49 protein-coding genes and 1 other RNA gene (2 of these 50 running past the window's edge) are annotated in these 57,671 nt (G+C 60.2%); 26 read left to right on the plus strand and 24 right to left on the minus strand.

Annotation, left to right across the window (positions count from 1 at the left end; all coding sequences use genetic code 11):
* The 7 genes from ACM6I5_RS21920 to ACM6I5_RS21950 all read right to left on the minus strand — a co-directional run.
* Positions 1 to 6, minus strand: partial view of a hypothetical protein gene (locus ACM6I5_RS21920; protein ID WP_017337561.1) — the 5' portion only. The gene continues 228 nt to the left of window position 1, outside the view; 6 of the gene's 234 nt are visible here — the first part of the coding sequence; its start codon is at positions 4 to 6; its stop codon lies beyond the left edge, outside the window.
* Positions 7 to 162: 156 nt separating this feature from the next.
* Positions 163 to 687: a DUF6586 family protein gene (locus ACM6I5_RS21925; protein WP_017337560.1), complete on the minus strand. Its 525-nt coding sequence runs from the start codon at positions 685 to 687 to the stop codon at positions 163 to 165.
* A 141-nt stretch (positions 688 to 828) separates the two neighbouring features.
* A complete protein-coding gene (gene topA, locus ACM6I5_RS21930; protein WP_414884699.1) occupies positions 829 to 3,456 on the minus strand; it encodes a type I DNA topoisomerase in 2,628 nt (875 codons plus the stop codon).
* A gap of 114 nt (positions 3,457 to 3,570) precedes the next feature.
* Positions 3,571 to 3,807, minus strand: a complete 237-nt coding sequence (locus ACM6I5_RS21935; protein WP_017337558.1) for a DUF1653 domain-containing protein — start codon at positions 3,805 to 3,807, stop codon at positions 3,571 to 3,573.
* A 99-nt stretch (positions 3,808 to 3,906) separates the two neighbouring features.
* Positions 3,907 to 5,082, minus strand: coding sequence for an acetyl-CoA C-acyltransferase FadA (gene fadA / locus ACM6I5_RS21940; RefSeq protein ID WP_008028488.1), 1,176 nt, complete (start codon positions 5,080 to 5,082; stop codon positions 3,907 to 3,909).
* Between the two features lie 29 nt (positions 5,083 to 5,111).
* A complete protein-coding gene (gene fadB / locus ACM6I5_RS21945) occupies positions 5,112 to 7,259 on the minus strand; it encodes a fatty acid oxidation complex subunit alpha FadB (protein WP_017337556.1) in 2,148 nt (715 codons plus the stop codon).
* Between the two features lie 530 nt (positions 7,260 to 7,789).
* Positions 7,790 to 8,227 carry a hypothetical protein gene (locus ACM6I5_RS21950; protein ID WP_017337555.1) on the minus strand — a complete coding sequence of 146 codons (438 nt, stop codon included), beginning with the start codon at positions 8,225 to 8,227 and terminating at the stop codon, positions 7,790 to 7,792.
* Positions 8,228 to 8,330: 103 nt separating this feature from the next.
* On the opposite strand from ACM6I5_RS21950, the gene ACM6I5_RS21955 reads away from it, so the two are divergent.
* Positions 8,331 to 8,771, plus strand: coding sequence for a universal stress protein (locus ACM6I5_RS21955; RefSeq protein WP_414884700.1), 441 nt, complete (start codon positions 8,331 to 8,333; stop codon positions 8,769 to 8,771).
* Positions 8,772 to 8,835: 64 nt separating this feature from the next.
* Here the strand turns inward: ACM6I5_RS21955 and ACM6I5_RS21960 are convergent, their stop codons facing one another.
* Positions 8,836 to 10,755, minus strand: a complete 1,920-nt coding sequence (locus ACM6I5_RS21960; RefSeq protein ID WP_414884701.1) for an ATP-binding cassette domain-containing protein — start codon at positions 10,753 to 10,755, stop codon at positions 8,836 to 8,838.
* A gap of 213 nt (positions 10,756 to 10,968) precedes the next feature.
* Here ACM6I5_RS21960 and ACM6I5_RS21965 point away from each other — a divergent pair, with 213 nt between their 5' ends.
* Positions 10,969 to 12,897, plus strand: coding sequence for a transglycosylase SLT domain-containing protein (locus ACM6I5_RS21965; RefSeq protein ID WP_017337551.1), 1,929 nt, complete (start codon positions 10,969 to 10,971; stop codon positions 12,895 to 12,897).
* A gap of 138 nt (positions 12,898 to 13,035) precedes the next feature.
* On the opposite strand, the gene ACM6I5_RS21970 is transcribed toward ACM6I5_RS21965, so the two are convergent.
* Positions 13,036 to 14,814: an ABC transporter transmembrane domain-containing protein gene (locus ACM6I5_RS21970; protein WP_017337550.1), complete on the minus strand. Its 1,779-nt coding sequence runs from the start codon at positions 14,812 to 14,814 to the stop codon at positions 13,036 to 13,038.
* A 257-nt stretch (positions 14,815 to 15,071) separates the two neighbouring features.
* Here ACM6I5_RS21970 and ACM6I5_RS21975 point away from each other — a divergent pair, with 257 nt between their 5' ends.
* Entirely contained in the window at positions 15,072 to 15,251 is a 180-nt protein-coding gene (locus tag ACM6I5_RS21975; protein WP_017337549.1) for a PA1571 family protein, read from the plus strand.
* 112 nt (positions 15,252 to 15,363) lie between these two features.
* On the opposite strand, the gene pdxB is transcribed toward ACM6I5_RS21975, so the two are convergent.
* Complete coding sequence (gene pdxB / locus ACM6I5_RS21980) at positions 15,364 to 16,506, minus strand: 4-phosphoerythronate dehydrogenase PdxB (RefSeq protein ID WP_414884702.1); 1,143 nt, start codon at positions 16,504 to 16,506, stop codon at positions 15,364 to 15,366.
* 310 nt (positions 16,507 to 16,816) lie between these two features.
* Between pdxB and ACM6I5_RS21985 the strand changes: the two genes are divergently transcribed.
* Positions 16,817 to 18,220, plus strand: a complete 1,404-nt coding sequence (locus ACM6I5_RS21985; protein ID WP_414878648.1) for an MATE family efflux transporter — start codon at positions 16,817 to 16,819, stop codon at positions 18,218 to 18,220.
* Positions 18,221 to 18,328: 108 nt separating this feature from the next.
* Here ACM6I5_RS21985 and tusA read toward each other — a convergent pair whose 3' ends face one another.
* Both tusA and rlmM read right to left on the minus strand, forming a co-directional pair.
* Positions 18,329 to 18,580 carry a sulfurtransferase TusA gene (gene tusA, locus ACM6I5_RS21990; protein WP_017337546.1) on the minus strand — a complete coding sequence of 84 codons (252 nt, stop codon included), beginning with the start codon at positions 18,578 to 18,580 and terminating at the stop codon, positions 18,329 to 18,331.
* A 98-nt stretch (positions 18,581 to 18,678) separates the two neighbouring features.
* Positions 18,679 to 19,752, minus strand: coding sequence for a 23S rRNA (cytidine(2498)-2'-O)-methyltransferase RlmM (gene rlmM / locus ACM6I5_RS21995; protein ID WP_017337545.1), 1,074 nt, complete (start codon positions 19,750 to 19,752; stop codon positions 18,679 to 18,681).
* Positions 19,753 to 19,973: 221 nt separating this feature from the next.
* Between rlmM and acnA the strand changes: the two genes are divergently transcribed.
* The 3 genes from acnA to ACM6I5_RS22010 all read left to right on the plus strand — a co-directional run bounded on the left by acnA (position 19,974) and on the right by ACM6I5_RS22010 (position 25,437).
* Positions 19,974 to 22,715 (plus strand): aconitate hydratase AcnA, encoded by a 2,742-nt coding sequence (gene acnA, locus ACM6I5_RS22000; protein WP_414884703.1) that lies wholly within the window; start codon positions 19,974 to 19,976, stop codon positions 22,713 to 22,715.
* Positions 22,716 to 22,975: 260 nt separating this feature from the next.
* Positions 22,976 to 23,767: a CPBP family intramembrane glutamic endopeptidase gene (locus ACM6I5_RS22005; protein ID WP_017337543.1), complete on the plus strand. Its 792-nt coding sequence runs from the start codon at positions 22,976 to 22,978 to the stop codon at positions 23,765 to 23,767.
* Between the two features lie 104 nt (positions 23,768 to 23,871).
* Positions 23,872 to 25,437 carry a methyl-accepting chemotaxis protein gene (locus ACM6I5_RS22010; protein ID WP_414884704.1) on the plus strand — a complete coding sequence of 522 codons (1,566 nt, stop codon included), beginning with the start codon at positions 23,872 to 23,874 and terminating at the stop codon, positions 25,435 to 25,437.
* A gap of 115 nt (positions 25,438 to 25,552) precedes the next feature.
* On the opposite strand, the gene ACM6I5_RS22015 is transcribed toward ACM6I5_RS22010, so the two are convergent.
* The gene (locus ACM6I5_RS22015) at positions 25,553 to 26,239 is read right to left on the minus strand and encodes an alpha/beta family hydrolase (protein ID WP_414884705.1); all 687 of its coding nucleotides are present in this window, start codon (positions 26,237 to 26,239) and stop codon (positions 25,553 to 25,555) included.
* Positions 26,240 to 26,348: 109 nt separating this feature from the next.
* Between ACM6I5_RS22015 and ccoN (ACM6I5_RS22020) the strand changes: the two genes are divergently transcribed.
* From ccoN (ACM6I5_RS22020) to ccoP (ACM6I5_RS22055), 8 genes are all read left to right on the plus strand, one after another.
* Positions 26,349 to 27,773 carry a cytochrome-c oxidase, cbb3-type subunit I gene (gene ccoN / locus ACM6I5_RS22020; protein WP_017337540.1) on the plus strand — a complete coding sequence of 475 codons (1,425 nt, stop codon included), beginning with the start codon at positions 26,349 to 26,351 and terminating at the stop codon, positions 27,771 to 27,773.
* 10 nt (positions 27,774 to 27,783) lie between these two features.
* Positions 27,784 to 28,392: a cytochrome-c oxidase, cbb3-type subunit II gene (gene ccoO / locus ACM6I5_RS22025; RefSeq protein WP_017337539.1), complete on the plus strand. Its 609-nt coding sequence runs from the start codon at positions 27,784 to 27,786 to the stop codon at positions 28,390 to 28,392.
* 5 nt (positions 28,393 to 28,397) lie between these two features.
* Positions 28,398 to 28,598 (plus strand): cbb3-type cytochrome oxidase subunit 3, encoded by a 201-nt coding sequence (locus ACM6I5_RS22030; protein ID WP_017337538.1) that lies wholly within the window; start codon positions 28,398 to 28,400, stop codon positions 28,596 to 28,598.
* Complete coding sequence (gene ccoP / locus ACM6I5_RS22035; RefSeq protein ID WP_414884706.1) at positions 28,595 to 29,548, plus strand: cytochrome-c oxidase, cbb3-type subunit III; 954 nt, start codon at positions 28,595 to 28,597, stop codon at positions 29,546 to 29,548. Before ACM6I5_RS22030 ends, ccoP (ACM6I5_RS22035) begins: the two co-directional genes overlap by 4 nt.
* Positions 29,549 to 30,031: 483 nt before the next feature.
* Complete coding sequence (ccoN, locus tag ACM6I5_RS22040) at positions 30,032 to 31,474, plus strand: cytochrome-c oxidase, cbb3-type subunit I (RefSeq protein WP_017337536.1); 1,443 nt, start codon at positions 30,032 to 30,034, stop codon at positions 31,472 to 31,474.
* Positions 31,474 to 32,082 (plus strand): cytochrome-c oxidase, cbb3-type subunit II, encoded by a 609-nt coding sequence (gene ccoO, locus ACM6I5_RS22045; RefSeq protein WP_017337535.1) that lies wholly within the window; start codon positions 31,474 to 31,476, stop codon positions 32,080 to 32,082. The genes ccoN (ACM6I5_RS22040) and ccoO (ACM6I5_RS22045) overlap by 1 nt, the downstream gene beginning before the upstream one ends.
* Positions 32,083 to 32,087: 5 nt before the next feature.
* Positions 32,088 to 32,273 (plus strand): CcoQ/FixQ family Cbb3-type cytochrome c oxidase assembly chaperone, encoded by a 186-nt coding sequence (locus tag ACM6I5_RS22050; RefSeq protein WP_003175465.1) that lies wholly within the window; start codon positions 32,088 to 32,090, stop codon positions 32,271 to 32,273.
* Entirely contained in the window at positions 32,270 to 33,253 is a 984-nt protein-coding gene (gene ccoP / locus ACM6I5_RS22055) for a cytochrome-c oxidase, cbb3-type subunit III (protein WP_017337534.1), read from the plus strand. Before ACM6I5_RS22050 ends, ccoP (ACM6I5_RS22055) begins: the two co-directional genes overlap by 4 nt.
* Positions 33,254 to 33,321: 68 nt before the next feature.
* On the opposite strand, the gene ACM6I5_RS22060 is transcribed toward ccoP (ACM6I5_RS22055), so the two are convergent.
* The gene (locus ACM6I5_RS22060; protein WP_414878643.1) at positions 33,322 to 34,317 is read right to left on the minus strand and encodes a metallophosphoesterase family protein; all 996 of its coding nucleotides are present in this window, start codon (positions 34,315 to 34,317) and stop codon (positions 33,322 to 33,324) included.
* Positions 34,318 to 34,581: 264 nt separating this feature from the next.
* Between ACM6I5_RS22060 and ACM6I5_RS22065 the strand changes: the two genes are divergently transcribed.
* The 9 genes from ACM6I5_RS22065 to ACM6I5_RS22105 all read left to right on the plus strand — a co-directional run bounded on the left by ACM6I5_RS22065 (position 34,582) and on the right by ACM6I5_RS22105 (position 43,634).
* On the plus strand, positions 34,582 to 34,794 hold the full coding sequence (locus tag ACM6I5_RS22065) for a hypothetical protein (RefSeq protein ID WP_414884707.1): 213 nt from the start codon (positions 34,582 to 34,584) through the stop codon (positions 34,792 to 34,794).
* A 270-nt stretch (positions 34,795 to 35,064) separates the two neighbouring features.
* Entirely contained in the window at positions 35,065 to 36,480 is a 1,416-nt protein-coding gene (gene ccoG, locus ACM6I5_RS22070) for a cytochrome c oxidase accessory protein CcoG (RefSeq protein ID WP_017337532.1), read from the plus strand.
* A gap of 11 nt (positions 36,481 to 36,491) precedes the next feature.
* Complete coding sequence (locus ACM6I5_RS22075) at positions 36,492 to 37,031, plus strand: FixH family protein (RefSeq protein ID WP_017337531.1); 540 nt, start codon at positions 36,492 to 36,494, stop codon at positions 37,029 to 37,031.
* Positions 37,032 to 37,203: 172 nt separating this feature from the next.
* A complete protein-coding gene (locus ACM6I5_RS22080) occupies positions 37,204 to 39,654 on the plus strand; it encodes a heavy metal translocating P-type ATPase (protein ID WP_414884708.1) in 2,451 nt (816 codons plus the stop codon).
* 24 nt (positions 39,655 to 39,678) lie between these two features.
* Positions 39,679 to 39,897, plus strand: coding sequence for a cbb3-type cytochrome oxidase assembly protein CcoS (gene ccoS / locus ACM6I5_RS22085; RefSeq protein WP_017337529.1), 219 nt, complete (start codon positions 39,679 to 39,681; stop codon positions 39,895 to 39,897).
* Complete coding sequence (locus tag ACM6I5_RS22090) at positions 39,890 to 40,573, plus strand: sulfite exporter TauE/SafE family protein (protein ID WP_017337528.1); 684 nt, start codon at positions 39,890 to 39,892, stop codon at positions 40,571 to 40,573. The genes ccoS and ACM6I5_RS22090 overlap by 8 nt, the downstream gene beginning before the upstream one ends.
* 203 nt (positions 40,574 to 40,776) lie before the next feature.
* The gene (gene hemN, locus ACM6I5_RS22095) at positions 40,777 to 42,159 is read left to right on the plus strand and encodes an oxygen-independent coproporphyrinogen III oxidase (protein WP_414884724.1); all 1,383 of its coding nucleotides are present in this window, start codon (positions 40,777 to 40,779) and stop codon (positions 42,157 to 42,159) included.
* Between the two features lie 112 nt (positions 42,160 to 42,271).
* Positions 42,272 to 43,006, plus strand: coding sequence for a fumarate/nitrate reduction transcriptional regulator Fnr (gene fnr / locus ACM6I5_RS22100; protein ID WP_017337526.1), 735 nt, complete (start codon positions 42,272 to 42,274; stop codon positions 43,004 to 43,006).
* A gap of 79 nt (positions 43,007 to 43,085) precedes the next feature.
* Positions 43,086 to 43,634, plus strand: coding sequence for an adenine phosphoribosyltransferase (locus tag ACM6I5_RS22105; RefSeq protein WP_414878641.1), 549 nt, complete (start codon positions 43,086 to 43,088; stop codon positions 43,632 to 43,634).
* Between the two features lie 64 nt (positions 43,635 to 43,698).
* Here the strand turns inward: ACM6I5_RS22105 and ACM6I5_RS22110 are convergent, their stop codons facing one another.
* The 5 genes from ACM6I5_RS22110 to dnaX form a co-directional block, all read right to left on the minus strand.
* Positions 43,699 to 44,847 (minus strand): acyl-CoA dehydrogenase family protein, encoded by a 1,149-nt coding sequence (locus tag ACM6I5_RS22110; RefSeq protein WP_414884709.1) that lies wholly within the window; start codon positions 44,845 to 44,847, stop codon positions 43,699 to 43,701.
* A gap of 169 nt (positions 44,848 to 45,016) precedes the next feature.
* Complete coding sequence (gene recR / locus ACM6I5_RS22115; RefSeq protein WP_017337523.1) at positions 45,017 to 45,619, minus strand: recombination mediator RecR; 603 nt, start codon at positions 45,617 to 45,619, stop codon at positions 45,017 to 45,019.
* 65 nt (positions 45,620 to 45,684) lie between these two features.
* A complete protein-coding gene (locus ACM6I5_RS22120) occupies positions 45,685 to 46,719 on the minus strand; it encodes an NADP-dependent oxidoreductase (protein WP_017337522.1) in 1,035 nt (344 codons plus the stop codon).
* Between the two features lie 274 nt (positions 46,720 to 46,993).
* Positions 46,994 to 47,332 (minus strand): YbaB/EbfC family nucleoid-associated protein, encoded by a 339-nt coding sequence (locus ACM6I5_RS22125; protein WP_008028561.1) that lies wholly within the window; start codon positions 47,330 to 47,332, stop codon positions 46,994 to 46,996.
* 68 nt (positions 47,333 to 47,400) lie between these two features.
* Positions 47,401 to 49,476: a DNA polymerase III subunit gamma/tau gene (dnaX, locus tag ACM6I5_RS22130; protein ID WP_414884710.1), complete on the minus strand. Its 2,076-nt coding sequence runs from the start codon at positions 49,474 to 49,476 to the stop codon at positions 47,401 to 47,403.
* Between the two features lie 142 nt (positions 49,477 to 49,618).
* Here dnaX and ACM6I5_RS22135 point away from each other — a divergent pair, with 142 nt between their 5' ends.
* Positions 49,619 to 50,356: a substrate-binding periplasmic protein gene (locus ACM6I5_RS22135; protein ID WP_414878638.1), complete on the plus strand. Its 738-nt coding sequence runs from the start codon at positions 49,619 to 49,621 to the stop codon at positions 50,354 to 50,356.
* Between the two features lie 46 nt (positions 50,357 to 50,402).
* Here ACM6I5_RS22135 and ACM6I5_RS22140 read toward each other — a convergent pair whose 3' ends face one another.
* Complete coding sequence (locus ACM6I5_RS22140) at positions 50,403 to 52,091, minus strand: putative bifunctional diguanylate cyclase/phosphodiesterase (protein WP_414884711.1); 1,689 nt, start codon at positions 52,089 to 52,091, stop codon at positions 50,403 to 50,405.
* 416 nt (positions 52,092 to 52,507) lie between these two features.
* Between ACM6I5_RS22140 and ACM6I5_RS22145 the strand changes: the two genes are divergently transcribed.
* Positions 52,508 to 52,822 carry a helix-turn-helix domain-containing protein gene (locus tag ACM6I5_RS22145; protein WP_017337518.1) on the plus strand — a complete coding sequence of 105 codons (315 nt, stop codon included), beginning with the start codon at positions 52,508 to 52,510 and terminating at the stop codon, positions 52,820 to 52,822.
* 184 nt (positions 52,823 to 53,006) lie between these two features.
* Here the strand turns inward: ACM6I5_RS22145 and ffs are convergent.
* The 4 genes from ffs to zipA form a co-directional block, all read right to left on the minus strand.
* An RNA gene (ffs, locus tag ACM6I5_RS22150) (signal recognition particle sRNA small type) lies at positions 53,007 to 53,103 on the minus strand.
* A gap of 127 nt (positions 53,104 to 53,230) precedes the next feature.
* Positions 53,231 to 54,394, minus strand: a complete 1,164-nt coding sequence (locus ACM6I5_RS22155; RefSeq protein ID WP_414884712.1) for a putative zinc-binding metallopeptidase — start codon at positions 54,392 to 54,394, stop codon at positions 53,231 to 53,233.
* Positions 54,395 to 54,623: 229 nt separating this feature from the next.
* Positions 54,624 to 56,978 carry an NAD-dependent DNA ligase LigA gene (ligA, locus tag ACM6I5_RS22160; protein WP_414884713.1) on the minus strand — a complete coding sequence of 785 codons (2,355 nt, stop codon included), beginning with the start codon at positions 56,976 to 56,978 and terminating at the stop codon, positions 54,624 to 54,626.
* Between the two features lie 156 nt (positions 56,979 to 57,134).
* On the minus strand, positions 57,135 to 57,671 hold the 3' portion of the coding sequence (gene zipA / locus ACM6I5_RS22165) for a cell division protein ZipA (protein ID WP_017337515.1). The gene runs 318 nt beyond the window's last position; only the last 537 of its 855 coding nucleotides appear in the window; its start codon lies off the right edge, out of view — the gene reads right to left on this strand; its stop codon occupies positions 57,135 to 57,137.

Here is a 57,671-nt window from a genome sequence, read left to right on the forward strand (position 1 = left end):
TGGCATAAAGGTCTGTTCTCCACGAAAGGCGGGGATTATATAGGCATCGGCCAGGCTTCGCTCGGGATCTTGACCAGATGCCACCAGGAAGAGAAATTTCTGACAGCACGCTCATCCCTGAACGGACAGTCTCTCGCATCCGTCCATCGAACACTCAATCCCTCAGCACTCGTTCAAGCCTTCGCGAAACCGGATCGCCAGACCTTTGAGGTTCTGACGCCAACCCTCCAGTTCTTCCCGGCTCAACTCTTCGGGCGCGTCCTCTTCATCCAGATTAACGGCCAGGATCAACGGCTGTGTCACGTCGCCTTTGGGTTTGTGCGGAGCGCGGGGCGGCTGAAACAGCGCCGCATGCGCTGACAGTAGCTTGGCCAGCCAGGTTTCGGGGTTCTGCGCCAACTCGACCATCTCGGCCATTTCAGGAATGGCGATGGCCTCAAGCACTTCCCGGGTCAGCAGCATTTCCGCCCGAGGCGCATTGGCCTGCGGCAAGCGATAGAAACCAGCGATTTCATGGCACAGCCCCAGCAACGCGCCGTACAAGTGAAACAATGCCGATTCGCGCCCGGCCTGAATCAGCGCCAGGGAATTCATCGCCCGCCCCTCTTCGGCCTTCGCGAGCGCCTCAAGCGACAGGCCGGCGAAATAAATCTTCTGGTTGGTACGGGTATAGAGTTCGTGGGCCATGACGGCAGCCTCCACAACGAAATAATTGCTTCACGCAGGTCAGACAGTGTCGTGGATCACCCAAGCTCACCGCAAGCCCAAAACAAAAAGGCCGCATGAAAACCCGAGGGTTGTCATGCGGCCTTTTTGTGCCTGTGGCTTTTATGCTTTGGCTGCTGGACGCTTGTCTTCAACTGTCCACTTGCCGCCGTCGTAGTACGCCTTCCACCCGGTCGGCTTACCGTCGACTTCGGTCTGAACGTACTGCTCTTTGGTTTTGCGGCTGTAACGGATTACTGCCGGGAGGCCGTCCGGGTCTTTCTTCGGCGCGTCACAGAGGAAATGATACTTCGGATCGATCTCATCCTTGTGCGGCACGATTTCCATGACCAGCGGAGCACGGGTCTCGCGGTTTTTCGGGAACTGGCTCGCCGCCAGGAACAGCCCGGAAGCACCGTCGCGCAGGATGTAGGTGTCGTTGACCTTTTCGCATTTCAGCTCAGGCATCTTCACCGGGTCCATCTTCGGCGGCGCCGCGTCACCGCTTTTCAGCAGTTTGCGGGTGTTCTTGCACGTCGGGTTGGTGCAACCGAAGAACTTGCCGAAACGGCCAGTCTTGAGTTGCATCTCGCTGCCACACTTGTCGCATTCCAGGCTCGGACCTTCATAGCCCTTGATGCGATAGGTGCCCTCTTCGATTTCGTAGCCGTCGCAATCCGGGTTGTTGCCGCAGATGTGCAACTTGCGCTTCTCGTCGAGCAAGTAAGCGTCCATCGCGGTGCTGCAGATAGGGCAACGATGCTTGCCGCGCAGAACCAGCGACTCCGATTCACCCTCGTCGTCCGCCGCGATCTCGTCGCCCGGCACCAGGTTGACGGTGGCCTTGCAGCGTTCTTTCGGCGGCAGGCTGTAACCCGAGCAACCGAGGAATACGCCAGTCGATGCGGTACGAATCTGCATCGGTCGGCCACAGGTCAGGCACGGAATGTCAGTCATCACCGGCTGGTTGGCACGCATGCCGTTTTCGGCGCTTTCGGCTACTTCGAGTTTTTTCTTGAAGTCGCCGTAGAACTCGTCCAGCACGTTTTTCCAGTCGCGTTCGCCCTGGGCCACGTCATCGAGGTTCTCTTCCATGCCGGCGGTGAAGCCGTAGTCCATGAGATTGGAGAAGCTCTCGGACAGACGCTCGGTGACGATGTCACCCATCTTTTCCGAATAGAAACGACGGTTGTGCAGCGCTACATACCCGCGGTCCTGGATGGTCGAAATGATCGCAGCATAGGTCGAAGGACGACCGATGCCGCGTTTTTCCATTTCTTTCACCAGGCTCGCTTCCGAGTAACGCGCCGGCGGCTTGGTGAAGTGCTGGGTCGGATCAAGCTTGATCAGCTTCATCACGTCGCCCTGGGCCATGTCCGGCAGCACGTCGTCATCGCCAGGCTTGGCGATTTGCGGCATGACGCGGGTGTAACCGTCGAACTTGAGGATGCGGCCCTTGGCGCGCAGCTCGAAATCCCCGGCACCGACAGTGACCGTGGTCGACAAGTATTGGGCCGGCAACATCTGGCAGGCGAGGAACTGGCGCCAGATCAGCTCGTAGAGCCGCTCTGCATCGCGCTCCATGCCCGACAGCTTGCTTGGCTCGGTGTTGGCGTCGGACGGACGAATCGCTTCGTGAGCCTCTTGTGCGCCTTCCTTGCTGCTGTAGACGTTCGGGGTTTCCGGCAGGTACTTCTTGCCGAACTCGCCTTCAATATAGGTACGCGCCATCGTCACGGCATCGGCCGAGAGGTTGGTGGAGTCGGTACGCATATACGTGATGTAGCCGGCTTCATACAAACGCTGGGCCATCATCATGGTTTTCTTCACACCGAAGCCCAGGCGGTTGCTCGCGGCCTGTTGCAGGGTGGATGTGATGAACGGCGCCGACGGCTTGCTACTGGTCGGCTTGTCTTCGCGTTTGACGATGCTGTAGCTGGAGGCCTTGAGCTTCTCCAGCGCGGCCATGGCCTGGGCTTCGTTCAACGGTTTGAACGCCTCGCCTTTCTCACGAGCCACGTCGAAGCGCACGGTGGCGCCCTTCGCGGTGCCGAGGTCAGCGTGGACTTCCCAGTACTCTTCCGGGTTGAACGCACGTATTTCGCGTTCACGCTCGACCACCAGCTTCACGGCAACCGATTGCACACGACCGGCGGACAAGCCACGGGCGATCTTTGCCCACAGCAGCGGCGAAACCATGTAACCCACCACGCGGTCGAGGAAACGACGCGCCTGCTGGGCATTTACACGATCGATGTCCAGCTCGCCCGGCTTGGAGAAGGCTTCCTGAATCGCCTTCTTGGTAATTTCGTTGAACACCACGCGCTTGTAGCGGCTGTCGTCACCCCCGATGGCTTCGCGCAGGTGCCAGGCAATGGCTTCCCCCTCGCGATCCAAGTCGGTTGCGAGATAGATGGTGTCAGCATCCTTGGCGAGCCGGCGCAGCTCTTCGATGACCTTTTCCTTGCCCGGGAGGATCTCGTACTTGGCTTTCCAGCCATGATCGGGATCGACACCCATGCGCGAGACCAGCTGCTTGCGCGCTTTCTCTTTCGGCGTGAGCACCGGACCTTCACCCGCGGCGGCCTTGCCGCGCTTGGCGGCTGGCTCTTTGCTGGCGCTAGCCGAACCGCTGGTGGGCAGGTCTCGGATATGGCCGATACTCGACTTCACCACGTATTGGTTACCCAGATACTTGTTGATGGTCTTGGCCTTAGCCGGGGATTCCACAATGACCAGCGATTTGCCCATGGATCAGAAAATTCCTGAATTCTAGAAGTGAAAGGCGGTTGGCGCCTGACGCGGCACCGCTATATATAGTGGCTACAAGGTGAGGTCAAGCGCAGGGTTGTGCGCGATCTCAGCTTATGCCTTCGAAAAAAGGCTCGGTTCGGCTTGCACCAAAGCAAAGCGTGGCACCTGTTCGCCGTCAACCTCGACCGACTCCAGGAACATGCTCAAGGGACGCACCCAAAAGCCGTAATCGCCATACAGGGCTTGGTAGAAGACCACTTCTTCTTCGGTTTCCGAATGCCGCGCAATGCTGAATACGCGGTACTGCGGACCTTTGTAATGTTGGTAGAGCCCAGGTTGTATCGGCATGGTTTGGCCCTCACTCAAATCTTTTCAAAATAAAAACAAAAATAAATCCGGAAAAACAAAAACCGGGGCACTTGGCCCCGGCTTCCGTCAACGGAACGCTTAAACGCGTTCGAAGACGGTGGAGATGCCTTGGCCGAGACCAATGCACATGGTGGCTACCCCGAAGGTGCCGCCATTTTGCTTCATCACGTTCAGCAAAGTGCCGGAGATACGCGCACCGGAGCAGCCGAACGGATGACCCAGGGCGATCGCGCCGCCGTGCAGGTTAACCTTCTCGTTCATCTTGTCGAGCACTTTCAGATCTTTCAGCACTGGCAAGGCCTGTGCGGCGAAAGCTTCGTTGAGCTCGAAGAAGTCGATATCGTTGATGCCAAGGCCCGCGCGCTTCAGTGCTTTTTGTGTCGCCGGTACTGGACCATAGCCCATGATCGCCGGATCCACACCTGCCACGGCCATCGAGCGAATCACCGCCAGAGGCTGGATGCCCAGGTCCTGTGCACGCTGCGCCGACATCACGATCATGCATGAAGCACCGTCGGTGATCTGCGACGAAGTACCGGCTGTCACGGTGCCGCCCTTCGGGTTGAACGCTGGCTTCAATGCCGCCAGGCTTTCCAGGGTGGTTTCCGGACGAATGGTTTCGTCATAGTCGAACAGTTTCAGGAAACCGTTCTCGTCGTAGCCCTGCATCGGGATGATTTCGTCTTTGAACTTGCCTTCCACGGTCGCCTTGTGAGCGAGTTGGTGGGAGCGCACGCCGAAAGCGTCCTGTTGTTCGCGAGTGATGCCGTGCATTTTGCCCAGCATTTCAGCGGTCAGGCCCATCATGCCCGAGGCTTTCGCCGCGTACAGGGACATGTGCGGGTTCGGATCGACACCGTGCATCATGCTCACGTGGCCCATGTGCTCGACGCCGCCAACCACGAACACGTCACCGTTGCCGGTCATGATCGCTTGCGCAGCCGTGTGCAGTGCGCTCATCGACGAACCGCACAGGCGGCTGACGGTCTGGCCGGCAGCGGTGTGCGGGATCTGAGTCATCAGGGACGCCATGCGGGCGATGTTCCAGCCCTGCTCCAGGGTCTGGTTCACACAGCCCCAGATCACGTCTTCGACTTCGTTCGGGTCGACCTTGACGTTGCGTTCCAGCAATTTGCTGATCAGGTGCGCCGACATGTCTTCAGCGCGGGTGTTGCGGTGCATGCCGCCCTTGGAGCGGCCCATCGGAGTACGACCGAAGTCGACAATCACGACGTCTCTAGGATTCAAGCTCATATATTCACTCTCACTCTAGTTGGGGGCGCTTAACCGAAGAAGCTTTGGCCGTTTTTGGCCATTTCGCGCAGCTTCGCGGTCGGGTGGTACAGCGCGCCCAAATCAGCGTACTGGTCAGCCAGGGCAACGAACTCTGCCACACCGATCGAATCGATGTAACGCAGCGCACCGCCACGGAATGGAGGGAAACCAATACCGTAGACCAGGCCCATGTCGGCTTCGGCAGCGGTTTCGACGATGCCGTCTTCCAGGCAACGCACGGTTTCCAGGCACAGCGGGATCATCATCCAGTTGATGATGTCTTCGTCAGTGACGTCGCGCTGTTCGAAAACGATCGGCTTGAGCACTTCCAGCACCGACGGATCGGCGACTTTCTTCTGCTTGCCCTTCTTGTCGGTCTCGTAGGCGTAGAAGCCCTTGCCATTCTTCTGGCCCAGGCGCTTGGCTTCGTAAAGCACGTCGACAGCCGAACGACGGTCGTCTTTCATGCGGTCCGGGAAGCCTTCAGCCATCACATCACGACCGTGGTGGCCGGTGTCGATGCCGACCACGTCCATCAGGTACGCCGGGCCCATCGGCCAGCCAAATTTTTCCATGACCTTGTCGATACGGACGAAGTCCACACCGGCGCTGACCAGCTTGGCGAAACCGCCGAAATACGGGAACAGTACGCGGTTGACCAGGAAGCCCGGGCAGTCATTGACGACGATCGGGTTCTTGCCCATTTTCTTGGCGTAGGCAACGGTGGTGGCAACGGCCAGCTCGCTGGACTTCTCGCCACGAATCACTTCCACCAGCGGCATCATGTGCACCGGGTTGAAGAAGTGCATGCCGACGAAGTTTTCCGGACGCTTGAGGGCCTTGGCCAGCAAGGTGATGGAAATGGTCGAGGTGTTGGACGCGAGGATGGTGTCCTCTTTGACCTTGTCTTCGACTTCGGCCAGAACGGCTTGCTTGACCTTCGGGTTCTCGACGACCGCTTCGACCACCAGGTCCACGTGACCGAAGTCACCGTAGGACAGGGTTGGACGAATGCCGTTGAGGACTTCAGCCATTTTCGCCGCCGTCATGCGACCTTTATCAACGCGGCTCACCAGCAGCTTGGCGGCTTCAGCCAGGCCTTGCTCGATGCCATGCTCGTTGATGTCCTTCATCAGGATCGGCGTACCTTTGGAGGCCGACTGATAAGCGATACCGCCACCCATGATGCCGGCGCCCAATACGGCAGCCTGCTTCACGTCCCTGGCGATTTCGTCGTAGGCCTTGGCCTTTTTCTTCAGTTCCTGATCGTTCAGGAACAGACCGATCAAGCTCTGCGCGGCAGAGGTCTTGGCCAGTTTGACGAAACCTGCAGCTTCGACTTCCAGCGCTTTGTCGCGACCGAAGTTAGCGGCTTTCTGGATGGTCTTGATCGCTTCGACCGGTGCCGGGTAGTTCGGGCCAGCCTGACCGGCCACGAAACCTTTGGCGGTTTCGAACGACATCATCTGTTCGATGGCGTTGAGCTTGAGTTTTTCCAGTTTTGGCTGACGCTTGGCCTTGTAATCGAATTCGCCGGAGATGGCGCCTTTGATCAGGTTCAGAGCCGCTTCTGCCAGCTTCTCGGGAGCAACCACTGCGTCGACAGCGCCGACTTTCAGCGCATCTTCAGCACGGTTTTCCTTACCCGCGGCAATCCACTCGATGGCGTTGTCGGCACCGATGATGCGCGGCAGGCGCACGGTACCGCCGAAGCCCGGGTAGATACCCAGCTTGACTTCCGGCAGGCCGATTTTCGCGGTAGCGGACATGACGCGGTAGTCCGCCGCCAGGCACATTTCCAGACCGCCACCCAGGGCGATGCCGTTGATGGCGGCGACAGTCGGGACGTTGAGGTCTTCGAAATCGCTGAAAATCCTGTTGGCTTCGAGGTTGCCTGCAACAAGCTCTGCATCAGGCAGCTTGAAGTTCTCGACGAATTCGGTGATGTCGGCGCCGACGATGAACACGTCCTTGCCGCTGCTGACGATCACACCCTTGATCGAAGCATCTGCCTTGATGGCGTCTACGGCCTGACGCAGTTCGTTCAGGGTTAGACGGTTGAACTTGTTGACGGACTCACCCTTGAGGTCGAATTTCAATTCGACGATGCCACTTTCAAGAGCCTTAACCGTGATGGCTTTACCTTCGTAAATCATCAACTGATCTCCACGATATGGAAGCTGAACAGTACACGTCGGACGCAGGCGAATGGCTCGGCAGGGACGTTTATCGTCGATGCTACGCCAATCCACCCGGCACACCCGCCAACGCGATAGTCGGGATTCTGTAGGAGCGGTCTGCAATGCAAACGCCCGATTCATACGCCCGTTTGATTTGGGTACGCCACCTTCACGGAATTTCCGGCAATTGTCAATCGCCCAAAATACGGGTTGAAACGCGACTTTCCGGTCATTTCCGTACCACGAGCACCAGCAACACACGGATGCATGTAAGGCCATTCATAGAATCAATAGTTAGAAAAGTCGCCCTAATTCGCGGCAGCCTTTGTTTAAAGGGCTACGCTGGGCGTGAGATTGAGGAAAAAAATTGAACGCGTCGGCGAATGCCCGGCGTAAGATCAGCCCACAACGAATTACCGGCCTGCCTGGCCAACTCCAGCCCGATGATGAATGTCGGGCTTTTTATTGCCTGATGATGTGTTCCGCGTGATACGCAGGATCGCGTTTCAGGCCAATGCCTTGAGGGTGGCATCGATTTGTTGCAAAACCGTCGCTTCGCCCTTCTCGCCCCAATACAACGTGATCATCTGCTTGTCCGCTTCGACCTTGTAGACGTTGGCTGGCAATTTTTCGAAATGATTGAGCAGCGTCTGATCCTCGCAGACCTCCTGCCACTGATTCACCCACACACCCGGCGACTTCTGCCAATAACTCCAGCACGCTGGCTGATTGCCGCGACGCGGTCGATGGTACTGCGCGCAGGGGCTCGGCGGTTCCTGACTGAGCCAGTGCGGCCACTCCTGAGGCGCCAGTTGCATGGCCAGCCCGATGCGCCGCGCCTCCATGCGCAGGGCCATGCGCCCGCTCTGACCACGGGACGGTCGCAGCCATGCCAGCGGGCTCAGCACCACCAACAGGATTGACACCACTATCCAGACCGTCATATCTGTACTCCCGATTCTTGATGAGCGCTTTGAGTCACTTTGAAAACAACGCGCTTGAAACCAGCCATACTTATCAATATTGCATCCTCAGGAGGAGCACCTCATGCCCTACCACCACATTCTGGTCGCTGTAGACCTGACCGAAGAGTGCGACCCTGTCATCCACCGTGCTCGCGAGTTGTCAGTGAGCAATGGCGCGAAGTTGTCCCTGGTGCACATTGTCGAGCCCATGGCCATGGCGTTCGGCGGCGACGTGCCGATGGACCTGTCGCAACTGCAACAGCAGCAGTTCGATCAGGCCAAGGAGCGACTGGACCGATTGATCGTGAAGTACCCGGAGCTCTCCAAGGAATACAGTCACCTGACCTACGGCCAGCCGCGCCAGGAGATTCATCACCTGGCCAAGGAACAGACCTGTGACCTGATCGTGGTGGGTAGTCATGGCCGGCACGGTCTGGCGCTATTGCTGGGTTCAACCGCCAACGACGTGCTGCACGGTGCGCCTTGCGATGTGCTTGCGGTGCGCCTGCAAAACAAAAGCTGACCCCCTCCTACAAAAAGCCCGGCATTCACGTCAGTGAAGCCGGGCTTTTTTATCGCAGGATCAATCAGGCATCCAGCTCCGCCCAACGCTCGACCATGACGTCGAGCTCAGCCTGCAACTGCTCCAATTGCGCGATCACCGCGGCGGTCTCGGCAGCAGGACGCTGATAGAAACCGACATCGGCCATCTGGGCCTCAACGATTGCAATCTGCTGCTCCATGGCCTCGATCTGAGCCGGCAACATTTCCAGCTCACGCTGCAACTTGTAGCTGAGCTTTTTCTTCGCCACCGGCGCTTCGGTCACTGCCGCCACGGGTGCAGCCTCAGCCGTCACGACCGCCGACGTCAGGTCAGCCTTGCCGGACTTGCTCTCGGTCACGCCCAGCAGCCGCGGCGAACCGCCCTGGCGTAGCCAGTCCTGATAACCACCGACGTATTCGCGAACCTTGCCTTCACCTTCGAAGACCAGGGTACTGGTCACCACGTTGTCGAGGAATGCCCGGTCGTGGCTGACCATCAGCACGGTGCCGTTGAAGGTCAGCAAGACCTCTTCCAGCAGTTCGAGGGTTTCCACGTCGAGGTCGTTGGTCGGTTCGTCGAGGACCAGCAGGTTCGCTGGCTTGCTGAACAGTTTCGCCAGCAACAGACGAGCGCGCTCACCACCCGACAGCGCCTTGACCGGCGTGCGGGCCCGCTGCGGGCTGAACAGGAAGTCGCCGAGGTAGCTCAGCACGTGACGGCTTTGACCATCGATGTCGATGAAGTCGCGACCTTCGGCCACGTTGTCGATAACGGTCTTTTCCAGGTCCAGCTGATGACGCAACTGATCGAAGTACGCCACGTCGATGCGCGTGCCCTCTTCCACTGTGCCGCTGGTCGGTTGCAGGCCGCTGAGCATCAGTTTCAACAGCGTGGTCTTGCCGGTACCGTTGGCGCCGAGCAGACCGATACGGTCGCCGCGCGTCAGGACCATCGAGAAATCCTTGATCAGGAACGGGCCGCCCGGGTGAGCGAAGCTCACGTTCTCGAGGACCATCACCTGCTTGCCGGACTTGTCGGCGGTGTCCAACTGAATGTTGGCCTTGCCAGTGCGCTCACGACGCTCGCTGCGCTCGACGCGCAATGCTTTCAGGGCACGAACGCGGCCCTCGTTACGGGTGCGACGGGCCTTGATGCCCTGACGGATCCAGACTTCTTCCTGGGCCAGCTTTTTGTCGAACAGCGCGTTGGCGGTTTCTTCAGCGGCCAGCGAGGCTTCTTTGTGCACAAGGAAACTGGCGTAGTCGCCGTTCCAGTCGATCAGGCCGCCGCGATCCAGTTCGAGGATGCGGGTCGCGAGGTTCTGCAGGAAGGAACGGTCGTGCGTGATGAACAGCACGGCGCCCTGGAAATCCTTCAGCGCTTCTTCGAGCCAGGCAATTGCACCGATGTCCAGGTGGTTGGTCGGTTCGTCGAGCAGCAGCAGATCCGGTTCGGACACCAGCGCCTGCGCCAGCAGGACGCGGCGACGCCAGCCGCCGGACAACTGGGACAGGGTCTTGTCGGCCGGCAACTGCAGGCGGCTCAACGTGCTGTCGACCAGTTGCTGCAAGCGCCAGCCGTCACGGGCTTCGAGGTCGTGCTGGACGTGCATCAATTTGTCCAGGTCGGCGTCGGTGACGATGTTCTGGCTCAGGTGGTGATACTGCGCGAGCAGCTCGCCGACACCGTCCAGGCCTTCAGCCACCACGTCGAACACGGTCCGCTCGTCGGCTACCGGCAATTCTTGCGGCAATTCGCCGATCTTGAGGCCGGGGGCGCGCCAGACGGAGCCCTCATCGGGCTTCTGGTCGCCCTTGACGAGCTTCATCATGCTGGACTTGCCAGTGCCGTTGCGGCCGATGATGCACACCCGCTCACCACGGGCGATCTGCCAGGACACCTTGTCCAACAACGGCATAGCGCCGAAAGCAAGGGACACATCGCTGAATTTGAGCAGGGTCATGAGCTTCTCCAAAAACCGGGCGCGCATTCTACCTGACTTGAGGCTTCAGAAGGCCGGCAATTTCACCTTCGGGGCACTCTGCATGACAAATGTTGCGAACTGATGCTGGCGGGCCCGCAAAGCTTTCGCCTGCTGCTGGCAAAAGGCTAAGCTACAGTTAATTCAGTGTTGGCATCGTCAACGCTTGTCATGATTTCTCTGTTCGGACGTCTCATGCGCAGCCGCCTTTTTGGTCTTTTATCCAGTTTTCTTCTTTCTGCCACAGCCATCCAAACAGCACAGGCGGTGGACCTGTCTACCCAACGCCAATACTACGATGAAGCCAAGCGTGCCCTGGCCAAGGGTGATACAGGTCCGTACTTCCGTTACAGCCAGGCTCTCAGTGATTACCCCTTGGAGCCTTATCTTGCGTATGACGAACTGACCGCGCGTCTGAAAACCGCGAGCAATGCCGAAATCGAGAAATTCCTCGCCGAACACGGCGATCTGCCGCAAGCCAACTGGATGAAACTTCGCTGGTTGCGCTGGCTGGCCGATCGCGGAGACTGGGCAACTTTCGTCAAGTACTACGACCCCAAGCTCAATTTCACCGAACTGGACTGCCTGAACGCGCAGAATCAGATCGCGCGCAACCAGAAGACCGAAGGTTATGCCAACGCCGAAAAACTCTGGCTAACCGGTAAATCGCTGCCTGGGGCGTGTGATGGCTTGTTCGGGATCTGGGCGGCCGAAGGCCAACTGACCGAACAGAAACGCTGGGAACGCACCAAGCTTGCCGCCCAGGCGCGCAACTATCCGCTGGCCAACAGCCTGGTCAATGGCCTGACCACCCTCGCCCCGCGCGGTCGCTTGTTGGTGGATGTGGCGCAGAAACCTGAACTGCTTAATCAGCCGTCGCGTTTCACCCCGGCCGATGAGCCGATGTCTGACATCGTCAGCCTCGGCTTGCGCCGCCTGGCCAAGCAAGACCCGGACAAGGCGATGGCCTTGCTCGACGGCTATGCCAGCAGCATGCATTTCTCCCGTGATGAAAAAGTCGCGATCGCCCGGGAAATCGGCCTGACCCTCGCTCGTCGCTTTGATAGCCGGGCGCTGGACGTGATGACCAAGTACGACCCGGAATTGCGCGACAACACCGTGTCCGAATGGCGCTTGCGCCTGCTATTGCGCCTGGCTCGCTGGGACGATGCGTATCAGTTGACTCGCCGCTTGCCACAAGACCTGGCGACCACCAACCGCTGGCGCTACTGGCAGGCCCGCAGCCTGGAACTGGCGCAGCCGCAGAACCCGCAAGCGCAGACGCTTTACAAAGGCCTCGCCCGTGAGCGTGATTTCTATGGTTTCCTCGCCGCCGACCGCTCGCAGCTGCCGTACTCGCTGAACAACAAGCCGCTGGTGCTTAGCCAGGCGCTGATCAACAAAGTGCGCAACACGCCAGGTGTACGTCGCGCCCTTGAATTCCACGCACGCGGGCAGATCGTTGACGGTCGTCGCGAGTGGTATTACGTCAGCCGCCACTTCAACCGTGACGAAATGGTCGCCCAGGCGAAACTGGCCTATGACCTGAAATGGTACTTCCCGGCGATCCGCACCATCAGTCAGGCGCAGTACTGGGACGACCTGGACATCCGCTTCCCGATGGCCCACCGCGAAACCCTGGTGCGCGAAGCCAAGGTCCGTGGCCTGCATTCGAGCTGGGTATTCGCCATCACGCGACAGGAAAGCGCCTTCATGGACGACGCCCGCTCCGGCGTCGGCGCCAGCGGCCTGATGCAACTGATGCCCGGTACCGCCAAGGAAACCGCGCGCAAGTTCAGCATTCCCCTGGCCTCGCCACAGCATGTGTTCGATCCCGACAAGAACATCCAGCTCGGCGCCGCCTACCTGAGCCAGGTGCACAGCCAGTTCAACGGCAACCGCGTCCTCGCCTCCGCCGCCTACAACGCCGGCCCGGGTCGCGTGCGCCAGTGGCTGCGCGGCGCGGATCACCTGAGCTTCGACGTCTGGGTAGAAAGCATCCCGTTCGACGAAACCCGCCAGTACGTGCAGAACGTATTGTCGTACTCGGTGATCTACGGCCAGAAGCTCAACTCGCCACAGCCGTTGGTGGACTGGCATGAGCGGTATTTTGACGATCAATAACCGGGAGCCGGTCATGCAGGAGCTGCCGAAGGCGGCGATCTTTTGATCGTCGCCTTGAGCCGCAAACAAAAATGCCCGCATCGATTGATGCGGGCATTTTTTTAAGCAAGATTAAAAGATCGCCGCCTGCGGCGGCTCCTACAGGTGGAGATCGAGTTCGGTCTTTCCATCATTGAACTGCAACGCCGCCAGCCGCGCATACAGCGCATTGCTCGCGATCAGCTCCTGATGGGTGCCCACTGCCACCAGTTTGCCCTGATCCATCACCGCGATCCGGTCGGCGTTTTTCACCGTGGCCAGGCGATGGGCGATAACCAGGGTGGTGCGGTTTTTCATCAAGCTGGGCAGGGCTTGCTGGATCAGGTGCTCGCTTTGGGCATCGAGGGCGCTGGTGGCTTCGTCGAGCAGCAGGATGGGCGCGTCCACCAGCAGCGCTCGAGCGATGGCCAGGCGTTGGCGCTGGCCGCCTGACAAACCGAGGCCACCGTCGCCGAGGTGAGTCTGGTAGCCGTTGGGCATTGCCTCGATAAAATCATGGGCATAGGCAATCTTTGCCGCCTCCCGGACCTGTTCCAGGGTCGCTGTCGGGTTGCCGTAGCGGATGTTCTCTTCAATGCTGCCGAAGAACAGCGCAGGGTTTTGCGAGACCAGCGCAAAGCAACGGCGCAAGTCGAGCGGATCGAGCTGAGTCAGCGGCACGCCGTCGAGCAGAATGCGGCCTTCGGCCGGGTCGTAAAAACGCAGCAACAAGTCATACACCGTCGACTTGCCCGCGCCGGAAGGTCCGACCAGCGCCAGGGTTTCGCCAGCCTTGACGGTCAGACTCAAGCCATCGACGGCGTAGCTTTCAGGACGCGACGGGTAGGAAAAACGCACGTTTTGCAGTTCCAGGTTACCCGTCACTCGCTCCGGTAATGTCACCAGCCCCGTCGTCGGTGGCTGGATGATGTTTTCCGAGCGCAGCAATTCGGCAATCCGCTCGGCGGCGCCGGCAGCGCGCTGCAGCTCACCAATGACTTCACTCAACGTGCCGAACGCGCTGCCGACGATCAGGCTGTAGAACACGAACGCCGCCAGTTCACCTGCGGAAATCCGCCCGGCCATCACATCCATGCCGCCGACCCACAGCATGACGCCGACCGCGCCCAGCACCAGCACGATCACCAGGGTAATCAGCCAGGCACGCTGGAATATCCGTTTACGGGCGGTGTTGAACGCCTCCTCCACGGTCGCGGCAAACCGCTGTTCGTCCTGGACCTGATGGTTATAGGCCTGCACGGTTTTGATCTGGCCAAGGGTTTCAGACACGTAGCTGCCAATGTCGGCAATCCGGTCCTGGCTCAGGCGCGACAGGCTGCGTACCCGTCGGCCGAAGATCAGGATCGGCGCGATCACCAGTGGCAACGCCACAACGACGATGCTGGTGAGTTTGGGGTTGGTGATAAACAGCAACACAATCCCGCCGATCACCATCAGCAGATTGCGCAGAAACAGCGACAGCGAAGAGCCGATCACCGATTGCAGCAACGTAGTGTCGGCTGTCAGCCGCGACTGGATCTCGGAGCTGCGATTGTCTTCATAAAACCCCGGATGCAGGTAAACCAGATGGTTGAACACCTGACGCCGGATGTCGGCCACCACCCGCTCGCCAATCCACGACACCAGGTAAAAACGCGCAAACGTGCCGAGCGCCAGACCCAACACCAACAGCATGAACAGACCGATGGTCTGGTTGAGCAAATGCGGTGACTGGGTCATGAATCCCTGATCCACCAACAGCCGAATCCCCTGCCCCATGGACAAGGTAATGCCCGCCGTGACAATCAGTGCGAGCAACGCACCCAACGCCTGCCAGCGATAGGGCACAAGGAAACGGCTGGCCAGGCGAATCGCGCGGCGGTGACGGGCAGATAGCATCGGGGGGGTTCCAGTTCACACGTTTAGGGGTCGGCTATACCGCTCAATGGGGGGGAACTCTGTAAATCACAATGAGTCAGGTTAATTATGACCGCAAAGACCAGCCCCTAGACGCTATTGGTCTAAAGTCCGGGTGGCAACGTTACGGTATTTCTGGTGGACTGGCATTGCCGCTCAGAAGAGATCGCAGGGAGTTGTCACAGCCCGGTCACCTGGCGGTTCTACAGTAAGCACACAACCTGAAGAGGAGACAGGCCATGTCCTTGCAACACAGCAGCGATGACAAGATTCAAGTGATCCGCACACAGCCAGATCAGTCTCTGGGTTGCTCAATCATTGACGAAAAAGGCCGTGAAGTACCGATCACTGAAAACATGATCCAGGACGCCTGCCGCGAACTGGAGAAGCGATTGGTCAAGCCTGCCAAACAAGATTGATATAGCCACCGTCTTCTTGACCCGGCCCTGATGGCCGGGTTTTTTGTGGGCGTTTTTTGCAGGTTTTGCGCACCCAATCGCGGGCAAACCCGCGATTGAGCCAACGCGGTCTTCAGACAGCCACAGCCCCCAACGCCGCCACAATCTTGCGCAACTGCGGCGAATCCCCCTCGATCCGCACCTGCAGCCCATCAATTTCCCGCCGTGATGGATAGTTCTTGCGCAGTCCGTCAAACGCCGCACGCTGCTCGCTCACACTGCCTACAAGACTGCGTCGGAAATCCGCGTCGTCGCGGCGCGGGTCGTACACGCCACGGCACAACATCGCCAGCGCCCAGGCAGGATCACTCTCAGCGTTCAAGGTCACCTGAGACAACCACGGAGCCGGCAGCAAATCGCTCAAGCTGACCCGCGCCGGCTGCCCGAGAAATGCGCAGTACGCCTGATAGATCTGCGCTGTCCCGCGTTGTTTGCCGTCGAGGCTGTAACCGGCAATGTGCGGCGTGGCCAGCACGCAGAGGTCGGCCAGCGCCACATCGACCTCAGGCTCGCCCTCCCAGACATCCAGCACCGCTTGCAGGTCTTCGCGGTGCAGCAGAACGTCGCACAGGGCTGAGTTGTCCACCACCGGGCCGCGGCTGGCATTGATCAGCCAGGTGCCGGGGTTGAGCTGGTTCAAACGGTTTTTGTCGAACAGATGCCAGGTCGATCCGGCACCGTGTTTTTTCAACGGTGTGTGCAGACTGATGACATCGCACTGCTCGATGATTTGCTCAAGACTGACAAAATCACCCCCTTCAGCCGCTTGCCGTGGCGGATCGCAGACCAGCACGTTCCAGCCCAGCCCTTGCAGAACCTTGACCAGTCGACCGCCCACTTCCCCGGCCCCCACCACGCCGTAAGTGCGCCGGGTGAGGTCGGCGCCTTCAATTTCGGCGAGGGTGAGCAAACTGCCCAGCACATAATCGACCACGCCACGGGCATTGCAGCCGGGGGCGCTGGACCAGGTGATGCCGGCCTGCTGGAAGTAATCGAGGTCGAGGTGATCAGTGCCGATGGTGCACGTGCCGACAAAGCGCACCTTGCTGCCTTCGAGCAACGCGCGATTGACGTTGGTCACCGAGCGCACCAGCAACACATCGGCCTGTTCGACGGTAGTGCGGTCGATTGAACGTCCCGGCACCCGGCGGATTTCACCGAAACCTTCGAAGAAGGCATCGAGCAGCGGAATATTTTCGTCGGCAACAATCAGCATGGCAGGCTCCTTTGGCGGATCGGCAGTGTAGGCGGAGAAGGACGTGATGGGCCAGCAGGCATTAATCCCCTGTGGCGAGGGAGCTTGCTCCCGCTGGACTGCGAAGCAGTCCTATGTGGTGAGTCTGTTGAAACCGAGGTGTTTGACTTGGGGCCGCTTCGCTGCCCAGCGGGAGCAAGCTCCCTCGCCACAGGGGGCGTGCCATGTTCGAAAAATGATTACAAATGGCTAACACAGGACTTTTCCTGACCATTGCGTCAAGGCGTAGAATGCGCCGGCTCGCGCCTCAATATCTCTGGACGTTTCGCCCTTGAATTCCGTAACTGACCGCCCCGCCGCCATTTCCATAAACCGCCCGGCCCGGGTTCGCCTCGAGCTGAAGAATCTGCTGAGCCTGGCGTTGCCGATCATGATCGCGCAGCTGGCCACCACCGCGATGGGCTTCGTTGATGCGGTGATGGCCGGTCGCGTCGGACCGCGGGATCTGGCGGCGGTGGCGCTGGGCAACTCAATCTGGGTCCCGGTGTTTCTGCTGATGACCGGCACACTGCTGGCCACCACACCTAAAGTCGCCCAGCGCTTTGGCGCCGGCACGCACAGCGAGATCGGCCCGATCGTGCGGCAGGCGTTGTGGCTGGCGTTGGTGGTGGGCTTGATGGCGACCGGCATGCTGTTCAGCGCCGAACCGATCTTGCACCTGATGAAGGTCGATCCCGAACTGATCGGCCCGTGCATGCAATACCTGCACGGCATCGCCAGCGGTTTGCCCGCCGTCGCGTTCTACCATGTGCTGCGCTGTTTCAGTGACGGCCTGGGACGTACGCGCCCGGCGATGGTCCTGGGTTTGTGCGGGCTCGCGCTGAACATTCCGCTGAACTACATCTTCATTTATGGCCACTTCGGTGTGCCGGCCATGGGCGGCGTCGGTTGCGGCTGGGCTACGGCGATTGTGATGTGGGTGATGGCGCTGGGCATGGCCGGATGGGAGCGTTGGGCGCCGGCGTATCAATCGAGCCAGTTGTTCAGCCGTTTCGACTGGCCGCAGTGGTCAGTGATCAAACGACTACTGGGCATCGGCCTGCCGATCGGCATCGCGGTGTTCGCCGAATCGAGCATCTTCGCGGTGATAGCCCTGCTGATCGGCAGCCTGGGCGCCACCGTAGTCGCCGGGCATCAGATCGCGCTGAACTTCAGTTCGCTGGTGTTCATGATTCCCTACTCGATCGGCATGGCCGTGACCGTACGAGTGGGTCAGGCGCTCGGTCGTCAGGAACCGCGCGAAGCCCGTTTCGCCGCAGGTGTCGGCATGGGCACGGCGCTGGCTTACGCGTGTATTTCGGCGAGCATAATGCTGTTGCTGCGCGAGCACATCGCGGCCATCTACACGGCTGACCCAACGGTGATTCGCGTGGCGGCGATGCTGATCGTTTACTCGGCGCTGTTCCAGTTTTCCGATGCGATCCAGGTCACGGCGGCCGGTGCGTTGCGTGGCTATCAGGACACACGGGTGACGATGATCCTGACGCTCTTCGCGTACTGGGGCATTGGTTTGCCGGTGGGTTACGCGCTGGGGCTGACCGACTGGTTCGGCACACCGAGTGGCCCGAGCGGGCTGTGGCAAGGTTTGATCGTCGGCCTGAGCTGCGCCGCGCTGATGCTGTCGATCCGCCTGACGCGCAGTGCACGCAAGCGGATCCGCTACGGGCTGAGTTGACCCTGTGGGAGCCAGCCTGCTGGCGATTGCGGTGATTCAGTCAACAATGATGTTGAGTTTGAATCAGCCATCGCCAGCAGGCTGGCTCCCACCGTAGTTTTTTGTGGGTCAATCGGACTTCTTGCGGATCCAGTACAGGTAGGTGCCAGCCTCTTCGTGTTGCGCGACCAGTTCGTGGTCAAGGAACACGCAGAACTTGGGAATGTCACGACGGGTCGACGGATCAGTGGCAACCACCTTGAGCAGGCCGCCGGGCGCGAGGTCACGGATGTGCTGGTGCAGCATCATCACCGGCTCGGGGCAGTTGAGGCCGGTGGCGTCGAGGGTGCCGTCTACCGGCGTATCAAGCATTTCACTCATGATTCACTCCTGTAACTGGCTGGCATTGTCGCGCATTGCCGGGTATTCGGTCATCTGTGGCATGACGCCATACCTGTTTAGGGACCGCGTACAGCCTTTTAACGGGACTTGGGTTTCTTCACGTCAAGCCGACGCAAATGACATGTCACTTCTTCCCGGTCGTGATACAGCTGCTTGCAGCCAATTTCGACCCGGATTCCGCGCTCCTTGAACCCGTCGGCGATGCGCTCCAGCAAGCGTTTCACTTCAGCGTAACGCTGTTTCATCGGTAACTTGAGGTTGACCACCGCTTCGCGGCAATGGCCCTCGCCGATCCACTCCTCCAGCATTGCGGCGTTGCGCGCCGGTTTCTCGACGATGTCGCAGACCATCCAGTCCACCGGCTGGCGGGGCTTGTAGGTGAAGCCGTCGGCCATCAAATGTTGCACCAGACCGGTGTCCATCAGGCTTTGCGCCATTGGGCCGTTGTCGATGGCGGTCACCAGCATGCCGCGGTTGACCAGTTGCCAGGTCCAGCCGCCCGGCGCTGCGCCGAGGTCGACGCCGGTCATGTCGCTGTGCAGGCGCTCGTCCCACTGGTCGCGCGGGATAAAGTGGTGCCACGCCTCTTCCAGCTTCAAGGTCGAGCGGCTCGGTGCCTCGCGGGGAAACTTCAGGCGCGGAATGCCCATCGGCCACATTGCCGAGTTGTTCGACTCGGCCAGCCCCATGAACACTTCGCGACCGCTTTTGAACGTCAGCAGCAGGCGCGGCTTGTTCGCATCTTCCACCAGTTTGCCGGCCGCCATCAGCGCCTTGCGCAGGTGCACTTCGAACTTCTTGCAGAAGTTCGACAGTTCCTTGCCATCGTTGGTATCGACCATTTCCAGCCACAGGCTGCCGCACAGCGGGAAGTCTGCCATGTGCGCGAGGATCACGCTGATACGGTCGGTTTCGGGCAGGTCGATGAAAATCCCGCGTGCCCACTGGCGCGGAAAAATCAGATCGGCAAAACGCTGACCGCGCATCAGGCGCTCGGCGCCGTCTTCTTCGGTGCAAATGAATTCGGCGCAGGCGCTGGCGGTCTTGGCCTTGGCATAACCGGCGACGTTCAGCCGCGCAGCGTGTTCGGAAATCTCGGAACAGACTTCGCCTTCGAAGCCCGGCCGGCAATGCATAAAGAGGGTGTTCATTCTTACTCCTGGGCAGTTGGCGAAGAATTCAGCCACTGCACGATGCCCAGGCTTGCGTTGAAGCAAAGCCTGTCACGAAAACCGGCGCATGATAGCCGAGTTCGGAACCTCGGACTTGTCCATAGAGTCCAGTTATTAGCCTTAACGCCTAAACAGGGCTAGGTTAAAGCTCTGTTCGTCCCGTCAGTCCGTAGCCGTGCGGACCCAAAGGAGTCATTTCAATGCCGTCCCTCGATAGCCTGAAAACCCTTAAAACCCTGCAAGTCGACGACAAGATCTACCATTACTTCAGTCTGCCCGATGCAGCCAAGAGCCTCGGTGATCTCGACAAACTGCCAATGTCGTTGAAAGTGTTGCTGGAAAACCTGCTGCGCTGGGAAGACGAAAAAACCGTCACCGGCGCCGACCTCCGGGCGATTGCCGCCTGGCTCAAGGAACGTCGCTCCGATCGCGAAATCCAGTACCGCCCTGCCCGGGTATTGATGCAAGACTTTACCGGCGTGCCCGCCGTGGTCGACTTGGCCGCCATGCGCGCCGCCATGGCCAAGGCCGGCGGTGACCCGCAGCGCATCAATCCGCTGTCGCCGGTGGATCTGGTGATCGATCACTCGGTGATGGTCGACAAGTTCGGCAGCGCGAGCGCCTTCGGACAGAACGTCGACATCGAAATGCAGCGCAACGGCGAGCGTTATGCCTTTCTGCGCTGGGGCCAGAGCGCCTTCGACAACTTCAGCGTGGTGCCGCCCGGCACGGGGATTTGCCACCAGGTCAACCTCGAATACCTCGGCCGCACCGTCTGGACCAAGGATGAGGACGGTCGCACCTATGCGTTCCCCGACACGCTGGTCGGCACCGACTCCCACACCACCATGATCAACGGCCTCGGCGTCCTCGGCTGGGGCGTCGGCGGGATCGAAGCGGAAGCCGCGATGCTCGGCCAACCGGTGTCGATGCTGATTCCGGAGGTGATCGGTTTCAAACTCACCGGCAAGTTAAAGGAAGGCATCACCGCCACCGACCTGGTGCTGACCGTCACCCAGATGCTGCGCAAGAAAGGCGTGGTGGGCAAATTCGTCGAGTTCTACGGCGACGGTCTTGCCGACCTGCCGCTGGCCGACCGAGCGACCATCGCCAACATGGCCCCGGAATATGGCGCCACCTGCGGTTTCTTCCCGGTGGATGACGTGACGCTGGAATACCTGCGCCTGTCCGGCCGGCCGCTGGAAACCGTGAAACTGGTCGAGGCTTACAGCAAGGCACAAGGTCTGTGGCGCCTGCCCGGCAAGGAGCCGGTGTTCACCGACAGCCTGGCGCTGGACATGAGCAGCGTCGAGGCCAGCCTCGCCGGGCCGAAACGCCCACAGGACCGGGTGTCGCTGCCCAATGTCGCGCAAGCGTTCAGTGATTTCCTCGGTCTGCAGTTCAAGCCCACCAGCAAGGAAGAAGGTCGCCTGGAAAGTGAGGGCGGTGGCGGCGTCGCGGTAGGTAACGCGGATTTGGTCGGTGAAACGGACTATGAGTACGACGGCCAGACCTATCGCTTGAAAAACGGCGCGGTGGTCATCGCAGCGATCACCTCGTGCACCAACACCTCCAACCCCAGCGTGATGATGGCAGCAGGGCTGGTGGCGAAAAAAGCCGTGGAGAAAGGCCTCACGCGTAAACCGTGGGTCAAGAGTTCGCTGGCCCCAGGCTCGAAAGTGGTCACCGACTACTACAAGGCCGCCGGTTTGACTCAGTATCTGGATCAACTCGGTTTCGACCTTGTCGGATATGGCTGCACCACCTGCATCGGCAACTCGGGCCCGTTGCCGGAGCCGATCGAAAAAGCCATCCAGAAAGCCGACCTGACCGTCGCCTCGGTGCTCTCGGGCAACCGCAACTTCGAAGGCCGGGTACATCCGCTGGTGAAAACCAACTGGCTGGCCTCTCCACCGCTGGTGGTCGCTTATGCATTGGCCGGAACGGTGCGCATTGATATCAGCAGCGAACCGCTGGGTAACGACAAGGACGGCAACCCTGTTTACCTGCGGGACATCTGGCCAAGCACCCGGGAAATCGCCGACGCGGTGAATCAGGTCAACACCGCGATGTTCCACAAGGAATACGCCGAGGTGTTTGCCGGCGATGAGCAATGGCAGGCAATTGAAGTGCCGCAGGCGGCGACGTATGTCTGGCAGGATGATTCGACTTACATCCAGCACCCGCCGTTCTTCGACGATATCGGTGGCCCGCCGCCCGTGGTCAAGGACGTCGCAGGTGCCCGAATCCTCGCGCTGCTTGGCGATTCGGTGACCACCGACCACATCTCCCCGGCCGGCAACATCAAGTCCGACAGCCCGGCGGGCAACTACCTGCGCGAGAAAGGCGTGGAACCGCGGGACTTCAACTCCTACGGTTCCCGCCGCGGCAACCATGAAGTGATGATGCGCGGCACCTTCGCCAACATCCGCATACGCAACGAAATGCTCGGAGGAGAGGAAGGCGGCAACACGATTTACATTCCCACCGGGGAACGAATGGCGATCTACGATGCGGCCATGCGTTATCAGGCCTCGGGCACCCCGCTGGTGGTCATCGCCGGGCAAGAATACGGCACCGGCTCGAGCCGGGACTGGGCGGCCAAGGGCACTAATCTGCTGGGTGTAAAAGCAGTCATCGCCGAAAGCTTCGAGCGGATTCACCGTTCCAACCTGGTGGGCATGGGCGTGTTGCCGCTGCAGTTCAAACTGGATCAGAACCGCAAGAGCCTGAACCTCACGGGCAAGGAAACGCTGGATATCATTGGTCTGACGGGAGTGGCGTTGACGCCGCGGATGAACCTGACGCTCATCATCACCCGCGAGGACGGCAGCCGCGAGAAAGTCGAGGTGCTGTGCCGAATCGATACGCTCAATGAAGTGGAGTACTTCAAAGCGGGAGGGATTTTGCATTACGTGTTGCGGCAGTTGATTGCGTCTTGACCGCCTGCTGACAAAAGACACCGCCTTCGGGCGGTGTTTTTGTTTGGTCCCTGCTTATAATTGCGCCCCTCAAACATTGCACGACCCTGTGGCGAGGGAGCTTGCTCCCGCCGACTGATCCGCGCCCGGGCGAAGCAATCGTACAACCAGCCGATGCGGTCTGCTTGAAACAATGTGGGCAGCGAATTCGGGGCCGCTTCGCAGCCCAGCGGGAGCAAGCTCCCTCGCCACAAAAGCTCTTCAGCCTTAAAGGACTCTATATGCTCGCCCTGCCATGGATTCATCTGGCCCTGCTCTCCTTTGGCTACGGCCTGGCCCTGACTTATGGCCACCTCGGCTGGCTCGCCGGAATCTCCGTTGCGCTATTGCTGACCGCCGGTTTCGCCGCACGCCAACAACACGTGCGCATAGGCCGCTACCTCGGCCACGCGCTATTCATTTTCATGGCGCTGGCACTGGCCATGCATTGGCTTCCCGGTTTCTACAACGGCCGCGGTATCAATCCGCAACGCTTCACCGACGATGCTGTGCGTTTTTCCATGTACCTGAACCTGGACAAACCGCTGATTGGTTTCTGGCTGTTGCTGGTCTGCCCGTGGATTGTCGGCCAGCGTTCGCTTCGGCTTGGCATTTTTGCCACCGCGATGGGACTGACACTGAGTGCCCTGCTGGCGCTCGGCGGCGCGCTGTTGCTGGGCGTGATCAGTTGGGCCCCCAAATGGCCCGATCAGGCCTGGTTGTGGCTGTTCAACAATCTGCTGCTGGTCACGCTGGTAGAGGAAGCGCTGTTTCGCGGCTACATCCAGGGCGGTCTGAGCCGACACCTCAAACACCTGCCTTATGGCGAAAACCTCGCACTGCTGCTCGCCTCGCTGTTGTTTGGTCTGGCGCATCTGGCTGCCGGCTGGCAATGGGTGTTACTGGCGACCCTGGCAGGTGTCGGCTATGGTCTGGCCTACCGTTTCGGCGGATTGGCGGCAGCCATCGCCACGCATTTCGGCTTGAACCTGCTGCATTTCGGCCTGTTCACCTATCCGATGCTGGCCGGCTGACGCAACGGTCGTTTTGCGACGCGCCGCTGATTATTGAAATAAAAATTCAATAAACCCCTGACCATGCCGACAACCTCTCAAAGCCTTGCGGATTGAAAAAAGCCATGCGTAACAACCAGCCCATCACACAACGCGAACGGACCTTTCCGGCTCAGCAACGGTTGATTTCCACCACCGATGCCAAGGGCGTGATCACCTACTGCAACGACGCGTTCGTCGAAATCAGTGGGTTTTCCCGCGAGGAACTGATCCGTGCGCCGCATAACCTGGTTCGTCACCCCGACGTACCGGCCGCGGTGTTCGCGCATATGTGGGGCACACTGAAACAAGGCTTGCCATGGATGGGCATTGTCAAGAATCGCTGCAAGACCGGCGACCACTACTGGGTCAACGCCTACGTCACACCGGTTTTCGAAGGCAATCAGGTGGTCGGTTACGAGTCGGTGCGGGTCAAGCCCACCGCCGAACAGATCCAGCGTGCCGAAGCGCTCTACCAACGCATCAACCAGGGCAAGTCAGCGATTCCTTCCACCGATAAATGGCTGCCGGTGCTTCAGGACTGGCTGCCGTTCATTCTGGTCAGCCAGCTGAGCTTCATGATCGGCGCCACACTCAACTCCCAGTGGGGCTTCGCCCTGGCTGCGGGCCTTTCGGTGCCGTTGGGCCTGCTGGGTTTGAGCTGGCAACAGCGCGGTCTCAAGCGCTTGCTGCGCCTGGCCGAACAGACTACATCCGACCCGCTGATCGCGCAGATGTACACCGATAGCCGTGGCGCCCAGGCGCGTCTGGAGATGTCGATCCTCAGTCAGGAAGCCCGCCTGAAAACCTGCCTGACCCGTCTGCAGGACACTGCCGAGCACCTGAGCGACCAGGCGAAACAGTCCGACACCCTGGCGCACAGCAGCTCCACCGGCCTGGAACGTCAGCGCGTCGAAACCGAACAAGTGGCCACCGCCGTCAACCAGATGGCCGCCACCACGCAGGAAGTCGCCAGCCACGTGCAACGCACAGCGGACGCGACTCAGGAAGCCAATCGCCTGACCGGTCGCGGCCGCGACATCGCCGGGGAAACCCGCGAAGCCATTCAGCGACTGTCGGAAGTGGTCGGCGAAACCGGCCTGACCGTGACCCAACTGGCCAAGGACAGCGATGAAATCGGCGGCGTGGTCGACGTGATCAAAGGCATCGCCGACCAGACCAACCTGCTGGCGTTGAACGCGGCAATCGAAGCGGCCCGGGCCGGGGAGATGGGCCGTGGGTTTGCGGTGGTGGCTGACGAAGTTCGTCAACTGGCGCAACGCACCAGCGAATCCACCGGGCAGATTCACGCCCTGATCGCCAAGCTCCAGCAAACCGCGAGCTCAGCGGTGCAAACCATGGAAGCCGGGCATCGCCAGGCGGAAGAAGGTGTGGCGCGGGTACTGGAAGCAGATCAGGCGCTGGTCGGGATCAGCGAAGCGGTGGCACACATTACCGACATGACCACCCAGATCGCAGCCGCGACCGAAGAGCAAAGCTCGGTGGCCGAAGAAATCAGCCGCAACATCAGCAACATCTCGCAACTGGCTGACCAGACGTCGGAACAGGCGCAGCACTCGGCGTTGTTGAGTGAAGAGCTGACGAAGACGGCGAATACTCAGTATTCGCTGGTGGAGCGGTTTAACCGCTGATTGATGCTGGAAAGACAAAAACCCGGACGGCGAAAGCTCCCGGGTTTTTTATCGTCACTCTGAAAGTGATGTCACCTGTCAGGGCCTCATCGCGGACAACCCCGCTCCCACAGGGTTATGCATCTCGCCGCAGGAATTCGGCAACCTTGCCCGCCGCAGCCGCCAAATGCTGCTGATGGGTAAACCCCGAAGCCTTCAACGGTTTCAAATCATGATCCCCCGCCACCAGCCAGAACACTTCGATACTCGGTGACAACGTGTAAGCCTCGACCGCCTCGCGATTGCCCAATGCATCCCGCTCACCCTGAACAAACAACGCCGGCGTCTTCAGCCCAGCCAAATGCTCGACCCGAGGCTTCTCCGGTTTACCCACCGCATAAAATGGATACCCCAGGCACACCAACGCATCCACCTCAAGCTCATCGGCTAACAGGCTCGCCATCCGCCCCCCCATGGACTTGCCGCCAATCGCCACACGCCCAGTGACATGGAGTCGCACCACCGCATATACCTCTCGCCAGCATTCCAGCAGTTTCGGCGCCGGGTTCGGCGGGCGCTTACCCCCCTCGACACGCCGTTGCGCCATGTACGGAAACTCAAAGCGCAGCACGTTGACGCCAAGCGCAGCAAGGCGCGCAGCCATGTCGTTCATCCAGGCGCTGTCCATGGGCGCACCGGCGCCATGGGCGAGAATCAGCGTCGTCGATGACGGCGCCGCGGCGGCGCTCCACAGCCAGCCATGTTCGGCTACACACTGCGCCCATTGATCCCCGTCAATACTGGCCTTGTGCTCTTTGTCCATGCTTGCCTCGCTTTTAGTCTGCCTATAACTCCAGGCGAAGGAAGCGTCTGCCTTGCGACTTGCTCGCAAAGACAGGCCTTCACTTCGGCTGAACCGTGGATGGGGAACCATGAACACTTCTATCAGTACCGCCTACAACTACAAGGTGGTCCGCCAATTCGCCATTATGACGGTGGTGTGGGGCATCGTCGGCATGGGGCTCGGGGTTTTTCTCGCGGCTCAATTGGTCTGGCCTGAACTCAACTTTAATTTGCCGTGGACCAGTTTCGGCCGGTTGCGCCCGCTGCACACCAACGCGGTGATCTTTGCCTTCGGCGGTTGCGCCCTGTTCGCCAGTTCGTTCTATTCGGTGCAACGCACCTGCCAGACACAGCTGTTTGCGCCGAAAATCGCTGCGTTCTGCTTCTGGGGCTGGCAGCTTGTGATTCTCCTGGCGGCCATCAGCCTGCCACTGGGTTACACCAGCTCCAAGGAATACGCCGAGCTGGAATGGCCGATCGATATCCTGATCACCATCGTCTGGGTCGCCTACGCCATCGTGTTCTTCGGCACACTGGCCCAGCGCAAAACCAAGCACATCTACGTCGGCAACTGGTTCTTCGGTGCGTTCATCATCACCGTCGCCATCCTGCACATCGTCAACAACCTTGAGTTGCCAGTGAGTTTCACCAAGTCCTACTCGGTGTACGCCGGCGCGACCGATGCCATGGTGCAGTGGTGGTACGGGCACAACGCCGTAGGCTTTTTCCTCACCGCCGGTTTTCTCGGAATGATGTACTACTTCGTGCCGAAACAGGCCGAGCGTCCGGTGTATTCCTATCGCTTGTCCATCGTGCACTTCTGGGCGCTGATCACCCTGTACATCTGGGCCGGTCCGCACCACTTGCACTACACCGCGCTGCCGGACTGGGCACAGTCGCTGGGCATGGTGATGTCGCTGATCCTGCTGGCGCCGAGCTGGGGCGGGATGATCAACGGGATGATGACGCTCTCGGGCGCCTGGCATAAGTTGCGCAGCGACCCGATCCTGCGCTTCCTGGTGGTATCGCTGGCGTTCTACGGCATGTCGACCTTCGAAGGTCCGATGATGGCGATCAAGACCGTCAACGCCCTCTCCCACTACACCGACTGGACCATCGGCCACGTTCACGCCGGTGCGCTTGGCTGGGTGGCGATGATTTCCATCGGCGCGCTGTACCACATGATCCCGAAAATCTTCGGTCGCGCGCAGATGCACAGCATCGGCCTGATCAACGCGCACTTCTGGCTCGCGACCATCGGCACCGTTCTGTACATCGCATCGATGTGGGTCAACGGCATCGCCCAGGGCCTCATGTGGCGCGCCGTCAACGAAGACGGCACGCTGACCTACTCCTTCGTCGAAACCCTGGTGGCCAGCCACCCAGGCTTCGTCGTGCGACTGGTGGGCGGCGCGATCTTCCTCAGTGGCATGTTCCTGATGGCTTACAACACCTGGCGCACCGTGCGGGCCTCGCAGCCTGCCGAAGCCGCCGCTGCCGCGCAGATCGCCTGAGGAGTCCGCCATGAAACACGAAACAATCGAGAAAAACGTCGGCCTGCTGATGTTGCTGATGGTGTTCGCCGTGAGCATCGGCGGCCTGACCCAGATCGTCCCGCTGTTCTTCCAGGACGTGACCAATAAACCGGTGGAAGGCATGAAGCCCTACACCGCGTTGCAACTGGAAGGTCGCGACATTTACATCCGCGAAGGCTGCGTCGGCTGTCACTCGCAGATGATCCGGCCGTTCCGCGCCGAGACTGAACGCTACGGTCACTACTCGGTCGCCGGCGAAAGCGTCTGGGATCACCCGTTCCTGTGGGGCTCCAAGCGTACCGGTCCGGACCTGGCCCGTGTCGGCGGCCGCTACTCCGAAGACTGGCACCGCGCGCATTTGTACAACCCGCGCAACGTGGTGCCGGAATCGAAGATGCCTGCCTATCCATGGCTGGTGGCCAATCAGCTCGACAGCAGCCACACCGAAACCAAGATCAAGGCAATGCGCACCCTTGGCGTGCCGTACACCGACGACGACATCGCCGGTAGCGTCGAATCGCTCAAGGGCAAGACCGAAATGGACGCATTGGTCGCCTACCTGCAAGTGCTCGGCACTGCCATCAAGAGCAAGAGGTGAGCCCCATGATCTTTGAAATGAGCAGTGGAATGATCCGCGGCCTGGGCACGGTCGTGGTGTTCGTGGCCTTCGTCGGCCTGACGCTGTGGGTGTTCAACAGCAAGCGCAACCCGGAATTCGCCGAAGCGCGTTTGCTGCCGTTCGCCGATGAACCCCTGGCCGACGACGCCACCCAAGAACCTGAAACAAGGAGTACCCGGTCATGACCACTTTCTGGAGTACGTGGATCTGCGTACTGACCATCGGCAGCCTGATCGGCCTGACCTGGCTGCTGATCGGCACCCGCAAGGGCGAAACCAAGGGCAGCGTCGACCAGACCATGGGCCACAGCTTCGACGGCATCGAGGAGTACGACAACCCGCTGCCGCAGTGGTGGTTCATGCTGTTCGCCGGCACGCTGGTGTTCGCCGTAGGTTATCTGGTCTTGTATCCGGGCCTGGGCAACTGGAAAGGCGTCCTGCCGGGTTACGAGGACGGCTGGACCGGCATCCACGAATGGGAAAAGGAGATGAACAAGGCCGATGCGAAGTTCGGACCGATCTTCGCCAAATTCGCCGCCATGCCGGTGGAAGAAGTGGCCAAGGACCCGCAAGCGCTGAAAATGGGCGGCCGCCTGTTTGCGTCGAACTGCTCGGTGTGCCACGGCTCGGATGCCAAGGGCGCTTTTGGCTTCCCGAACCTGACCGACAGCAATTGGCGCTGGGGCGGCAACGCCGAGATGATCAAGACCACGATCATGGGTGGGCGCATGGCCGCGATGCCGGCCTGGGGTGAAATCCTTGGGGATGCCGGCGTGAAAAACGTTGCCGCCTATGTACGTCATGACCTGGCCGCCCTGCCATTGCCGGCTGACAGCGGCGCCGATCTGCAGGCCGGACAGCAAGCGTTCAGCACGATGTGCGTAGCCTGTCATGGTGCAAACGGCAAAGGCACTGAAGCCATGGGCGCGCCGAATCTGACGCAACCGGCCGGGTTCATCTACGGGACAAGCCTGGCGCAACTGCAACAAACCATTCGCCATGGCCGTCAGGGCCATATGCCGGCGCAGAACGAACTGCTCGGCAACGATAAGGTGCAACTGCTGGCCGCTTATGTGTACAGCCTGTCCCACGGTCTGAATACAGAGCGTTTGCAGGCCGAAGGCAAAAGCGAATAATTCTTCACAGCTCTACTGCCGCATTCTCCCCGGATGCGGCAGTTCCCTGCCCCTTTGCGACCCATTGTCGCACCCTCCGTTAGTCCTCCTTTCGGTTCACCGGAATCGGGTCTAAGCTTCCCCCGATGCGGACTGGCATGAGCCGGTTCCAGGTCGACCCAACCCGATGTGTTCGACGAATCTGCTCGATGACAGGCCGCAAAGGCTGGTAGATACCGGCTGTCGTGCCAATTGCCGTCGGTCACTCGATCGTTGTGTTTGAACACACCCCGTTACAACTGACCTGACCCCCTCACCACTTTCGTTCGCTGCGACATTTTGTCCGAGGGCGATTTTGTCCTTACGCGGCGCATGGAAAGGCCGCAGAATCAGCTTTTGAAAGCATTGACCCAGGTCATGGCGCGTTGCAATGACCCCCTGCTTTCTCCATACTTGCGGCCGATTTTTACTCCTAATAAAACACCCAAACCGTGGAACCTTAGAATGAGCACAGCAATCAGTCCGACTGCTTATAACTATAAGGTAGTCCGCCAGTTCGCCATCATGACGGTGGTCTGGGGGATCCTTGGCATGGGGCTCGGTGTCTTCATCGCCTCACAGCTTGTATGGCCGGAATTGAACTTCGGTCTGCCGTGGACGACTTTTGGACGCTTACGCCCGCTGCACACCAACCTGGTGATTTTCGCCTTCGGTGGTTGTGCACTGTTTGCCACTTCTTATTACGTCGTGCAGCGAACCTGCCAAACGCGACTGATTTCCGACAGCCTCGCAGCCTTCACCTTCTGGGGTTGGCAAGCGGTGATCGTCGGCGCCATCGTTACCTTGCCGCTGGGTTACACCACCACCAAGGAATACGCTGAGCTGGAATGGCCTTTGGCTATTCTGCTGGCCATCGTCTGGGTCACCTACGGTCTGGTGTTCTTCGGCACCATCACCAAGCGCAAGACCAAGCACATTTATGTGGGTAACTGGTTCTACGGTGCCTTCATCGTCGTGACGGCGATGCTGCACATCGTCAACCACGCGTCCCTGCCGGTCAGCTTCTTCAAGTCCTACTCGGCCTACGCCGGTGCGACGGATGCGATGATCCAGTGGTGGTACGGGCACAACGCGGTGGGCTTCTTCCTGACCACCGGCTTCCTGGGGATGATGTACTACTTCGTTCCGAAGCAGGCCGAGCGTCCGATCTACTCCTATCGCCTGTCGATCGTGCACTTCTGGGCGCTGATCACCCTGTACATCTGGGCCGGTCCGCACCACTTGCACTACACCGCACTGCCAGACTGGGCGCAGTCCCTGGGCATGGCGATGTCGATCATCCTGCTGGCTCCGAGCTGGGGCGGCATGATCAACGGCATGATGACCCTGTCGGGCGCCTGGCATAAGCTGCGCACCGACCCGATCCTGCGATTCCTGGTCGTGTCCCTCGCGTTCTACGGGATGTCGACCTTCGAAGGCCCGATGATGGCCATCAAGACCGTCAACTCGCTCTCGCACTACACCGACTGGACCATCGGCCACGTACACGCCGGTGCCTTGGGCTGGGTAGCGATGATCTCGATCGGCGCGATCTACCACATGATCCCGAAACTGTTCGGTCGTGCGCAGATGCACAGCGTCGGCCTGATCAACGCGCACTTCTGGCTCGCGACCATCGGTACCGTCCTGTACATCGCTTCGATGTGGGTCAACGGCATCACCCAGGGTCTGATGTGGCGTGCAATCAACGACGACGGCACCCTCACCTACTCGTTCGTTGAAGCGCTGCAAGCCAGCCACCCCGGTTTCATCGTTCGCGCCCTGGGCGGTGCGTTCTTTGCCAGCGGCATGCTGTTCATGGCCTACAACGTATGGCGTACCGTACGTGCCTCGAACCCGGCTGAAGCCGAAGCCGCCGCTCAGATTGCTGTAGTTGGAGCTCACTGATGAAGCATGAAGCAGTCGAGAAGAACATTGGCCTGCTGGCCTTCTTCATGGTTATCGCCGTCAGCATCGGCGGCCTGACCCAGATCGTTCCGCTGTTTTTCCAGGACGTCACCAACAAGCCGGTCGAAGGCATGAAGCCCCGTACCGCCCTTGAGCTGGAAGGCCGCGACATCTACATCGCCAACGGTTGTGTCGGCTGCCACTCGCAGATGATCCGCCCGTTCCGTGCTGAAACCGAACGTTACGGCCATTACTCTGTCGCCGGTGAAAGCGTCTGGGACCACCCGTTCCTGTGGGGTTCCAAACGTACCGGTCCGGACCTGGCCCGTGTCGGCGGTCGTTACTCCGACGACTGGCAGCGTGCGCATTTGTATAACCCGCGCAACGTGGTGCCTGAGTCGAAAATGCCGGCCTACCCGTTCCTCGTGGAAAACAAGCTCGACGGCAAAGACACCGCCAAGAAAATGGAAGTCTTGCGCACGCTCGGCGTCCCTTACACCGACGAAGACATCGCCGGCGCTCAGGATGCTGTGAAGGGCAAAACCGAAATGGACGCGCTGGTGGCCTATCTGCAAGGCCTGGGCACCATCATCAAAAGCAAACGGTGATTTAGATGGATATCGGGATGATTCGTGGCCTGGGCACCGTTGTCGTGATGGTGGCCTTCATCGGTCTGGCGTTGTGGGTGTTCAGCCCCAAGCGCAAGTCGGAGTTTGAAGACGCGACCTTGCTGCCTTTCGCGGATGATCCCGAAGCCATCAAGCACGTCGAGCAAGCTTCTAGGAGTAACAAAGAATGACTACGTTCTGGAGTCTGTACGTCACAGTCCTCAGTCTCGGCACCATCTTCGCCTTGACCTGGCTGCTGCTGTCCACCCGCAAGGGCCAGCGCGCCGAGCAAACAGAAGAAACGGTTGGCCACTCCTTCGACGGGATCGAGGAGTACGACAACCCGCTGCCGAAATGGTGGTTCATGCTGTTCGTGGGCACCATCATTTTCGCCCTGGGCTACCTGGTGCTGTACCCGGGCCTGGGCAACTGGAAAGGCCTGCTGCCAGGTTACAACTACCTCGATAACGAGAAGCAGACCGCGTTCGCCAATGGCCAGACCGGCTGGACCGGCGTTCACGAGTGGGAAAAGGAAATGGCCAAGTCGGACGCCAAGTTCGGTCCGATCTTCGCCAAATTCGCTTCCATGCCAATCGAGGAAGTCGCCAAGGACCCGCAAGCCCTGAAGATGGGTGGCCGTTTGTTCGCCTCCAACTGCTCGGTCTGCCACGGCTCCGACGCCAAGGGCGCCTACGGCTTCCCGAACCTGACCGACGCCGACTGGCGCTGGGGCGGTGAAGCGGAAACCATCAAGACCACCATCATGGGTGGCCGTCATGCGGTCATGCCGGCGTGGGCTGAAGTGATCGGCGAGCAAGGCGTGGCGGACGTTGCTGCGTTCGTCCTGACCAACCTCGATGGCCGCAAGCTGCCGGAAGGCACCAAGGCCGACCCGGTTGCCGGTCAGAAACTGTTCGCTGCCAACTGCGTGGCGTGCCACGGTCCGGCCGGCAAAGGTACGCCAGCAATGGGCGCACCTGACCTGACCCACCCGGCGGCGTTCATCTACGGTTCGAGCTTCGCTCAACTGCAGCAGACCATCCGTTACGGCCGTCAGGGCCAGATGCCTGCGCAGGAACAGCTGCAAGGCAATGACAAGGTTCACCTGCTGGCCGCTTACGTCTACAGCTTGTCTCACGGTGAGAAAGCTCCGGCGGAAGATGCTCAGTAAGGCAAACGCCTGATGCAAAAAAAGGCCCCGCCAGTGATCTGGCGGGGCCTTTTTTATGGGCGATTGGCCTACGTTGATGCCACCGGCACTGTCGCTATCAGCTCACGTTTCTGCCACTGGTTGTTGTCGACCGCATAGACGTGCAGGTTTTTACGATCCTCGGAAAAACTGGCGATCAGATAAGTCTGCTGGGATGCACTGCCGCTGATGAAACCCGGCACACTGCCCGTGTACCACATGGAGCCGCCACTCCCATGAAGATGACCGGCGAACATTGCAGTCACTTCATATTTATCGATCATCTCCCTGAACCGTTTTTCTTGACTCCAGTCGCCCATGAAATCATTGGGTTTATGCATGTTCAGGAGAATGATCTTCCCCTGCGCGCGTGCCTGCTGAAGGTCGCGCTCAAGCCAATCGAGTGCCGGGGTAATTTCAAAAACCGTCGGGCGGACAAAAGTGCCTGAAGAGAATTTCACCGAGTACGTCGGCTCGTTATGTAACTGCACCAGGTGCACATCGCCATAATCCTTGGAGTACGCAAGGCTGCCGTAATAAATAGTGCTCGGCCATGAAGCCCGTGCCGCCAGATCCATACTTCCGGCCTTTCCCCAATAGCGCTTCTTCAGATCCTCAATGCTTCCAGCGGCGCAATTATTCAGAAAACAATCATTCACGTTATTTTGATAATCATGATTACCCAGACCGTAGTCATAAGCCCCTTGAAGTTTGGTATCCAGCGTCTGCTGGACATAGGAACGCTCACCTGCATGACCGAAGGCGGTCATATCGCCATTGATCATCACGGGTACCGCCGTGCTCCCGCCCTCGTGCCGCCTGAACTCGGCAATACTGTCGTACTGTGTTTCCACCAGCCATTTCGCGCGCTGCTCCAACGCTGTAGCTGATTCGGTTTCACCTCTGTCCGTTTTATCCGTCCACGGATACTGTGGATCAGAAGCGAAGACCATATGACGCGGCGCACCTTCAAATGAATGCGCGAGCGATGCCAGCGACAGGGTCCACATGCACGCAAGTAATCTTGCACACTTTTTTATGTTCATAGAATTCCATTTCCACTTAAACACTATTGAATTTAAATAAAGCACATAAAATTTCGATCAAATACAAAACAAAAGCAACTACCAAAACAAACACAAAGCATTTCCCACAACAGAACTCACCACCCACGACACGCTTATATCTTGAATTCTTTACCTAATGGAAAACACCCTTCGATAGAGTATAAATTTCCTACAACTTGATGATTGGCTTAAACACCAACACGAGCAAACGCTATAGTTAATTCAACACAAGGAAGTCATTACATGAACACTAAAACAACCACCCAAAACTCCTGCAATGTTAACCCTGCCGGACCGAGTGAAGATCCGCCACCGACTGAAGTTGTTAGCGAAACAACTGTACTGAAGCGCCGTGCAAGGTCGGCAGACACCGCGAACAGCGCTGATCGACCAAAACCCCACGGAACCGGGCTGGACAAGCTGGGGGGCGGCAATCTCCTTTTAGAAGAGGACTGAGTTTTGCTGATGGATTGCAGCGCCGGCGCTGCAATCCATCAGGGTGTGTAGTGTTCACCGAGGCAGAGTACGATTCGTCTATAGTCAATTGACCTGCATCATGCTTTGTTACATTTGCTACACCATTCGTAAATTTTCCCCAACGCGACCAAAGGTCGCACCCTTGAGCTAGAGCGACAGGCGTATCATTGCGCCACTGCAACACCTCTTTTTGACCGCGGTCGGCATGCACTGACCGGGGCATTTTTCCACTGCCGTGGGATGCAACCGATGAGCAATCAGATTCCGGTACACGACGTTACCCCGCCTGCCAAAAACGCGAACAACAGCGTCGACCTCTACGCCTCTCGAGAAAAGATCTACACCCGAGCCTTCACCGGCCTGTTCCGCAACCTGCGGATGATGGGCGGAGCCTTTTTGTTTCTGTTGTATTTCGGCACGGTGTGGTTGAACTGGGGCGGCCATCAAGCCGTCTGGTGGAACCTGCCAGAACGCAAATTCTTTATTTTTGGCGCCACTTTCTGGCCCCAGGACTTCATCCTGCTCTCGGGCATTCTGATCGTCAGCGCCTTCGGCCTGTTTTTCATTACCGTGTACGCCGGTCGCGTCTGGTGCGGCTATACCTGCCCGCAGAGCGTGTGGACGTGGATTTTCATGTGGTGCGAAAAGGTCACCGAAGGCGACCGCAACCAGCGCATCAAGCTCGACAAGGCGCCGATGAGCGCCAACAAGTTCCTGCGCAAACTCAGCAAACACTCGATGTGGCTTTTGATCGGCTTCGCAACCGGCATGACCTTCGTCGGTTATTTCTCGCCGATCCGCGAGCTGACCATCGACTTTTTCACCGGCGCCGCCGATGGCTGGTCATATTTCTGGGTCGGTTTCTTCACCCTCGCCACTTACGGTAACGCCGGCTGGTTGCGCGAGCAGGTGTGCATCTACATGTGCCCGTATGCGCGCTTCCAGAGCGTGATGTTCGACAAGGACACGCTGATCGTCTCCTACGATCCGCGTCGCGGTGAAGCCCGTGGCCCGCGCAAGAAAGGTGTCGACTACAAGGCCCTGGGCCTGGGTGACTGCATCGATTGCACCATGTGCGTCCAGGTCTGCCCGACCGGCATCGACATCCGTGACGGCCTGCAAATCGAATGCATCGGCTGTGCGGCGTGCATCGATGCCTGCGACAGCATCATGGACAAGATGGATTACCCGCGCGGCCTGATCAGCTACACCACCGAGCACAACCTGTCCGGACAGAAAACCCATAAACTGCGCCCGCGCCTGATCGGCTATGCCCTGGTGTTGCTGGCCATGATGGGATTGCTGGCGGGCGCGTTTTTCATGCGTTCGCTGGTGGGTTTCGACGTCAGCAAAGACCGCGTGCTGTACCGCGAGAACGCCGAAGGACGGATCGAAAACGTCTACAGCCTGAAAATCATGAACAAGGATCAGCGCGACCACACTTACGTGCTGGAAGCCGCCGGCCTGCCGGACCTGAAGCTGCAAGGCAAACGCGAGATCAAGGTCGCCGCCGGCGAGATTTTCAGCCAGCCGGTCGAACTGTCCATTGCCCCGGAAAAACTGCCATCGAGTACCAACGAGGTGAAATTCATCCTCAAGGACGCCGATGACGAAAGTATCCACGTTGAAGCCAAGAGCCGTTTCATCGGCCCACAAATTCGTTGAGAGAAGTGATCATGCCCGCAGCAAACGCCGCAAGTCCCTGGTACAAGCACCTTTGGCCGTGGATCATCATCGCCATCCTCGCCTGTTCGGTGACGCTGACCTTGTCCATGGTAACGATCGCGGTGAACAACCCGGACAACCTGGTCAACGACAACTACTACGAGGCCGGCAAAGGCATCAACCGCTCCCTCGACCGCGAGCTGCTGGCACAGACCCTGCTCCTGCGCGCCAGCGTGCACCTGGATGACGTGACCGGCGAAGTCGATCTGCGCCTGAGCGGCAACAGCCAGCCGAAAACCCTGGAGCTGAACCTGATCTCGCCGACCCAGCCGGAGAAGGATCGCAAGATCACCCTCACCCGCAGTGAAACCGGACAGGGCCGCTACATCGGCCAGTTGAGCGACAAGGTCGATGGCCGCCGCTTCGTGGAACTGCTGGGCACTCAGGACGACCACATCTGGCGTATGTTCGAAGAAGAACTGGTCAGCCATGACAAGGAACTGCTGCTGGGCGACGAACCGCTGCAAGGCGCTGAAGACCTGAAGAAATAAATGTGCGAATGCGATCAAATGTGGCGAGGGAGCTTGCTCCCGCTGGGGGGCGAAGCGCCCCCAAAACCTGCAAACCGGTCCTTTCAGTCTTAGCGAGTGCGCCGACTTGCGACTGCTACGCAGCCGAGCGGGAGCAAGCTCCCTCGCCACAATGGTTTTCATGGCAACACACATGACCACGCCACTCCCCTGCTACCACTGCGCCCTGCCCGTCCCGGCCGGCAGCCGCTTCACCGCTGTCGTCCTCGGAGAAACCCGCGAATTCTGCTGCCCGGGTTGCCAGGCCGTGGCCGAAGCGATTGTCGCGGGTGGGCTGGAAAGCTATTACCAGCATCGCAGCGAAGCCTCGGCCAACCCCGAAGCGTTGCCGGTACAGTTGGTGGACGAGCTGGCGCTGTACGACCGCGCCGACGTGCAAAAGCCGTTCGTGCGCCACGACGGCGAGCTCGCCGAAACCACCCTGTTGATGGAAGGCATCAGCTGCGCGGCATGCGGCTGGCTGATCGAGAAGCACCTGCGCGGCTTGCCGGCGGTGGCGGAAGCGCGGCTGAACCTGTCCAACCATCGCCTGCACGTGCGCTGGGCCGATGCGCAATTGCCCCTGAGCCAGGTGCTCAGCGAACTGCGGCACATCGGCTACGCCGCACACCCCTATCAGGCCGACCGCGCCAGCGAACAACTGGCCAGCGAAAACCGTCTGGCCCTGCGCCAACTCGGGGTCGCCGGGCTGCTGTGGTTCCAGGCGATGATGGCGACCATGGCCACCTGGCCGGAATTCAACATCGACCTCAGCCCCGAGCTGCACACCATCCTGCGCTGGGTCGCACTGTTCCTCACCACGCCGATCGTGTTCTACAGCTGTGCGCCGTTCTTCAAAGGCGCGATGCGCGATTTACGCACCCGCCACCTGACCATGGACGTCTCGGTGTCGCTGGCGATTGGCAGCGCCTATGTCGCCGGGATCTGGACGTCGATCACCGGGGTCGGCGAGCTGTATTTCGATGCCGTCGGCATGTTTGCGCTGTTCCTGCTCGCCGGGCGCTATCTGGAGCGGCGCGCCCGGGAGCGCACCGCCGCCGCCACGGCACAACTCGTCAATCTGCTGCCCGCCTCATGTCTGCGGCTAAGTGCCGACGGCCAGAGCGAGCGCATCCTGCTCAGCGAACTGCATGTCGGCGACCACGTGCTGGTGCATCCCGGGGCGATCCTCCCGGCCGACGGCAAGATCCTCGACGGCCAGTCAAGCATCGACGAGTCGCTGTTGACCGGCGAATACCTGCCGCAACCGAGAACCCTCGGCGATGCCGTTACCGCTGGCACCCTGAACGTCGAAGGCGCTCTGACCGTAGAAGTCCTCGCCCTTGGCCAGGACACCCGGCTGTCCGCCATCGTCCGCCTGCTGGACCGCGCTCAGGCCGAGAAACCTCGCCTGGCAGAGATCGCCGACCGCGCCGCGCAATGGTTCCTGCTGCTGACGCTCATCGCATCTGCCTGCATTGGCCTGCTTTGGTGGGAACTGGATTCCTCGCGAGCCTTCTGGATTGTCCTGGCGATGCTCGTCGCGACCTGCCCGTGCGCCTTGTCCCTCGCCACGCCGACCGCCCTCACCGCCGCCACCGGCACGCTGCACAAGCTTGGACTTTTGTTGACGCGCGGCCATGTGCTCGAAGGCCTGAACCAGATCGACACGGTGATTTTCGACAAGACCGGCACACTCACCGAAGGGCGCCTGACGCTGCGTTCGATCCGCCCCCTCGGTGCACTCGACAGCGATCAGTGCCTGAGCCTGGCCGCCGCCCTCGAGAACCGATCCGAGCACCCGATCGCCCGGGCATTCGGCCGCGCGCCGCTGGCCGCCGAGGAAGTCCACAGCACACCGGGGCTGGGCCTGGAAGGCGTGGTCGGCGAGCAGCGCCTGCGCATCGGCCAACCGGGTTTTGTCTGTGCACTCAGCAACGCCGCCGTACCGCTGATGCCCGATGAGGCCGGTCAGTGGCTGCTGCTCGGCGACGGTCAGGGACCACTGGCGTGGTTCGTCCTCGATGACCGTTTGCGCGCCGATGCGCCGGCGTTACTGGACGCCTGCAAGGCGCGCGGCTGGCGGACACTGCTGCTGTCGGGCGACACCTCGCCCATGGTCGCCAGCGTCGCCGCGGAACTGGGCATCGACGAGGCCCGCGGCGGTTTGCGCCCGGACGACAAATTGCAGGTCCTGCAGCAGCTGCACAAGGAAGGTCGCAAGGTATTGATGCTCGGTGACGGGGTCAACGATGTGCCGGTACTGGCCGCCGCCGACATCAGCGTCGCCATGGGTTCGGCCACCGATCTGGCGAAAACCAGTGCGGATGCGGTGCTGTTGTCCAACCGCCTCGACGCGCTGGTGCAGGCCTTCAGCCTCGCCCGGCGTACCCGTCGGGTTATCATCGAGAACCTGCTGTGGGCCGGCCTGTACAATGGCCTCATGTTGCCGTTCGCCGCCCTCGGCTGGATCACGCCGGTGTGGGCCGCGGTCGGCATGTCGATCAGTTCGTTGACCGTGGTGCTGAACGCCCTGCGCCTGACTCGCCTGCCGAGCACGCCGGCCGCCAGCGCCACGCCAGAAACCCGCCCGCTGCCGGCCTGAGCCGCGCGGGCATGGAGCCTTCCCATGCCAGCTCTCTACGTGATGATCCCGGCCGCGCTGCTGATCGTGGCCATCGCGGTCTACATCTTCTTCTGGGCGGTCGACAGCGGTCAGTACGATGACCTCGACGGCCCCGCCCACAGCATCCTGTTCGACGACCAGGACCCGAATCACACCGCGGCGGTCGATGAGGCCAGCGGCCACCCGGTCAAACCGGACGACAAGGCGCCCCCGCATGTTTGAGTTGGCGCCACTGCTGGTGTCTGCGGTGATCCTCGGCCTGCTCGGCGGCGGCCATTGCCTGGGTATGTGCGGCGGCTTGATGGGCGCATTGACCCTGGCGATTCCCAAGGAACAACGCAGCCGACGCTTTCGATTGCTGCTGGCCTACAACCTCGGGCGAATTCTCAGCTACGCCACTGCCGGCCTGCTGATCGGCCTGGCGGGTTGGGCGGTGGCGAACAGCCCGGCAGCGATGTTCATGCGCATCCTCGCCGGATTGCTGCTGATTGCGATGGGGCTTTATCTTGCCGGCTGGTGGAGCGGACTGACCCGCATCGAAAGCCTCGGGCGCGGTCTGTGGCGGCATATCCAGCCTGTCGCGAACAAACTACTGCCGGTGTCGAGCGTGCCCCGCGCCTTGTTGCTCGGCGCGCTCTGGGGCTGGCTGCCCTGCGGGCTGGTTTACAGCACGTTGCTGTGGTCAGCGAGCCAGGGTAATGCGCTGGACAGTGCATTGCTGATGCTCGCGTTCGGCCTTGGCACCTGGCCGGTGTTGCTCGCGACGGGGCTGGCGGCCGAGCGCGTTACGGCGCTGTTGCGCAAACGCAGCGTGCGCATGACCGGAGGACTGCTGGTCATGCTGTTCGGCATCTGGACCTTGCCTGGGCCGCATCAACATTGGCTCATGGGGCACTGAACCGTGGCGAGGGAGCTTGCTCCCGCTGGGGCGCGAAGCGGCCCCAAAGAAAGGGACTGCTGCGCATTCCAGCGGGAGCAAGCTCCCTCGCCACAAAAACCAACCACCGCCCCCCATCGCCGTTGATGCAAATCAAGATGCCCCAGCGCCGCCTCCCATAGACTTGCCGACACTGCCAGCCTATCCGGGGGAATGCCCGCATGATGCTCGACGCCATTCGTTGGGATACCGATCTGATCCGCCGCTATGACCTGGCGGGACCGCGCTACACCTCCTACCCGACCGCCGCGCAGTTCGATGGTCATATCGGCTCCTTCGACCTGCTCCATGCGTTGCGGGAAAGCCGCAAGGCCCTGCGCCCGTTGTCGCTGTATGTGCACGTGCCGTTCTGCGCGAACATTTGTTACTACTGCGCCTGCAACAAAGTCATCACCAAGGATCGCGGCCGAGCCCTGCCCTACCTGCAACGCCTGGAGCAGGAAATCCAGCTGATCGCCTGCCACCTCGACCCGGCGCAAAAGGTCGAACAACTGCACTTCGGCGGCGGCACGCCGACCTTTCTCAGCCATGACGAATTGCGCCAGCTGATGGCCCAGTTGCGCAAAAGCTTCAGTTTGCTGGACGACGATACCGGCGACTACGGCATCGAGATTGACCCGCGCGAAGCCGACTGGTCGACCATGGGCCTGCTCCGTGAACTGGGTTTCAATCGCGTCAGCATCGGTTTGCAGGATCTCGACCCGGCCGTGCAACGAGCGGTGAATCGCCTGCAAAGCCTGGAAGAAACACGGGCGGTGATCGATGCCGCACGGACCCTGCAATTCCGCTCGATCAACATTGACCTGATCTATGGCCTGCCCAGACAGACACCCGACAATTTCGCCCGCACCGTCGAAGAAGTGATCAACCTGCAACCGGACCGGTTGTCGGTGTTCAACTATGCGCACTTGCCGGAGCGCTTCATGCCGCAACGGCGAATCAACAGTGACGAGCTACCGACGCCGGCGCAGAAACTGGAGATGCTACAGCGCACCATCGAACAACTGACCGCCGCCGGCTATCGCTATATCGGCATGGACCACTTCGCCCTGCCCGACGATGAGCTGGCGATTGCCCAGGAAGAATCGACCCTGCAACGCAATTTCCAGGGCTACACCACCCACGGTCATTGCGATTTGATCGGGCTGGGCGTCTCGGCCATCAGTCAGATCGGCGACCTGTACTGCCAGAACAGCAACGACCTCAACCAGTACCAGAACGCCTTGGCCTCCACGCAACTGGCGACCAACCGCGGCCTGCTGTGCAACGCCGACGACCGTGTCCGGCGGGCGGTGATCCAACAGTTGATTTGCCGTTTCAACGTGGAATTCGCCGAGATCGAGCAGGCCTTCAACATCGACTTTCGCGGTTACTTCGGCAAGCTGTGGCCACAGTTGCAAGGCATGGCCGCAGACGGGCTGATCGAATTGAACAATGACCGCATCAACGTACTGCCCGCCGGACGATTGCTGGTGCGTTCGGTGTGCATGGTGTTCGATGCTTACCTGGAGGAACAGAACCGCCAACGGTTTTCGCGAGTGATCTAACGCTTCATCGCCCCTCACCGCGCTGTGACAAAACGGCACAGCGCTGGCCTGATTGTCTTCCCGTGAGTTACCCTTACGTCTTATGTGTGTTTTCCCACAAGGATTTAAGAAAATGTCCGAGCCAGTAAAGCTGCGTGCTCATAACCAGGCCCATTGCAAGGATTGCAGCCTGGCTCCCCTCTGCCTGCCACTTTCTCTGAATCTGGAAGACATGGATGCGCTGGACGAGATCGTTAAACGTGGCCGCCCGTTGAAAAAGGGCGAATTCCTGTTCCGTCAGGGCGACGTTTTCGATTCCGTGTATGCAGTACGCTCTGGCGCCCTGAAAACGTTCGGCCTCAGCGATGGCGGTGAAGAACAGCTCACCGGCTTCCATTTGCCGAGCGAACTGGTCGGGCTGTCGGGCATGGACACGGAAAAACATCCGGTCTCGGCGCAAGCACTGGAAACCACCTCGGTCTGTGAAATTCCGTTCGAACGCCTCGACGAACTGGCGCTGCAACTGCCGCAGTTGCGCCGTCAGCTGATGCGCGTGATGAGCCGCGAAATCCGCGACGATCAACAAATGATGTTACTGCTGTCGAAAAAAACCGCCGACGAGCGCATTGCCACGTTCCTGGTGAACCTGTCGGCACGCTTCCGCGCTCGCGGATTCTCGGCCAATCAGTTCCGCCTGAGCATGTCGCGCAACGAAATCGGGAACTACCTGGGCCTGGCGGTGGAAACCGTGTCACGGGTGTTCACGCGCTTCCAGCAAAACGAACTGATCGCCGCCGAAGGCAAGGAAATCCATATCCTTGACCCGATCCAGCTCTGCGCCCTGGCCGGTGGCTCGATCGAAGGTTGATTGCGACGATGGCGGCTAAGCGAAACGGTTCAGCCGCCGGTATACTGCGACGTTTGCAGCCTGCCAGGACAACTCGACGATGGTCTTCGACTCCTTCGACATAAAATCCCTGATCCGCCCTGTGATCGACTTCCCGAAACCGGGTGTCATCTTTCGCGACATTACCCCGCTGTTCCAGTCGCCCACGGCCCTGCGCCTGGTGATGGACAGCTTTGCCCACCGTTACGTCGAGGCTGACTTCACCCACATCGGTGCCATGGATGCCCGTGGTTTCCTGATCGGTTCGGTGCTGGCCTATCAGTTGAACAAGCCGCTGGTGCTGTTCCGCAAACAAGGCAAACTGCCGGCCGACGTGCTGGCCGAGGGCTATGCGACCGAGTACGGCGAAGCCTTCCTTGAAGTGCACGCCGACAGTCTTTGCGAAGGCGATTCGGTGGTGATGTTCGATGATTTGATCGCCACCGGCGGCACGCTGATTGCGGCGGCCAACCTGATTCGGCGTATGGGTGCGCGGGTGCATGAAGCGGCGGCGATCATTGATTTGCCGGAGCTGGGTGGGTCGCAGCGACTGGAAGACATGGGGATTCCTGCTTTCTGCCTGACGCAGTTTGCGTTGAGCGATCAGTAAGCCGAGTCTGGAAGGATGCCCATCGCGGGCAAGCCCGCGATGGGGCCAGCCGCCACACCGCCAACTACAACCCCATCTGCTTGCTGATGATCTCGTTCATCACTTCCCGCGTCCCGCCGCCAATCGAAAGAATCCGATTATCGCGGTACAGCCGCTCCACCAGACTCTCGCGCATATAGCCCAGGCCACCGAGAATTTGCACCGCATCCGTGGTAATCCGATCCGCCGTGTCCGTCGCAAAATTCTTGGCCATGGAAATTTCCCTGATCACGCTCTGCCCGGCAGCCATTTTCGCCGCCTGCCGGTAGGTGAATTCCCGTGACACTTCCAGCGCCGTCGCCATTTCCGCAAGGCGATGCTTGAGTACCTGAAATTTGCCGATGGGTTTGCCGAACGCTTCGCGCTGACGCGCCCACTTCAGGCTTTCCTCCAGCGCCAGCTGCGCGGTCATGTTGGCCATCAGCGCCAAAGCCAGGCGTTCACTCTGGAAGTTGCCCATGATGCAGGCGAAGCCCATGTTTTCGGCGCCGATCAGATTGCCTGCAGGTACGCGGCAATCGTCGAAGAACAGCTCGGCCGTGTCAGACGCCCACCAGCCCATTTTCTTCAATTGGCGGCCGACGGTAAAACCCGGTGTGCCCTTCTCGATCAACAGCAGGCTGATACCGCCGAAACCCGGTTCGCCGGTGCGCACCGCGACGGTGTAGTAATCCGCGCGCACGCCACTGGTGATAAAGGTTTTGCTGCCGCTGACCCGATAGCAGTCACCGTCACGCACGGCGCGGGTTTGCAGGTTGGCCACATCGGAGCCGCCGCTGGGCTCGGTGACAGCCAGTGCGCTGATCTTTTCGCCGGCCAGCACGGGCGGCACGACGCGATCCCGGACCTCGGGCCTGGCCCATTTGAGGATCGGCGGCAAGCCGATGTCCAGCGAGCCTAACCCGGCGACCAATCCACCGGAGCCGCAGCGCATCAACTCTTCGCTGGCGGCGATTTTGGCGAACAGATCACCTTCGTGGCTGCCCCCCAGGGCTTCGGGGTAACCGATCCCCAGAATCCCTGCCGCACCGGCCTTGAGGTAAAGCTCGCGGGGAAAGCTCTCGGCCTCTTCCCACTGGTCGATGTCCGGAAGAATTTCACGCTCGACGAAACGTCTGACGCTGTCACGGACCAATTGGTGGCTGGGGTCGAAGTATTCCTGAAAGGCAGGCATCGGCGAACTCCACTGAGGGGTCCAGCGAAGTTAACCGAGCGCTTGCTTGGTTTTCAATAGGGAGATGGGTGGAGCATGAAAAAGATCGCAGCCCTCGGCAGCGCCTACAGGGTGCACACAAAATTCTGCAGGCGCTGCCGAAGGCTGCGATCTTTTGACTTTGATGTGGTTACAGCGCTATCGGCTTACGCCCGGCAAACGAATGCGCCAACGTCCCGCCATCCACCAGCTCCAGTTCGCCACCCAACGGCACGCCGTGGGCAATGCGCGAGGCGATCAGGCCTTTATTGTTGAGCAACTGGGCGATGTAGTGCGCCGTGGCTTCACCTTCGACCGTCGGGTTGGTCGCCAGGATGACTTCGGTAAACGTGCCCGCCTCTTCTATCCGTGCCAGCAACTGCGGAATCCCGATGGCTTCCGGCCCGAGCCCGTCAAGCGGTGACAGATGGCCCTTGAGGACGAAGTAGCGCCCCCGGAAACCGGTCTGCTCCACCGCGTAGACGTCCATCGGACCTTCCACCACGCACAGCAAGGTGTCGTCGCGACGGGTATCGGCGCATTGCGGGCACAGGTCGTCTTCGGTCAGCGTGCGGCACAAACGGCAGTGCCCCACGCCTTCCATGGCCTGGCTCAACGCCGACGCCAGGCGCGAGCCACCGCTGCGATCACGTTCGAGCAGTTGCAATGCCATGCGCTGGGCAGTTTTCTGACCGACACCTGGCAAAATTCGCAGGGCATCGATCAGTTGGCGAATCAAAGGGCTGAAGCTCATGGGGAAACGTCCGACAAAACAACGAGACGCGGTTTATACCCGCGCCTCGTATGAGCGTCAATTATTCAGTCCTGCGCGACCCGCACCACCAGTTTGCCGAAGTTGCGTCCTTCCAGCAGACCGATGAACGCCTCGGGTGCGTTCTCAAGACCATCGACCACGTCTTCACGGAATTTTACCTTGCCGTCGCGCACCCACGGCGCCATGGCGCTGACAAACTCCGGCTGGCGATCACCGTAGTCATCAAAGACGATGAACCCCTGGATGCGCACACGCTTGGTCAACAACGTGCGCTGCAATTGCGGCAGGCGATCCGGGCCGGTCGGGGCTTCGTGGGCGTTGTACGACGCGATCAAACCACAGAGCGGAATGCGAGCCTTGGGGTTGAGCAACGGCACCACCGCGTCGAATACCTTGCCACCGACGTTCTCGTAATAGATGTCGACGCCCTGGGGACACGCCAGCGCCAGGTCATTGGCGAAGTCGGGGCTCTTGTGATCGATGCAGGCATCGAAGCCCAACTCATCCACCACATAACGGCACTTGTCCGCGCCACCCGCCACACCGACCACACGCAGGCCCTTGATCTTCGCCACCTGGCCGACCACCGAACCCACGGCACCGGACGCCGCAGCGACCACGAGGGTTTCGCCGGATTTGGGCTGGCCGATGTCCATCAACCCCATGTACGCGGTCATGCCCGGCATGCCGAGCACACCCAGCGCCATCGATGGGCTCGGCAGCCCGGACGGCACCGGAATGATGTTGCGGCCGTCGCTGATGCTGTGGCTCTGCCACCCGGTAGCGCCGACGACCAGATCACCTTCGTGAAACTTGGGATTCAGCGAACGCTCGACCCGGCTGACAGCCCCGCCGGTCATCACCTCGTCGATTTCCACCGGCGCCGCGTAGGACGGAGCGTCACTCATGCGCCCTCGCATGTAGGGGTCCAGTGACAGAAACAGGGTCTTGAGCAATACCTGACCGTCGGCCAGGTCCGGCAGCGCTTCCCTTTCCAGGCGGAAATTCTCTGGCGTCGGTGCACCCACCGGGCGCGAGGCCAGAACGATACGTTGGTTGAGGGTCAATGCTTCAGGCATGTGAGCGTCTCCTTTGATCGATGAATTCGGCGGTATAGGGGAGCAGACCTTTGTGGCGGTGTCGCGTTCGATGTTTCTGCTTTTCATTGTGGCGAGGGAGCTTGCTCCCGCCAAGTCGCGAAGCGACCTCAAAAAAGGGACTGCTGCGCCCGAGCGCGGACCGGTCCGCGAGGAGCAAGCTCCCTCGCCACAGGGATTTACAAAATCAGGCAGAAACAAAAATGCCAGGCGCAATGCCTGGCATTTTTTAGCTCATCCTACGCGCCCTGGCGAATCAGAATGGCAGTTTCATGCCCGGTGGCAATTGCATGCCAGCGGTCATACCGGACATTTTGTCCTGGCTGTTGGCTTCGATCTTGCGCACGGCGTCGTTGACAGCGGCGGCGAACACGGCCTCCAGCATTTCCTTGTCATCTTCGCTCAGGCCTTCGACCAGGCTTGGATCGATGGTCACGCGCTTGACGTCGTGACGACCGGTCATCACCACAGTGACCATATCGCCACCGGCTTTACCGGTGACTTCGGCGTTGGCCAGTTCTTCCTGCATCTTGGCCATTTTTTCCTGCATCTGCTGCGCCTGCTTCATCAGGCCGGCCATGCCACCTTTCATCATGGGAATCACCTCAAAAGTACTTGGATAAAAACAGCGCCCCGGCCCTTGCGGCCGGACGCCTTCAGTTATTAGCCCTGACTGGCCAGGGCTTCGACAGGTTCAATAGTATCGTTACGGACCACCGCACCGAACTGCTGCATCATTTGCTGGATGAACGGATCACCGTGAATCGACTCCTCGGCCTCGCGCTGGCGGTTGGCGCGGCGCCGGGACGCAGCCTGGGCCGGGGTTTCCTGCTCGGGCTTGATCAGCTCCATGCTCAGGGTCAGCGTGCGCCCGTGAAACTGGTTCAACGCATCGTTGAGACGACGCTGCTGCGTCGCGTTGAACAAGGCGCTGTGGGCCGGATCCAGGTGCATCAGCCAATGGTCGCCCTCCACGGAGATCAGCGTGCAGTTGGCGGCGATGCTGCCGGTCATACCGGAAATCGGCAGTTTCGGGAACAGCTCCAGCCATTGCAGGGCCAGGCCGGTAGCAGGCATGGCGGCTGGCTCAGGCTCGGGCTCCGGTGCTGGTTCGGCAGTATGTTCACTCGCCAGTTCATCGAGGTAGCTGTAAGCCGAATCCATGTCCGGCTCGATGTAATCCTCGTCCAGCGGCGGCTCGTCGTCGGAGTCGATGCCCGGGGTAGCGGCGTCGACGTCGGCCACGGACGGCTCGGGGATAGGCGCAGCGGCCCACTCCGGTGCGTCCGGCACAACGCTGTCAGGCGTCGGCAACGGCATCGGGGCCAATTCGGGTTGTTCGCCGGCTGTTTCCAGCACCGGCTCGACGGCTGGCTGCTGAACGACTTCGGGCTCCACCGGGTCGTTCCATGGCAGATCGACGACGGCTTCAACCGCGACGGGCTCGGGCACGATAACCGGGTCAGGCACGACAACGGGCGCGACCGGCTCAGGCGCCGGCGCGGGAGCTGGAGCAACTGCCGCAGCGACGGGTGCAACTGCCGCAGCGACTACCGCCGCAACAACCGGCGCGGCAGCCACTGAGTTTGCGGAATCAACTGTGGCCTGGCTGATCCCCACTGGCTTTAGCGGTTGCCTCGGTGCGTCTTCGGTGTCTGCGGGCCGGAACGCCAGCATTCGCAGCAGGACCATTTCAAACCCACCACGCGGATCCGGCGCCAGCGGCAAGTCGCGGCGGCCGATCAGGCCCATCTGGTAGTAGAACTGCACGTCTTCGGCCGGCAAGGCCTGGGCCAGCGCCAACACTCGGTCGCGGTCGCCGTGGCCGTTGTCGACGCCTTCAGGCAAGGCCTGGGCGATGGCGACACGGTGCAATACGTTAAGAATTTCCGAGAGCACGCCATTCCAGTCGGGGCCTTGTTCGGCCAGATGACGCACGGCTTCGAGCAACGCCTTGGCGTCGCCTTCGATCAGCGCATGCAAAACGTCATACACCTGGCCGTGATCAAGCGTGCCGAGCATTGCCCGCACGTCGGCGGCCATGACTTTGCCTTCACCGAAGGCGATCGCCTGATCGGTGAGGCTCATGGCGTCGCGCATCGAGCCATCGGCGGCGCGGCCCAGCAGCCACAGCGCGTCGTCTTCGAACGGCACGTTCTCGACGCCCAGCACGTGGGTCAAATGCTCGACCACACGTTCCGGGGTCATGTTTTTCAGGGAGAACTGCAGACACCGCGAAAGAATGGTTGCAGGAAGTTTCTGCGGGTCAGTCGTCGCCAGAATGAATTTGACGTAGGGCGGCGGCTCTTCAAGGGTTTTCAGCAGCGCATTGAAGGAATGGCTGGAAAGCATGTGCACTTCGTCGATCAGGTAGACCTTGAAGCGCCCGCGGCTAGGGGCGTACTGCACGTTATCGAGCAGCTCACGGGTGTCCTCGACCTTGGTCCGGCTCGCGGCGTCGATCTCGATCAGGTCGACGAAGCGACCTTCATCGATCTCACGGCACACCGAGCACTCGCCACAGGGCGTCGAAGTGATACCTGTTTCACAGTTCAGGCATTTGGCGATGATCCGCGCGATGGTGGTCTTGCCGACCCCGCGCGTCCCGGTAAACAGGTAGGCGTGGTGCAGCCGCTGGCTGTCCAAGGCATTGATCAGAGCCTTGAGCACATGGGTCTGGCCGACCATTTCGCGGAACGAGCGCGGACGCCATTTACGTGCAAGAACCTGATAACTCATCGAAAACCGTCGCCACGAAGGAACACAAGCGGCTAATGCTAGCGGAGCAAGGCCAAAATTGCATCCGGCGCGCTCGTCTAATCTGGCTAAGATGCACTTTGGGGCTTTTATCGGCTCGGGTTTCATCAGTACCGGAGCGTTTATGCGGCTGGCCTTGGGGGCACTGCTGTTGATGAGTCTGAACGGCGCGGCTGCCGAAACGCCGTTGCGCTTCGTGGTGCCTGATAGTTGGGCGATGCCGATGGTGCAACTGGAGCGCGGCCAGCCGACCCAGGGCATCCTGCATGACGTGATGGTCAGCCTCGCCACCCAGGTCGGCGTTCCGGCCGAATTTCACGTACTGCCCCGAGCGCGGGTGCAAGGCGCAATGGAACACGGCGAGGTCGATGTCCGCTGCTATGCCGCGCAATCGTGGCTGCCGAATCAGTCAGGGGACTACCTCTGGAGCATTCCACTCTGGACCCAGCCCGACGTGCTGATCAGCCGGCGACAACCGGAGATCGCGGTGACTCCGGCAAACTTGCCGCGACAAACCATCGGTACGGTGCTCGGTTACAGCTACCCGACCCTGCAACCGCTGTTCGACGCCAGCCACCTGCTTCGCGAAGACGCGCGCAACCAGGAACAAGTGCTGGAAAAGCTTCTGGCCGGACGCTATCGCTATGCCGTGAGTAACCAGTGGACGCTGGACTGGTTCAATCAACGCTTGCTGCCTGAGCGGCAACTGCAAGGCGTGGCGGTGCTACAGGAGCAAAGTGTCGGTTGCTACGTGCGCAACGATCCGAAAGTGCCGGTGCAGCGAATCCTGCGCACCCTGCTGAGGATGAAAATGTCCGGGGAAATCGATGACATCATCCGGCTTTATGTTGGTAAACCCTGAAACCGCTCGCTCCCACATGCCTGACAAACGAAGTCGGGAGATTTGATCAAGCCCCCCGCCATTGCTGCGGCGCAACAAACCCTTCGACCCACTCCGGCACCTCCGCTGCCGGCATCGGCCGGGCGATGAAATAGCCCTGGGCAACCTCGCACCCCAGTTGCAACAGCCGCTCACCATGCTCAATGCTTTCCAGCCCCTCGGCGATCACCTGCCGGCCAAACGCCCGGGCCAGGCCAATGACCGCCGTGGTCAGGGCCTGGTCATCGTGATCATGCAGAATGTCGCGGATGAACGACTTGTCGATCTTGATGGTCTGGGTGCGCAAGCGCTTGAGGTAGCTCAGCGATGAATACCCGGTGCCAAAGTCACCCAATGAAAACTGCACCCCGAGGGCCTGACAGGCCTGCAAACAAGCGCTGACATGCTGGATGTTTTCGATGGCCACCGACTCGACGATTTCCAGGTCGAGCATCTGCGGCGCGACCCGGGCATGCCGGGCGAGCACCTGGCTGAGGCGATCGACGAAATCGGCCCGCTGAAAATGCCGGGCGGCAATGTGGACGCTGATCGGCCAGCTCTGCCCCGCTTGCTGCCAGTGATCCAGCTGCAGCAACACCTGATCCATCACCCATTCACCAATATCGATGATCAGGTCCGTTTCCTCCACCAGCGGCAGAAACTCCCGGGCCGGCACCGTACCGTTTTGCGGGTGTTCCCAGCGCAACAGCGCCTCGAAGCCAACGACAACACCATGACGCATATTGACCTTCGGCTGGAAATACAGGCGCAGCTCACCGGCGGCCAGCGCCTGGCGTACCCGTTCGACGGTCTGGTGAGTGGCCTTGACCTCTTGATCCCGGAACACATCGAACAAATGGAAGCGATTGCGCCCGCTCTGCTTGGCCACGTACATGGCCTGATCGGCATGACGCAGCAAGGTTTCGGCATCTTCATTGTCGTGGGGAAACAGGGTGACGCCGATGCTGGCATAGACATTCAAGACCTTGCCCTGCAGCGCGTACGGTGCGGAAATCGCCCCCAGCACGCGGTTCAGCGCCGCACGCAGCTCCGGCACATCACGCACATAACGCAACACCAGCACGAACTCGTCACCGGCGAGCCGCGCCACTACATCCTCGCCGCGAACGATGTCGCGCAGACGCTTGGCCACCTCCACCAGCAGCAAATCGCCACTGGCGTGCCCGTAGCCGTCGTTGACCGCCTTGAAGCCGTCGAGGTCGAGCATGCACACCGCCAGCGGAATGTTTTCCTCGCGGGAGAAGGCCAGCGCCTGATCCAGCAGATCCGAGAGAAACGCGCGGTTGGGCAGACCGGTCAGCACGTCATGGCCGACTCGCCATTGCAAGGAATGCAACAGTTGGCGTTTTTCGCTGATGTCGAAGCGAATCGCCAGGTAACGGTGAATCCGCCCGGTGGCGTCATCCAGCACCGGCACCAGCGTGCTTTCAACCCAATACAGACGGCCATCCTTGGCGCGATTGCAGATCTCGCCCTTCCAGACATTGCCCAACGCGATGGTGCGCCACATCCCGGCAAAAAAATCAGCGGAGTGCAGACCGGAGTTGAGCAGGCGATGGTTCTGCCCGAGCAGTTCGTCGCGGCTATAGCCGGATACGGCGCAAAACTGATCGTTGACGTAGGTAATCCGGCCGGTCAGGTCCGTCTCGGAAAAAATGGCGGCGGCATCCACGGCCCTGCGGTATTTCTCATCCATGAGTCAGGCTCACTGTCGCTAGCGGTGGTACCGCTCGACCAGCGCACAATGCCCGGAAGAGATGTTTTGAATCGTCCTGCGCAGAGCCACGTGATCACTCCATTTACAGCGATTGATGGCCCATTGGCAGCCGAAGATCAACTAGGCTCAAAGACCCTGATAAAGGGCAGGAACAACGATTTCGGTAACATTTTGCAAGGCCTCAGGATCGCATCAGGGCTCCGCATACCGCTCGCAGGAGCGCAATGCGGGCTCATCCATATCAGCCGAACTTCCGAAAACAGATCACCGAATACCCCTTTGGATCGGCGATTCTACGAAATGCATCACATTTTGCAAAGCAAGGTGATGGATCATGCAGTTGTCTAATGCAAAAATCTATCGTTAAGTTCTTGATTCTAAATGGGAATTGAGCGATGCAAATTTCAAGTTTGGGTCCAGCCATCCGGCGTTACCGCAAGGTCGCGGGGCTTACTCAGGCTGAACTCGGCGAAAAAACCGGTTTTGACCCCAAAACCATCAGCCGCTTCGAAACCGGCACCTACACTCCCAGCGTGGAAGCTCTGTTCCTGCTTGCCGACGTGCTGGACGTGAAGCTGAAAGCCTTTTTCGCAGATATGGGCGACGAAGACGAACAGCGGGCGTACCTGTTCGCAGTCATACACAAGGCCACCCCGAAGGATCTGGGAAAGCTGATTGCAGCGGTTGACCAGGCCTTGTCCAAGCCTTAGTGGCAGAAATGAAAAAAGGAGGCCGACTTGTCGTGATTCGACAGGTCGGCCTCCTTTTTTTGCGTCCGCTTTTCAAAAACGCAAACGACGAAAATCCGCCCTGGATGAAATCCATGGCAGAGCGACAAGACGGTTTTTTTGATGGATAACGCGAGAGAAGGCTCGCGAGGCGTTATGGAGGCAACCCCACCAGCCACACCCCGGCACACAATGTTCCCGCTGTGGCTGCTTCCTTCCGGATCTGACCAGGTTCACGGGTAATCGTTGCGGGGGGACCGATGGGGTCACCATAACGACGCTCACCTGACGGCGAGCCGCGCCATTGTACCTGTCTGAGACGAAGTTACAACCGTTCGAGTGGATTAAAAATATGAACGGCTTCAAGGACATGCGGTACGCCTGAAAATCCTATTGCGCCAACACCTCATCCGCCCTGCCACCTTCCTGCTGGATCACCAGGTGAATGAAGTGCAACTTGGCGATCACCGCCGGCGGCAGGACGAATGGATAGAAATCCGGCTGGCCCATGCTGCGCGACAGTTCGTTGAGCATGCCGGCCAGTTCGATCCAGGCATTGACGAAGGACAGGAACGCCGCGCCGCCAGGATGTTGCGGATCGTAGAGCGTGTCGAGCGGGAACGACTGGTAGTCGAAATCCATGTCCCGCGCGCTCATGCCGAAACCCAGGGCCGTATCCACCGCGTCCATCATGTGCAGGTAATGCGCCCAGGTTTCTGCCCAGTCTTCCCATGGATGCATGGTGGCGTAGGCGCTGACGAACTGTTGCTGCCAGTCGAGCGGCGCGCCTTGCTGGTAATGGCGATCAAGGGCATCGGCGTAACTCGCGCGCTCATCACCAAACAGGTTGCGAAACGGTTCCAGCCACTGGCCGCTGGCGATCAGCCGATCCCAGTAATAGTGCCCGACTTCATGACGAAAGTGCCCGAGCAGCGTGCGATAGGGTTCGTGCATTTGCACCCGGACCTGCTCGCGGTGGGCGTCGTCGGCTTCCTTGATATCAAGGGTGATCAGGCCGTTGGCATGACCGGTGGTCGGCGGTTTGCCTTCGAGATCGACCCCCATGAAATCGAAGGCCAGTCCGGTCTCTTCGTCCACGGTTTTGGGGATGACCTGCAACCCCAGGCTGACCAACTGCGCGACCAGCCGACGCTTGGCGGTTTCGACTTTGCGCCAGCGGTCGTGATTTTCAGGAATCGATAAATCAGGAATGGTGCGATTCAGGCTACAGGCGATACACAACGCATCGTGGTCGTTGGCGGGCAACAGCCAGTTGCACGCGGCAGGGGAATCGAGATTGGCGCAGCGGCGGAACACACCGGCGTCTGGATCGGCATCGAGAATCCAGGTGTCCGCGTGAAAGCCGGGTTGCAGCGACGACAAGCGACTGTGTTCAGGCTGATAGCCCAACGCCGCCGAACAGGCCAGGCACTGGCTGTTGCGAAAGAACAGCGACTGCCCACAGCGGCAATGCCAGACCTTGCTGTTGCGCGAACGCTCGCCGATGAAGGGGGCGGCAATGCGCGAGCTGAGCTGTTCGAAGAAGCGGTGCATGGCGATCTCTCCCTGGGGCTTGCCAAGACTAGATCATTGCCGCGCGAAGATCGTTCCCACGATAAACACACTGGTGTGCATTCCTTTTGTGGCGAGGGGATTTATCCCCGTTGGGCTGCGCAGCAGCCCCAAATCCGGCAATTGCATTATCACAGACAAATTGCGGGCACCGGTCTTGCGACGACTGCGTCGCCGAACGGGGATAAATCCCCTCGCCACAGGTTTTGTGTCAGACCGGGATGCCGTGTGTTTTCAGGAAATCGACAAACGCTTCTTCATCGAGCACCTTCAACCCCAGCTCATTGGCCTTGGCCAACTTGGAGCCGGCCCCGGGCCCCGCCACCACGCAATGGGTCTTGGCCGATACCGAGCCGGCCACCTTGGCGCCGAGGCTTTCGAGTTTGTCCTTGGCGACGTCACGGCTCATCAATTCCAGCGAACCGGTCAGCACCCAGGTCTGCCCGGCCAGCGGCAGTCCTTCGACGACTTTCTTCTCGCTCTGCCAGTGCATGCCAAAATCACGCAACTGCTTTTCGGCGGCTTCAGCGATCTGCCGATTGTCCGCAACCGCAAAAAACTCGCGGACCGAATTGGCCTGTTTCTCCGGCAGCGTCTGACGCATGTCCAGCCAGTCAGCGCCGAACACGCCTTCCAGCGAACCGAATCTGTCCGCCAGTTTCTGCGCCCCGCCCGGTCCGACCGACGGAATGTTCAGCTTGTCGAGGAAGCCGCCCAGCGTCGTGCTGGCGGCAAATTCGGCCCCCAGCTCGCCCTGATCCTGAATCTGCAGGCCATGCTTAAGCAACTTCGCAATAACCTGCTGGTTATGCGCATCTTCAAAGAAGCTGTGGATCTCGTGAGCCACTTCCAGGCCGACATCCGGCAAGTACGTGAGCACGTGCGGCAATGCTTGCTGAACCCGCTCCAGCGAGCCGAGAGAGCGCGCCAGAACCTTGGCCGTCTCTTCACCGACATCGGGAATACCGAGGGCGTAGATAAACCGCGCAAGGCTGGGTTTCTTGCTGTCTTCGATAGCGCTTAGCAGCTTCTTGCTCGACAGCTCCGCAAACCCTTCCAGATCGACAATGTCGTCAAACTTCAAGGCATACAGATCGGCCGGAGAACTCACCAGGCCTTCATCGACCAGTTGCTCGACGCTTTTATCGCCAAGCCCTTCAATGTCCATCGCACGACGCGAAACAAAGTGAATGATTGCCTGCTTGAGCTGCGCACCGCAGGCCAGTCGCCCGACGCAGCGATACACCGCGCCTTCACTGACGGTCTCGCGCCCCTTGCTGCGTTTGACCAGCTGCGTGCGTTCGACATGGGAACCACACACCGGGCACTCCTGCGGAATCTGCACCGGACGCGCATCATCCGGACGGCGCTCCACGACCACTTGCACCACTTGCGGAATCACATCGCCCGCACGGCGGATGATCACGGTGTCGCCGATCATCAGGCCCAGACGCGCGACTTCGTCCATGTTGTGCAGCGTCGCGTTGGCCACGGTGACGCCCGCCACCTTGACCGGTTTCAAGCGCGCCACGGGCGTTACCGCACCAGTACGACCGACCTGGAACTCGACGTCGAGCAACTCGGTGAGCTCTTCCATGGCCGGAAATTTGTGGGCAATCGCCCAGCGCGGCTCGCGAGCGCGGAAACCCAGCTCACGCTGGGAGGCGATGCTGTTGACCTTGAACACCACGCCGTCGATTTCATAGGCCAGCCCGTTGCGGCGTTCACCGATGTCGCGGTAGTAATCCAGGCACTCATCGATACCGTGCGCCAGTTTCAACTCACGACTGATGGGCAAGCCCCACGCCTGAAGCTGTTTCAGATTGCCGATGTGCGTGTCGGCAATGTCCGCCGAAACCTGGCCGATGCCATAGCAACAGAACTCCAGCGGGCGGTTGGCAGTGATCTTCGAATCCAGCTGGCGCAAACTGCCCGCCGCCGCGTTGCGCGGGTTGGCGAAGGTCTTGCCGCCGACTTCCAGTTGCGTTGCGTTGAGCCGTTCGAAACCCGCTTTGGACATGAACACTTCGCCGCGCACTTCGAGGGTCGCCGGCCAGCCGCTGCCTTGCAGTTTGAGCGGGATGTTGCGCACGGTGCGCACATTGACGCTGATGTCTTCGCCGGTGGTGCCGTCACCGCGGGTGGCGCCACGCACCAGCACACCGTCCTGATAAAGCAGGCTGACCGCCAGGCCATCGAGTTTCGGTTCGCAGCTGTATTCCACCGCACCGCCGCCGAACAGGTCGCCAGCCGGCAGATCGAGGCCTTCGGTCACCCGACGATCGAACTCGCGCATGTCGGTTTCTTCGAAGGCGTTGCCGAGGCTGAGCATCGGCACTTCGTGGCGCACCTGAGTGAACGCCGACAGCGCCGCGCTGCCGACGCGCTGGGTCGGCGAGTCGCTGGTGACGAGGTCGGGGTTGGCCGCTTCAAGGGCCTTCAGCTCATGGAACAACCGGTCGTATTCGACGTCCGGAATGCTCGGCTCGTCCATCACGTGGTAGCGATAGTTGTGCTGATCCAGCTCAGCGCGCAGCTCTAGAATGCGGGTTTTGGCGGCGGTCATGGGTGTTCTCTCATAAAGCAAAAGAGCAGCCGAGGCTGCTCAATCTCATTTCATCAAGATCAGGAGACCGCAGCCTCGTTTCACTCGACAGCTCCTACAGGTATTGCGATTTTCCGTAGGAGCTGTCGAGTGAAACGAGGCTGCGATCTTTTGACCTTAGCGTTTCTGGGTCAGGGCGCGACGTTCGAATTCAACGATGCGCTGACGGTAATGCTCGATCGTCTGTGCGGTCAGGACGCTGCGCTGGTCGTCTTTCAGTTCGCCGTTCAGTTCCTGGGACAGTTTGCGCGCCGCAGCCACCATCACGTCGAAGGCCTGCTTCGGATGACGCGGGCCTGGCAGACCGAGGAAGAAACTCACGGCCGGGGTGCTGAAGTGGTCGATGTCGTCCAGATCGAAGATGCCCGGCTTGACCGCATTGGCCATCGAGAACAGGACCTCGCCATTGCCGGCCATGCTTTCGTGGCGGTGGAAAATGTCCATCTCGCCGAAGCGCAGGCCGCTTTCCAGAATGTTCTGCAACAGCGCCGGGCCCTTGAAGCCGGCAGCGTCGCGGCAGATCACGCTGATGACCAGCACTTCTTCGGCTTGCGGTTGTTCCTTGTCACTGACTGACGGCGAGGCCTTGGTGTCATCCGGGAAATCGTCGTCACGGCTGCTGAAGCTCGGGCCGCCATCCAGATCCAGGCTGAG

It is taken from the genome of Pseudomonas sp. IT-P171, from assembly GCF_949767765.1.
Lineage (GTDB): Bacteria > Pseudomonadota > Gammaproteobacteria > Pseudomonadales > Pseudomonadaceae > Aquipseudomonas > Aquipseudomonas fluorescens_B.

Coding starts and splice junctions, on each gene's coding strand:
- ACM6I5_RS22005 (WP_017337543.1), top strand. CDS start 22,976: ATGCTCGCCCTGCCATGGATTCATCTGGCCCTGCTCTCCTTTGGCTAC.
- ccoS (WP_017337529.1), top strand. CDS start 39,679: ATGCCAGCTCTCTACGTGATGATCCCGGCCGCGCTGCTGATCGTGGCC.
- ccoO (WP_017337535.1), top strand. CDS start 31,474: ATGAAGCATGAAGCAGTCGAGAAGAACATTGGCCTGCTGGCCTTCTTC.
- ACM6I5_RS21960 (WP_414884701.1), bottom strand. CDS start 10,755: ATGACCCTGCTCAAATTCAGCGATGTGTCCCTTGCTTTCGGCGCTATG.
- tusA (WP_017337546.1), bottom strand. CDS start 18,580: ATGAGTGAAATGCTTGATACGCCGGTAGACGGCACCCTCGACGCCACC.
- fadB (WP_017337556.1), bottom strand. CDS start 7,259: ATGATTTACGAAGGTAAAGCCATCACGGTTAAGGCTCTTGAAAGTGGC.
- ACM6I5_RS21970 (WP_017337550.1), bottom strand. CDS start 14,814: ATGCTATCTGCCCGTCACCGCCGCGCGATTCGCCTGGCCAGCCGTTTC.
- rlmM (WP_017337545.1), bottom strand. CDS start 19,752: ATGAACACCCTCTTTATGCATTGCCGGCCGGGCTTCGAAGGCGAAGTC.
- acnA (WP_414884703.1), top strand. CDS start 19,974: ATGCCGTCCCTCGATAGCCTGAAAACCCTTAAAACCCTGCAAGTCGAC.
- ACM6I5_RS22065 (WP_414884707.1), top strand. CDS start 34,582: ATGAACACTAAAACAACCACCCAAAACTCCTGCAATGTTAACCCTGCC.
- fadA (WP_008028488.1), bottom strand. CDS start 5,082: ATGAGCTTGAATCCTAGAGACGTCGTGATTGTCGACTTCGGTCGTACT.
- ACM6I5_RS22145 (WP_017337518.1), top strand. CDS start 52,508: ATGCAAATTTCAAGTTTGGGTCCAGCCATCCGGCGTTACCGCAAGGTC.
- ACM6I5_RS21925 (WP_017337560.1), bottom strand. CDS start 687: ATGGCCCACGAACTCTATACCCGTACCAACCAGAAGATTTATTTCGCC.
- ACM6I5_RS21935 (WP_017337558.1), bottom strand. CDS start 3,807: ATGCCGATACAACCTGGGCTCTACCAACATTACAAAGGTCCGCAGTAC.
- ACM6I5_RS22155 (WP_414884712.1), bottom strand. CDS start 54,394: ATGCACCGCTTCTTCGAACAGCTCAGCTCGCGCATTGCCGCCCCCTTC.
- ACM6I5_RS22050 (WP_003175465.1), top strand. CDS start 32,088: ATGGATATCGGGATGATTCGTGGCCTGGGCACCGTTGTCGTGATGGTG.
- ACM6I5_RS22075 (WP_017337531.1), top strand. CDS start 36,492: ATGCCCGCAGCAAACGCCGCAAGTCCCTGGTACAAGCACCTTTGGCCG.
- pdxB (WP_414884702.1), bottom strand. CDS start 16,506: ATGCTGATTGTTGCCGACGAAAATATTCCGCTGCTCGATGCCTTCTTC.
- topA (WP_414884699.1), bottom strand. CDS start 3,456: ATGGGCAAATCGCTGGTCATTGTGGAATCCCCGGCTAAGGCCAAGACC.
- hemN (WP_414884724.1), top strand. CDS start 40,777: ATGCTCGACGCCATTCGTTGGGATACCGATCTGATCCGCCGCTATGAC.
- ccoN (WP_017337540.1), top strand. CDS start 26,349: ATGAACACTTCTATCAGTACCGCCTACAACTACAAGGTGGTCCGCCAA.
- ACM6I5_RS22080 (WP_414884708.1), top strand. CDS start 37,204: ATGACCACGCCACTCCCCTGCTACCACTGCGCCCTGCCCGTCCCGGCC.
- ACM6I5_RS22140 (WP_414884711.1), bottom strand. CDS start 52,091: ATGGATGAGAAATACCGCAGGGCCGTGGATGCCGCCGCCATTTTTTCC.
- ACM6I5_RS21950 (WP_017337555.1), bottom strand. CDS start 8,227: ATGACGGTCTGGATAGTGGTGTCAATCCTGTTGGTGGTGCTGAGCCCG.
- fnr (WP_017337526.1), top strand. CDS start 42,272: ATGTCCGAGCCAGTAAAGCTGCGTGCTCATAACCAGGCCCATTGCAAG.
- ACM6I5_RS21955 (WP_414884700.1), top strand. CDS start 8,331: ATGCCCTACCACCACATTCTGGTCGCTGTAGACCTGACCGAAGAGTGC.
- ACM6I5_RS22110 (WP_414884709.1), bottom strand. CDS start 44,847: ATGCCTGCCTTTCAGGAATACTTCGACCCCAGCCACCAATTGGTCCGT.
- ACM6I5_RS22135 (WP_414878638.1), top strand. CDS start 49,619: ATGCGGCTGGCCTTGGGGGCACTGCTGTTGATGAGTCTGAACGGCGCG.
- ACM6I5_RS22015 (WP_414884705.1), bottom strand. CDS start 26,239: ATGGACAAAGAGCACAAGGCCAGTATTGACGGGGATCAATGGGCGCAG.
- ACM6I5_RS21975 (WP_017337549.1), top strand. CDS start 15,072: ATGTCCTTGCAACACAGCAGCGATGACAAGATTCAAGTGATCCGCACA.
- recR (WP_017337523.1), bottom strand. CDS start 45,619: ATGAGCTTCAGCCCTTTGATTCGCCAACTGATCGATGCCCTGCGAATT.
- ccoP (WP_414884706.1), top strand. CDS start 28,595: ATGACCACTTTCTGGAGTACGTGGATCTGCGTACTGACCATCGGCAGC.
- ligA (WP_414884713.1), bottom strand. CDS start 56,978: ATGACCGCCGCCAAAACCCGCATTCTAGAGCTGCGCGCTGAGCTGGAT.
- ccoG (WP_017337532.1), top strand. CDS start 35,065: ATGAGCAATCAGATTCCGGTACACGACGTTACCCCGCCTGCCAAAAAC.
- ACM6I5_RS22060 (WP_414878643.1), bottom strand. CDS start 34,317: ATGAACATAAAAAAGTGTGCAAGATTACTTGCGTGCATGTGGACCCTG.
- ACM6I5_RS22030 (WP_017337538.1), top strand. CDS start 28,398: ATGATCTTTGAAATGAGCAGTGGAATGATCCGCGGCCTGGGCACGGTC.
- ccoP (WP_017337534.1), top strand. CDS start 32,270: ATGACTACGTTCTGGAGTCTGTACGTCACAGTCCTCAGTCTCGGCACC.
- ACM6I5_RS22105 (WP_414878641.1), top strand. CDS start 43,086: ATGGTCTTCGACTCCTTCGACATAAAATCCCTGATCCGCCCTGTGATC.
- dnaX (WP_414884710.1), bottom strand. CDS start 49,476: ATGAGTTATCAGGTTCTTGCACGTAAATGGCGTCCGCGCTCGTTCCGC.
- ACM6I5_RS22010 (WP_414884704.1), top strand. CDS start 23,872: ATGCGTAACAACCAGCCCATCACACAACGCGAACGGACCTTTCCGGCT.
- ACM6I5_RS22125 (WP_008028561.1), bottom strand. CDS start 47,332: ATGATGAAAGGTGGCATGGCCGGCCTGATGAAGCAGGCGCAGCAGATG.
- ccoN (WP_017337536.1), top strand. CDS start 30,032: ATGAGCACAGCAATCAGTCCGACTGCTTATAACTATAAGGTAGTCCGC.
- ACM6I5_RS21965 (WP_017337551.1), top strand. CDS start 10,969: ATGCGCAGCCGCCTTTTTGGTCTTTTATCCAGTTTTCTTCTTTCTGCC.
- ACM6I5_RS22120 (WP_017337522.1), bottom strand. CDS start 46,719: ATGCCTGAAGCATTGACCCTCAACCAACGTATCGTTCTGGCCTCGCGC.
- ACM6I5_RS22090 (WP_017337528.1), top strand. CDS start 39,890: ATGTTTGAGTTGGCGCCACTGCTGGTGTCTGCGGTGATCCTCGGCCTG.
- ccoO (WP_017337539.1), top strand. CDS start 27,784: ATGAAACACGAAACAATCGAGAAAAACGTCGGCCTGCTGATGTTGCTG.